Here is a 55,953-nt window from a genome sequence, read left to right as displayed (position 1 = left end):
CCATCGTCCAGGTACGCTCAGTAAAGTTGTTCATGAACAGGTCATAGCGCTCTTGCGGGTCTTGCCACAAGTCAAAGACCTGCGGCACGGTAGCTACATATTTTTCTGCGCCTTTCCATCCCAGGTTAGTGTCCACCGCCAGGCCGCCAGTTTGCGCGCCATCATCGCCGCGCAGGTTGAATACGGCCTTGTAGTTTCCGACACGCGCCGCACCCGGGGACAGTTCGTTCTCGGTGAAGTAGAACCACTCCTTGCGCGGAGAAGGGCCACTGCCGGTGAGTACAGGGGTCATGTCGTAACTGTCGAAGATGATTGGCTGACCTTCGCGATCTTTTTCCGGCAGCTTCACGCCAGCGACAGAGGCGAAGGTCGCCATCAAATCCAGGCCACCGAGCAGCTCGTGGTTTTTTGTGTCGGGCTTGATCTTGTCTGGCCAGACGGCAATGGCTGGTACCCGGTTACCGCCCTCACGCACTGTGCCCTTGGTCCCACGGAACGGGGTGTAGCCGGCGTCCGGATAAACATCCTGCCAGGCACCGTTGTCAGTGGTGTAAACCACAAGCGTGTTCTTATCCAGGCCCAGTGCCTTGAGCTTGTCCAAAATGCGGCCGATGTGGGTATCGAGTTCGACCACCGAGTCGGCGTACTTGGACTTAGACATGGATTTATGCACGAACTCCGGTGCAGGCATGTTCGGCTGGTGCACTTTCATGAAATTGACGTTGATGAAAAACGGCTTGTCCGATTTGGCTGCCGTGTCGAGAAACTCCAGGGCAGCTTTTTCGACATAGTTGTCAAAGAACGGAATGCCGACCACGCCGGGTTTTCCATCCACGACAGGCGTGTCCACGTACTGGCCGTTGACCTTGAATTCTTCTATCGGTTTTTCCCCGGCCTTGCCGGACAATGCGCCCTTGGTCACCCGTTGGAACATGGCGCGGGTTTCCGGGTCCATGTCCGGGAACCAGGTCGGATCGGCGTAGGTGTAAGCGTTGAGGTGATACAGGCCGACGTATTTCATCACGTCATAACCTTGCGCATTGGGTAGCGCATAATCGGCTTCGCCCAAATGCCATTTGCCGGTGAAATAGGTGTCGTAGCCACCGGTTTTCAGCACCGATGCCAGCGTCCACTCGGCTGCTGGCAGGCCACCGCCCTGGCCCTGGAAGGCCACGGTGGTCATGCCGCTACGATTAGGAATACGCCCGGTTTGCATGGCTGCCCGACCCGGTGTGCAGCTTGGCTGGGCATAAAAAGAGTAAAAAGTGACCCCTTCCGCCGCCAGCTCATCGATGCTGGGCGTCGGCATGCCTCGACCGACCCCACCGCCGTAAGGACCCAGGTCGCCATAGCCGGTATCGTCGGAGACGATAAACAGAATATTGGTCTTTTCCGTCTGAGCCGCATGGGCAAGTCCGTTCAGTGACAAAAGCGCAGCAAACACTATTGATAGTTTGAAACGGTCCGATAGCTGTTCCATACCAGGATTCCTCGTTGTTTCATGGTGCTGGCAACCGGTGATGGTGCACATCAACATTGACCCATGGTGCATTGACCACCGAGTAATTAGCCTAGGTACTGCGTACAGAATCATTTCCCCCTGTGGCATGACCATGCACGGGTTAAGGCGCAGGAAGGAGTCTAGTGCGTTTTTTTTCAAATGAACGGGGCGATAGCCGTGTTTTGTTGGTGTATGTAACGCCAGGATTACAAACTGACTAGATACCAACCATGAACGCGGTAAACACAATCGCCACAAAGCGCGACTCGACTTAAAAATGACTACCGACGGTTCATCGAGTCGCGTGTGCAATATCGCCGCAGAAAATATCGGCGCTGCCATCCTCGGGTGAAGTACGCACGACAACGGCGTACTTGCCGGAAAGCAGGTCTGGCATTGTAATGGGCGCGCTTCTGTAAAAGGTCCATCCACCGGTGCCTGCATTGGGTTCGGTGTTGACCTTATCGTTCATTGCGTACGCGACTGGCCCGGGTTGCTGGCAACTGCCTTTGTTGATGAAGGTGTAGATGCGCGGCGGCAGGATGGTCCCGTTTGGAACGCCGGTAATGTAGAAGTCAAAGTTGGTTTGATTGCCTTCGCCAGTCAATGTAGTCGTGGCGGTATGACCAGGGTTTTTATGGGTCGCTGCCAACGGAAGATTCATTGATTGGTGTGAGGAGCTGGTGCAGCCGAAGAGACTTGCGGTAGTCAATAGCACTGACAGGGGGAGACGGAGTTTCATTGCCAACCTCCAATATTGGAAGAAGTGCGGTGGGGGGACTATCGGGTATAGCTCAATAACGTCGCTGTGCGTTCTTGAACGTCTACTTTTATAGCCCGTTAAATCCCTGAATCCCCCCGGTTTATCAATCAGACGTTGTGAGCTCGCATGCTCACACGCTTGAGCACCTGCAAGTAGGTGGGTGGCTGCGGCACGATGCCGCGCTGGCGCTAAAGTGCATGCAATTTAGGCAAGAGGAAATAGGGCGCTGACGCCATCAGATGATGCTCAATATGAAAATTGACCCGGATCGGCGCCACGCAAGCGCGGGCGATCCAACACGGACTGTGTGGTTCAGGTACTGAGCAGTACGTCCGGGCTTGATTCCAGGCAGGCCTGCTCCGCCATGGAGCGAATGTGTCTCACTGATCGAACAGACCTGCTGGCAATTGGCGGCTGCGAAGGACTCTGCGTCGAATTGCGTCCAGAAGGCCTTCAGCCACAACGTGACCATCCCGCGTAACCCGCAATCCGGTCAGCCAACCGGCCAGAAAGAAGAAAGGGACAGATTTGTTTTCTGTACTTTTGACCGGCAGCTTCTGGCCGATTGCAGTCCCTGGTGACGGGCAGAAATCGACCAATAGCTACCGTTCACGAAGGACATCGACCCCAAACGAACAAACCGCTCCCCCTATCTGAATGCTATTCGTAAATCATCAATAACCTGCTTGATTGACGGCCCTTGAACTTCAGGCGGCTCAGGGCTTTCTCCAAATTCACGCCAGATGAACAGCGTGAGTTCTGCTCCATCAGTCAGTGACTGGGCGTTTTCGTCGCTGGCGAATGTCTGCAAAAGCCTGTACCGGGCATCTTTCCAGAAAAGCGTCTCGACCCAGGCGTACACCGGAATGAAGTGAAAGTGGATGGGGTAGCCAGGGGCGTGACCGAATCGGCTGATGTAGAGCCATTTCGGCTTCAGCTGCCATTCAAGGGTTTTCTGGATGTTGGCCATCAGCCCACCCAACTCTGCGAGTGCACCTTCGGGAAGTTCAGCCAGTGAGTTGACCTGAGTTTTCGCCCCCAGCATCAAATAGCCGGGAAGCGCCGACGACCTATGATGATTGAGAAGCCAATGGGTGGTTTCAAGAATGACGAATGGTGGTGCTATTTCCATGTGCTGATGTCCATGGTCATGGGGCACACAGAGCATCAAGGCATCGACTGTTGTGAAGGCCACCTCTGTGCCTATGCGCTTCTCACATCGGATTAATGCCGATTCATCACTGTTTTTCAAAGGCTCGGGGCACATTCTTGGCCAAACCCCGACGCCGTACTGCGCGTCATTCTCCACCTGACGAAGCGCAAAAAAATCCGTATTCACTGACGTTTCATTCGGCACCAATGATTTGAACAACGCCCGCCGTTTCTACGACAGCTTACTGGGCGAATTGGGCCAGAAGCGTATTGCCGACCTCGGCGACAACGGTTCTATATGAGGCGAGAACGCACCGTCCTTCTTTGTTCTGAAACCGGCGAACGGCGCACCTGCCAGCGTCGGTAATGGGGTGACCATCAGTTTCGAAGCGCCGCCCCGTGCCGCCATCGACGCGTTCCATGCAGCCGCTTTGGCCGCTGGCGGTACCTGTGAATGCCTACGCTGCCTATGCCCGTGATCTGGACGGCAACAAGAGGGCGGCCTATTGCTTCAGTCCCGATTAAAACCCGGTTCGCCTTGATTTTCGCCACCATGATCCTGTTGGACATACCCAGCAGGGCGTAGCGCGATTACCCCACTAGATGACCCACCAACGGGTGAACCGTCTCATCGACCGAGACCGGTGGCTGGACCCGCTGTCATTGGTCGGGCGCTAGCCACGTATCCACCACCCGCCGATCCAGTTCCTCCCAATCAGCCATGCCCAACACCCGCGTGGTGTTCAGCCCGCGCAAATAACCGCGCAGCTGGTTGGCGGTGGCACGGGTTAACTCCCGGTCGGGCGGGTTTTCGCACAGCAGTACAGTTTCGTACTGGATCAAGTACTCGGCCACCCGGTCACGGAACTCGGGCAGGACGGCGTCGCGGATCAGGTCAAACGTTCTCAAGGAGAGGCCTCATCAATGTATTTCGGTTGTGATTGAGTGTGTACGAGTCTGCACGGCGCGCAACTATTGCGTGAGGTAATAGTGACAATCACGAAAGACAAGTTCTGCTTTGTCAGTAATCACCGGAAAATCGCCCCCATCGAACACAGCCCGTGATGCTGACCCGTCACGCGATGAACCGGACTTTTTATTTTCAGGATGACATCCATGCGCCCGTTATTTGTGCCTGCCATGGCGTTTGCCTCTTTATTGCTCGCCGGTTGCGCTTCTGCACCGAACGACCCGACGCTGACCCTGCAGACCAGTAAGACACCTGCGCAATACGCCGACTGCGTCGTACCGAAATTGCAGGGCAGTGCGTTGAGCCCGACCGTCTCGCAGACCCAGCGCAGCTACCGGATCGTGGTGCCGAGCAAAGTCTCTGCGGACAACGTGCTGGAGGCCTACAAGTCCGGCAGTGGCGGCAAGGTGTTCATCTACGAGCGGCACTTGCTGGCCTCGAACTTCCTGCCGTCGAGTTTCGGACGCGCCGCCCAGGATTGCATCTGACCCCGGCCCGTAAACGTTTTTCAAGCGCTCCTTTGGTTGGCCGCAACCAACCAATTTTTTGCCCCGCACCGCCTTTCGGTCGCGGGGTTTTTTTTGTCAGGGCCAATTCGAATCGCCATACGGCATCGATTGCCTGGTCGATCTCACACGAATGTAAACAGGTTCCCGCAGCACGAAATAATCCTGTTCTCAGGACGCAAAGCATCGTAGTTTACGCGCCATAAATACAAGGACGTCAGGAGTGTAAGTGGGCGCTTATCGTTTGCTGTTGGCTATTCTTGTAGCCGTTTCTCATATGGGTAAAACGTTCGCGGGGCTTAACCCTGGCGTGGTTGCCGTGATTTCCTTTCTGATCATCAGCGGCTTTGTAATGACCTCGCTCATCGAGCGCAATTACAAGGCGCCGCAGAAAATCGGGCTGTTCTACATGGACAGGGCCTTGAGGCTTTACCCTCAATTCCTGTTCTACTTCCTGGCATCGTGCGCCGTGATTTATTGCCTGCTGCCCGGCACGCCTCAAGCCGCCGAGCTGACGCTCGGGAACATCGCGGCGAGCCTCACGATGGTGCCCCTCGGCTTCTACATGTTCGGGCTCGCCGGGCCGCTGATTCTGCCGCCGGCCTGGTCTCTGGGGCTGGAGATGTGTTTCTACCTGGTGATTCCATTCCTGTTGATCTACAAGGCGAGGGGCGTTGCGTTTGTCTTGTCTGTCGCCGTATTTATGACTGCGTGTCTTGGTTTCCTCAACACCGATGTGTACGGCTATCGCCTGTTGCCGGGCGTCTTGTTCATGTTCCTGTGCGGCAGCTACCTGTACAAACCGCAGGCGAAGGGTTTAGCGATCGCTGCCGGCACTGCCGTGGTGGCTGCCTTGATGTTTGCGGCCATCGAAGCGGGACTGATTGAGCGTCGGCCGTTTAACGCGGAGGTGACGGCGGGCATCGCCTTAGGCATCCCGGCCGTGTACGTGCTGACGAAACTCAAGTTTCACCGGGTTGACGAATTCCTCGGGGACATCAGCTATGGCGTGTTTTTGAATCACTTTGTGGTGATGTACTTCCTGCGTGCTTTCTGGCCCGTGGCCTACGACGCGCAAATCGTTGCCGTCGTTCTGATCCTGTCGTTCGGGTTGAGTTGCGTTTCGTACTACAGCATCGAACGGCCGGCGCTGAAACTCCGCCATGCGCTTCGGGCGGGCGCGAGGTTCAGCGTGGGTAAACGGCGAGGCGGCGAAAAGGTGGCTTAGTGCGTGTGACTTCGTAGAGCCATCCTGGTCGACGCTGGGCTGGGTGGGCAGTTCCCCGGCTTTCCGCGGGCCGGGCAGTTCCCCAAGCGTCTGGAGTCGGCCGGCATTGACCTGGCGTCGGTGACCGACGTGGTGATCACCCACATGCACATGGACCATATCGGCGGGCTGCTCGTCGATGAGGTGAAGAACCGGTTGCGTCCTGATGTGCGAATTCACGTTTCGGCGACCGAGGTCGATTTCTGGGCGACTCCCGACTTCACCCAAACCACCATGCCGACGCCGGTGCCCGACGTTTTGCGGTCCACGGCCCAGCAGTTCATGGATGCCTTCCACAACCAGCTGAAGACGTTCGAAGACGAATATGAGGTGGCACCGGGCGTGGTCGTCAAGCTGACCGGCGGCCACACTCCGGGGGGGCACAACTTTTACCGGGCCAGCGCTAACCTGGCCCAATGCGTATCACCATGGCGCGATGCCGGGCACTCAGTCAGGCATTCTCATTCCCTGATCGGATAATGCGATCTCGAACAACTGCCTCGCAGGGCAACAGCCGATCGGCCTCGTCGAGTTCCATCGCGTGATGGACGCCCCATTCGATCAACAATTCGAGGATGGGCCGCAGGCTTTCGCCCAGCGGGGTGAGCAGGTATTCGATCCCCTGACGATCCCGGGCGCTGGGTTGCCGGCTCACCATCCCGTGTTCCTCAAGCGCTCGCAGTTGCTCGATCAACACCTTCTGTGAAACGCCGACGATGCGCTTCTCCAGATCACAGGTGCGTTGCGGTCCGTCCAGCAGCACATGAAGGATGACTCCCTTCCAGCGCCCGGAGAGCACAGCCAGCGTGCGCTCGATCGGCAAGCCCGGCAGTCTATTGATTGTCTTCATTGGGTACCACTGACTAAACGGTGTGTAGATAGGCCTGATTTAGGAACAGTACGCTTTCCTTCCGATCAGATCCGACCCGAAGGAAGCCCAATGATAGACCTGTTTGAATCTCAGTTGGTTGGCGGCACCCTCAGACTGAAAAACCGTATCGTCATGGCGCCCATGACGCGCACGCGGACGTCCGAGGGTGACGTCCCCAATGAATTGATGGCCACCTATTACGGGCAGCGAGCCAGTGCCGGCCTGATCGTCGCCGAGGCAACGGACGTTGCGCCCTCCAGCAATGGCTACGCCATGACTCCCGGTATCTACACGCCAGCCCAACGGCAAGGCTGGAGCCTGGTGACCGATCAGGTTCACCGCAACGGCGGCACGATATTTCTGCAACTGTGGCACGTCGGCCGGATGGCCCATCCATCGCTCATGCCGAACGGCGAGGCGCCTTGGGGCGTGACCGACGAAAGGGCTGAGTCGCAAGTGTTCGCCCACGGCCCGGATGGCAAGTTGGACCACATCCCGGCGGGCCAGCCTCGGCGCCTGGCGTCAGAGGAGGTGATGGCATTGGTCGACACGTTTACCCAGGAGTGCATCCACGCCCGGGAGGCCGGGTTTGACGGTGTCGAAATCCATGGTGCCAATGGCTATCTGGTCGAGCAGTTCATGAACTCGGTGCTCAATACGCGCACCGATTCATATGGAGGCGGCAGCTTGGAAAACCGTACACGGTTCCTGCTGGAAGTCGTTGAAGCGGCGGTGCGTGAGTGGGGGCCGGGGCGTGTGGGTGTGCGCCTGTCGCCGTTTGGCAAGTTCAACGGTATTCCGGCGGACCCGCTGACCGAGGAAACCTTGCTGTACGTGGCTGAGCGTCTGGGTCGTCTCGGCGTCGCCTATCTGCACCTGGTCTACGAGCTGATGCCTGAGGAAAACATGGAGTTGGCCGAGTTCAAATCGAACCACCTCGACCACGCTCTGCTGGCCAAGGTTCGGGCCGCGTTCCCTGGCGCAATCATCTGGTGTGGCGGGTTCACTGATCGCAACAGCGCGCAGGCTGCGCTCGACACCGGGTTGGTGGACTTAATTGCCTTCGGCAGACCCTTTATCGCCAACCCGGACCTTGCAGAGCGTCTCAAGCACGGCTGGCCGTTAGCCGAAGCGGACCGATCAGCGTATTACACCCGCCGCGGCGAGGTCGGTTATACGGACTTCCCCGCCTATTCCCTCGGTTAGTGCTTTTCGCAGCCTTGGCCTGATTGCGGCGGTGGCAGGCGTTCGGTGGCGGGCGGTTCTGCCAGCGCCTGCGATTTGTCGTCAATTGCCCGCGTTGTGCACCCTGTGCGCACCCCGGGGATCGGGTCCGGCCATTTAAGCTGATATCATTCGGGCGCTGACACACCGAGTGAAAAACCATGAATCGTCAAAAAAAAATCAAGCAGCTATTAAAGGCGCATGCCAAAAAAGCCAGTGCCAAACTGGCACCGGCAAGCAAGTCTAAATACATCAGCAAGGCTGATCGATTGAAGCTCGCGGCTGAATCCACTCTCGACCCCACCACTTCCTCTGAGAGCGAGTGAGTTGCAGGAAACAGTGGTCTGTCGTGTCCAGCGATGTTTTGCCGACACGCCGATTCACTGTTAGCGCCGCATCCGTCCCTGGAGCGTCCAATGCCGTCCATCATCACGCGCCTGGTGGCGCTTGTTGTTCTTTGCCTGACGCTTGAAGTGCCAGCCCAGACCGGCGCCTGCCCGGCTGGCGAGAAGCAAGTGTGCCTGGACGGCTGCATCTGCCTGCCAGATATGGGACTGACGGATGACCTTTACCAGATCGCCGCGCCAGCCTTGGCGCTGTGGCTGACCCAGGCCCGCGCCGACGCCGCCGTCACCGGCCTGCAACCCATTCCACCGCACATCCGGGAGCAATTGCTGCGCTGGTACGATCCCGTCGTCCTCGATGCCGCGCGCTACAAAGTCAGCGATAGCGGCCAGTTCAACGCCGCCACTGCCATGCTGCAAAACCCCGATGTCGGTGCCGTGACGCTGATCGACATCATCCTCTTCCGGGATGCTGAAAGCGCAGAGCAGAACATCGTGCTCTGGGCTCACGAGCTCAAGCATGTGCAGCAGTTTCAGGAATGGGGGGTAGAAGGATTTGCCCAGCGGTATACACAAGATTTCAATGCGGTGGAGGCGCCGGCTTATGCCATACAGGCTGAGGTCAGGCGGACGTTGCGGGACGGAGCTGTCACTCATCCTTGAACCTGATCTGGAGCGGCGCATGAAAGTTGGTGTGATTTCCGATACTCACGGCTTGCTCCGTGCCGAAGCCCTGGCTGCCCTGGCGGGTTGTGAGCGGATCATTCACGCGGGTGACATCGGCAACGCCGACATTCTCGATCAACTCAAGGCTATCGCTGCGCTGTACGTTGTCCGTGGGAATAATGACCTGGACGCCCCGTGGGCAGAAAAACTTCCTGACCTTCTTCGTTTTGATCTCGACGGATGGGAAACGCTGCTGGTGCATGACGTCGCCGATGTCCCGGCCGCGCTCGACTCAGCCATCAAGCTGGTGATCACCGGTCATTCGCACAAGCCACGGATAGAGTGGCGTGGCGACCGGCTTTACCTCAATCCCGGCAGTGCGGGGCGGCGGCGTTTCAAGCTGCCGGTGACGCTGGCGCTGCTGGATGTGTTCGAAACGTCCCTGGAACCGCGTCTGGTGTCTTTGCTGGAATGATGTTCAGAACGGGGTCAGCGGAATTTTTTCCAACATAAAACGGCTCGTTGATCAAACGAGCCGTCGTTGTGAAAGGACTATTTCAGATCGGCCTCAAAGGTGATCCGCATCAATCACTGCCTTGGCGAACGCCTGTGGATCTTCCTGCGGCAAGTTGTGACCGATGCCGCCGCTGATCAGCCGGAATTCGTATTTGCCGGTAAAGCGCTTGGCGTAATCCTCGGGGGCAGGGTGCGGCGCACCGTTGGCATCGCCTTCAAGGGTGATGGTCGGCACGCTGATGGACGGCGCCGTGGCCAGTTTCTGTTCGAGCGCCTCGTATTGAGGCTCGCCCTGGACCATGCCCAGGCGCCAGCGGTAATTGAAGACGGTGATCTCGACGTGGTCGGGGTTGTCCAGGGCCTTGGCGCTGCGGTCGAACGTGGCGTCATCGAACGCCCATTTTGGCGACGCCAGTTGCCAGATCAGCTTGGCAAAATCATGAGTGTTTTTCTCGTACCCAGCACGACCACGGTCGGTGGCGAAGTAAAACTGGTACCACCACTGCAATTCGGCCTTGGGTGGCAGAGGGTTCTTGCCGGCCGCCTGATTACCAATCAGATAGCCGCTGACCGAAACCAGCGCCTTGACCCGCTCTGGCCACAGCGCCGAGACGATGCCGGCGGAACGCGCGCCCCAGTCATAGCCACCGAGCACCGCTTGTTTGATCTTCAGCGCATCCATGAAATCAATGACGTCGCTGGCCAATGCAGCCGGTTGGCCGTTGCGAAGGGTTTTATCGGACAGGAAATGCGTATCACCATAACCGCGCGCATACGGCATCAGCACGCGATAGCCCTTCGCTGCAAGCAGCGGGGCGACTTCGTCATAGCTGTGAATGTCATACGGCCAGCCGTGCAGAAGGATCACCACCGGCCCATCAGCCGGGCCTGTTTCGGCGTAGGCCACGTTCAGCAGTCCGGCCTTGATGTGCTTCAGCGGGCCGAACGGGGAGGGTGTGGCCTGAGCGGCGTCGGCCTTGATCGCCGCCGGCTGCACGGTGGCGCTCGTTTGTGCGTGGGCCGCACCGAGCGCGCCGAACAGGGCGAATGCCAGGATCGACGAGCTGACCAGGTGGCGACGAGTCATGCCGGTTTTGTTCTGCATTGCCATCTTCATGGTGATGTCTCCGTTGCAAGGCGTTGGCCAGGGGTTCTGGCTGAGCCCCTTGAAACCTTGAAAACATTTGAACGCGGCGACGTATCTGGCCTGTGTCGAAACGCAGGCCCGGTGAAAACGCATGTATCAAGAGGGTAGCCGTACACACTGTGATACACAGCGGCGCATTGAGATAGCGGCCATTGGTGCACTCAAAATTCCCGACATTGGCGGAGTGTTGCGACCCGGGCGACGCGTACACTTTTCCAAATCAACGGGCCGATCTGTGACAGAGGATAAACCGTGGCGACGAACAACCTTTTCAGCGTGAAAATCCCTGACAGCAAAATGGCCCGCGAGGTGACGCAGCTCATTCGCGATACCGAGAGCGAGTTGCTGTTTTCCCACTCCACGCGTGTCTACTTTTGGGGGGCGTTGCTCGGAGAGCGCAAGGGCCAGGCCTTTGATCCGGAGTTACTCTACGTCGCTGCCATGTTCCACGACCTCGGCCTGACCTCGATCTATCGCGAGAGTCAGCTTCGTTTCGAGGTGGACAGTGCGAATGCCGCGCGCGATTTCCTGCGAGGCCATCACATTGCCGAAAGGGACATCGAGAAAGTCTGGAACGCCGTCGCGTTCCATACGACGCCGGGCATTCCAGAGCATATGCATTCAGAGATTGCCCTGGTGCAGGCCGGCGCGGGAATGGACGTGGCGGGGCGTGGTTTTGAGCTGTTCACGGACGAACAACGCGAAGCGGTGATCGCTGCCTATCCTCGCGATACCGACTTTGCCCATCAGATGATCGACGCGTTTTATCACGGGCTGCAGCATCGGCCCCAGAGTACATTCGGGACCTTCAACGATGATTTCCTGGCCTACAAGGATCCGGGTTTCCAGCGGGTGAATCTTTGCAGCGTTATCCTGAGTTCGCGTTGGGAACGGTGAATTTTCCACTCGTTATTCCAGGTTTGGCCCGGGATACGGTCCGTGCGCGGATCGGTTCACACTTGTTCGCTCAAGCCCTGCTATTCCAGGCCACCGCACACAGCGCCAGTCCGGCCACATTGAGGGTGACGGGATTGAAAGCATCCCTGAGCATGGAGGGATTGAAAATCGCGACATCCAGCAGCAGGCCAGCCAGTGCCGCCGAGGCGATGATCAGCGGCCAGGCAATGCGTCGCGCGAGCACTATCCATAAGGCCAAGGCAATCTCCGCGACCCCGGCGGCATAGGCAAACACCTCCACCTGATGGATGCCATGAGACTGAATCATGGTCCGCTCGCCAGGACTCAGCCACAGCAGCTTGGGCACCAGACCATGGTAGGCAAACATGAACGCCAGGCTTCCCCGGGCGATCCAATGGGTGCGTTTCAAGGCGCTCACGTTGGCGCTTTCAAAAATCGACGCTCATGGTCGGGCGTGGGCAACAGGCACGTGTCGTATTTTCCGAAGAGCCGATATCGATTCAGCGCAACGCGGTCGTAGGCCCAGTCCCGCAGCCTGCGTGGGCAGGCGCGCAACAGTCTCAATGGACGCCAGGCACCGGGCAATTGGGCGATGACTTCGAAGACGGCATCCGAACGCACCCAGTAGTGCCGGTCGCGGACCACGGCCATGGTCTCGAATTGATCCAGGGGCAACCCTGCCCACGCCAGCAGCGCCTGCCCCTCGGGCGATTGCACTGCCGCCAGCCTCACGCGCCGGTGGTGGTCGTGGCGGATCAGGAACTTTGCCCAGCCGTTGCACAGTTTGCACACGCCGTCGAACAAGACCACGGTTTCGCCTGGCTGGAGCAAGGGCGCGGGAAAGGGGCGGATGGTAGACGCTTGCATAGAGGAGGCCATGGGGGATGGGTTACTCCGGATCATAACCGCGTGCTGGGCCGGAAGTCTTTACGGGAAGCGCCAGCCTCTATCGAGGATGGCTAACAAAGGGCGGTGTCATCTGGGTGTCACCTAAGGCATGGCAAGATCATCGCAAACCGTCCTGAACACCCAGCGCAACCCCCACCCACGGGCTGATGAATTATCCAGGAATCCTCACCATGAAAGGAGACGCCTCTCTGTTTGCGGCCATTGACCTGGGCTCCAATGCGTTTCGCCTGATGATTGGCCAGTCGGTCAGACGCAACCAGCAGATCGTGATCCAGGAAGTCAAAACCCTGCGCGAGCCCGTCCGTTTGGCGGAAGGATTCCAGGGCGGCGCGCTGGATGAGTTGGCGTTGGATCGAGGGTGGCAGGCGCTCGCGCGATTCGGCAAAAAGCTGCGCGGCTTCGAGGCCGGACGAGTGCGGGCCGTGGCGACCAGCGCGGTGCGCGAAGCCGACAATGCCCAGTTGTTTTTGACCAGCGCCGAGCGTCACCTGGGGTTTCGGATTGACGTGATCTCCGGGCATGAAGAAGCCCGGCTGGTATATGCCGGGGTTGCCCACACGACACCGAGTGCCGCGAGTATGCGGCTCGTGGTGGACATTGGCGGCGGCTCCACCGAGTTGATTCTGGGGCAGGGCGCACAGCCCCTGTTGACTGAAAGCATTGCCATTGGCAGCAGCACTTTTGGCACGCGTTATTTTCACGGAGGCTGCATTACGGCTCAGGGCCTGCTGGAAGCCGAGCGCGTCGCCACGGTGCAGTTTGAAAAGGTCGCACATCGTTACCGGGCGCTGGGTTGGCAGCAGGCCATCGGCTCTTCAGGCACCGCGCGGATGCTCGCCAAAGTCCTCAAGGCCAACGGCTTGAACGATGATGACCAAGACGGAATCACCTACGGCGGCCTGCTGCGCCTGTCGTTGCGCCTGCTTGAAGCGGGGCAGGTCAATCACCTCAGGCTGGCGGGTTTGCAACCCCATCGCCTGAATAGCTTGCCTGGCGGACTGGTGGTCATGCTGGCCGCGTTCAAGGTCTTTGGCCTGTCGCAAATGACGCCTTCGGAAGCGGGTTTAAGGGTCGGGGTGTTACATGGGTTGATGGCCAGGCATTGACTGGATTCTGATGACTGACTGCAGTCAGGGACGCAAGCCGTCAGTCAGCGCGCCTCAAAGGCGGGTGAACGCCATCTATCATGAACCGGGCGAAACCATCCTGAAGGAGGCGGTTATCTCATGAACAAGGAACCCATCGGCTCAAAGAACGCAGAGGACGAAGGCGCCTCTGCGCTGATAGACGCGAGAATCAAAGAGCTGAGTGACTGGCGGGGCGAAACGCTCGCCAGGATTCGAACGATCATCCAGCACGCCGACCCCGATGTGGTCGAGGAATGGAAATGGCGGGGCGTTCCGGTGTGGTCACACGCGGGCATCATCTGCACCGGCGAGACGTACAAGAACGCCGTGAAGATGACCTTCGCCAAGGGCGCTTTTCTGGAGGATCCTTCGGGACTTTTCAATGCCAGTCTTGAAGGCAATACCCGACGGGCGATTGATGTGCATGAAGGCGATGAGATTGATGAGAGTGCGTTGAAGGCGTTGATCATTGCCGCCGTCGTCCTCAACAGTTCGCGAAAAACCGCGGGTGCCAAAACGGCGAAATGAGAGCAAGGGAGGTGGGGTTATTCATCATGATCCCATTGCGCGTGCTCGTTTGCTTCTCCAGCTCTTGTAGGGCACTTCGTCGGTATCCGTAGATACCGTCCGAATACCTTGCTTCACCACCTCCTGCTACACCCCTCTCAAACCACATTCTGTGAACCCCCACCCCACGTTTTGCACCTTGAAGGCCCGGCCCGTCGGCCTAGGATGGGCCTCAGTGGTTGCACCGGACTTCTGGCCTGCGTTCCGCCATCGGCGCTGCCCATAACAATAAAAGACACACCTTGCCTGGACTGGAGAAGAACTGATGAAACCCCTGATTGGACTTATGCTGGGCGATGTCACCGGCATTGGCCCTGAGTTGGTCGTCAAGCTGTTGTCGACGCCTGAAGCACGTGAACGGGCGGATGTGGTGATCATTGGTGACGAGCGAGTGCTCGAGCTCGGCATGCGTGACGCCGGGCAGCGCATTCCTTACCAGAAGATTGTGCACCTGCGCGAGGCCGACCATTCCCAGGCCGCCGTGCCCTTGATCGATTTACATAACGTGGATCCTGCGCTGTATGAGCGCGGTCTGGTCAACGCGGAGTCGGGTCGTCTGACCGGCGAAACCCTCAAGATCATGACCGACATGGCCCTGGCCGGTGAGCTCGATGGCATTTGCTTCGCGCCGCTCAACAAGGCCGGGCTGCATCGCGGTGGCTGGAAGTACCACGACGAACACCAGATGTTTGCCGCCTGGACCGAACACGTCGGTTACTTCGGCGAAGTGAACATCATCCCGCAGTTTTCGACCTTCCGCGTGACCTCCCATGTAGCGCTGCGCAAAGCCGTCGACATGGTGCAACCGGACCGCATCGAAGGGGCGCTGCAACTGGCCCATGACACGTTGCGTGCGCTGGGCAACAACGCGCCGCGTATCGGCGTCGCGGCGCTCAATCCCCATGGCGGAGAGAACGGCCTGTTTGGTGATGAAGAGATCACGATCATCCGCCCGACGCTCGAAGCCTTGCGCCTCAAAGGCCTGGCCTGCGAGGGGCCGTTCCCATCGGACACGGTGTTTATCAAGGCGCGCAACGGTGATTTCGACGCAGTGGTGATCATGTATCACGACCAGGGCCAGATCGCGACCAAGCTGCTGGGCTTCTCATCCGGCGTGACCCTGACCGGTGGCCTGAAGACTGTTTACGCGACTCCGGCACACGGCGTGGCTTATGACATCGTCGGTAAAGGCATTGCAGACGTCGGCGCGATGGCGGCTGCGTTCCGGGTCGCCGCTGACAACGCTGCCGCACGCAAATCCAAGCGCTAAACACCCGCCAAGTGATCGAGAAGAAAATCGAGGCTGACACCATGTTCGAGCATTTCACCAAGACCATTACCAAAACCAGCGGTGCCGAGATTGTCACCGTCGTGGGCGGCGAAGGCCCACCGTTGCTGCTGATGCACGGCAACCCGTTCAATCACCTGTCCTGGCACAAGATCGCGCCGCGCCTGGCCAGGGATTTCACCGTGGTCTGCACCGACTTGCGCGGTTACGGCGACAGCTCCAAGCCCGAGGGCGGTGGCGATCATTCGGCCTATTCCTTCCGTGCCATGGCCCAGGACCAGGTTGAAGTCATGCAATCGCTGGGTTTCGAGCAGTTCTACGCCGCCGGTCACGACCGTGGCGCGCGGGTCCTGCATCGCATGTGCCTGGATCACGGCGACAAGGTGCTCAAGGCCGGTTTCGTCGACATGCTGCCGCAGCATTATTTGTTGAATAACGTGACACGCCAGTGGGGCAAGTTTTCCTGGCACTGGTTCTTCATGACCCAGGACGCCCCGACGCCAGAGCGAATGATGGACGCCGATCCGGAGTTCTTCATCCGCCGCAAGCTGTCGAAGACCGATCAGGGCACCAGTTTCTTTGGGCCCGAAGCGCTGGCCGATTACATCCGCTGCATCAAGAATCCGGCCACCACCCACGCCATGTGCGAAGACTATCGCGCCACCTTCGGCATCGACCTGGACATGGACACCGCCGATTTCGACGCGGGCCGGCGGATCGACAATCCGGCACTGATTCTCTGGGGCGAAAAGGGTGGCGTCGGGCGCAACCATAATGCCGCGGAAATCTGGAGCCGCTACGCCACCAACATCGTGCAGACCGCCACCGTGCCCTCAGGCCACTACCTGCAGGAAGAATGCCCGGACGAGACCTACGAGGTGTTGCACGGCTTCTTCAAGTAACGCAATGACAGGCGGTCCGGGATGACCGCCTGCCCACTAGAACTATAAAAAAAGGTGGAAAAAATGATTCCGACTACGCTCGCGCAAAAACGCAGGGCAACGCTGACGTTCGTGTTGCTTTGCATCATGGCGTTCATCATGTACGTGGACCGCACCAACCTGGCCGTCGCCGCCCCGACGATCAGCAAGGAGCTGGGTTTCAGCAACACCAACCTGGGCATGATGTTTTCCGCCTTCGCCATCGCCTACAGCTGCTTCATGATTCCCGGCGGCTGGTTCAGTGACCGTATCGGCTCGCGCAAGGCGATGTTGCTGTACGGCATAATCTGGTCGGCCGCGACCATTGCCACAGGGCTGGTCAGTGGTCTGGTGGTCTTGGTGATTGCACGTTTCGTGGTCGGTATCGGCGAAGCGCCGATCTACCCGACAGCGGCGCGCATGATTGCCCGCGCCATCCCTATCACCCAACGCGGCACGGCCCAGGGCATGATGCATGCGTCCGGACGCCTGGCCAATGCACTGGCGCCTTTGATCGTGACGTTCATGATCATTCAGTTTTCGTGGCGACTGACCTTCGTCATTCTCGGCGTGGTGACGTTGATCTACATGTTCGTCATGTATTTCAGCCTGAGCGAATCGAAGAAACTGCTCGAAACCGCCGCCGTGCCGCTACCACCCGTGGCGGCCAAACCGGTGAATTGGCCGCAGATGCTGCGCAAAGTGTGGCCGGCCGCTGCCACTTGTTTCTGTCACGGTTGGGTGCTGTGGTTCTTCCTCAACTGGATTCCATCGTTCTTCACCCAGCGCTACGGCATGGACCTGACCCACACCGCGTTGTTTTCGACCTTTGTGCTGCTCGGCGGGACCGTCGGCACCGCGGTCGGCGGCATGCTCTCGGACTGGCGCTTCAAAGTCACCGGCAACCGTCTGCGCTCACGCCGTGACTTGATCATCTTTGGCTTCCTGGCCTCGATCATCGGCTTGATTCCGCTGATGTTCACCCACGACCTGATCATCTGCGCCTGCGGCCTGAGCTTCTCGTTCTTCTGCTCGGAACTGGCCGACTCGCCGCTCTGGGTCATTGGCACCGAGGTGTCCCACGAACATTCGGCGACTTCCAGCGCGTGCACCTTCACCGGCATGGCCCTGGCGGGCGCCGTGTCACCGGCGGTGATCGGCTGGTTGCTGGACATCACGGGGAACAACTGGGCCGTGGCGTTCGGCGCTTCCATCGCCGTGGTGCTGATGGGGCCGTTGCTGGCGATGTTTATCAAGCTGGACGACGAGCCTGCTCCCGAGCCTGTTTCATCTGCGCGTTCACCGGCTGCGATAACTCAGAGCTGAGACGCGACGTTTCACTCTATCGAACAAAAGCCGCCGCCAACCAAGGGGCGGCCAATCACCTGCTTTAGCTGATACCAATTGGCCACCTCATCCGTTAGAGTGTGCGCCGCCCGAGAGATGGATCCCGGGCAATATCTCATGGAGCTTTTTCAGTGAAGTACGTTAGTAAAGTTGTCGCAGTAGCCCTGTTCGGTCTGGTTCTGGCGGGTTGCACCGGCACGCCGATGAACACCCAGCATTATGAAAGCAGTCAATACACCGTCCTGGGCCACAGTGAAGCGAGCGCCACGGGCCTGCTGCTGTTCGGCGTGATCCCGATCCAGCAGAACAACCGTTTTGTTCGCGCTCAGAACGCGGCGATCAAAGCCAAGGGCGGTGACGCGATGATCAACACCCAGGTGCAGGAAAACTGGTTCTGGGCGTGGGTCCTGACCGGCTACACCACCAAGATCTCCGGTGATGTGGTCAAGCTGAAAAACGTTCAGTAAGCCCAATACCCGGTCTTGATTGCGGATGCGCAATTGTGGCGAGGGGATCAGTCCCCTCGCCACAGGTTGTCGCTCAGCTGAAGATGTTCTTAAGTGAATAGCCTTGCGGTTTAACCGGGTTTTCATCAGTGGAAGCTGAGGTCAGTGGCGTTCCGTCATGCGAGCCTGCGGAGCCACCCGATTCCTTCCCGACCACTTCGCCTGATAGAGCTGTTGATCGGCACGTTTGATCAGCGCGGTGGTATTGCTGTCCGATATCTCGGCCAGGCCAATGCCGATGCTGACCGTGACGTGCCCGACCGTAGAAAAAATGGCTGCGGCAATCGCGGCGCGAATCTTCTCGGCAACGACCTCGGGGCTCTCGGGTTCCTCGACTTCCGGTAACAGCACCGCAAACTCCTCGCCACCGTAACGGGCCACGAAGTCAGTGGCGCGGGTGTTGCCCTGGATCAGCCGGGCGAGTTGGTGCAGCACCTCATCGCCGATCGCGTGGCCGTGGGTGTCATTGATTTGCTTGAAGTGGTCGGCGTCGATGAACAGCAACGCAAAGGGCCGTCCGGTGCGTTGAAACAGCAGGTTGCACTCATTCAGTTTCTCGTCGAATCGGCGCCGGTTGTACACGCCGGTCAAAGCGTCGTGGGTGGCCAGTTTCAACAGATCGGCGTTGGCCTGGGTGAGGGCGGCGGTGCGTTGCGCGACCGTGGCTTCCAGCGACGCATTGGCTTCCTGCAACTCGCGCTCCTTGCCGAGCAAGGACTCCGTCATGCCCTGGAGGGATTGGCCCAGCTGGGCAATTTCTCGCACCGAATGGTCCCGCGGAAACGTCACCCCCGGTTGTTGGTTTTGTACCCGTTTGGCTGACTTTGCCAGCTGTTCGATCGGGCGGCTGAGGTACAGCGCCAGGTAGTACGCCACCAGAGCAAACACGATGGCGGCAATGACCCCCAACAGCAGCAATTTGTAAAACAGAATACGTGCGGGTTGAAGCGCGATATCCAGTGGCTGGCGGACCGCGATGTACCACGTCAGGTCCGTGCTCGAGGGCGTGGGCACCGCGACCACGCTGGTCAGGTAACCGTCGCCGACTGACCAGCCGGCGGTATCGGAATGGTTTTCCCGGGCGACCGGCATGTTCGCCACACGTTGCCCCATGAGCGCTTCGGGATAGAGCACTTTGCCGTCGTGGTCGACGATCAGCGCCTCCACCTCGGGCGTCATGTCCTTGCGCAGCACGGCCGCGTCGACAATCCGCGTCGCCCAGCTCCAATGGGCATGGGCTCCCAGCACACCGATCACCTGGCCCTCGGCATTGCGGATCGGCGCGGCGAAATCGATGAAGCGCAAAGGCTCGCCACTGGCGGTTCCGGGCAGCAGTTTGGCCAGCAGGACCGCTTCATGAGGATCGCCGGTATAAGCACCGCGCAACCCGGCCTGGAACCAGGGGCGCTCCTTCACCGATTGATTGACCAGAAGACCGTTCACGGCTTGCCGTACACGCCCGTTGGCGTCAGCCACGCCCATCCAGGCGTACTCGGCGCGAGATTGCGAACGCAGCTCCATCGACGACAAGATATCCGGATCGCCCAGGTCGCCGTGCTTGAATAACGGCGCTCGACTGAGCAGAGACACTTCGAGCTGACGCTCATGCAGTTGTGCGCCCAATAGCTCGGCCGCCGACCTTGCCGTACTCAACAACGCATTGCCGCTGGCCTGCTTCATTTGCTCGGTGGCGATGTGGCCCACGTAGAAACCCACACTCACCAGCGTGAGCAACGACAGACCGGCAAACCAGAGTGTCAGGTGGCTTCGCAAGCTGGCTTTGATCATGGAAGACACCTGACGGTTTGAAGTCGCAGCATGGTATGCGCAATGGTCGGGTGGGGGCCAGTGGCGGCGCTTTCATGGCATCGATCGGTACACGCATTCGCCAACGCGATGACAAGAAACAGAGTCAGTCGGACCGAAGCGCCCTCAGTCGGCACGTCCGCGCAGTTGCGCGAGAATCCGCGCGGCATCCCGGGCCGGAGGCAAACCGAAGACGCGGGCGTAGTCCCGGCTGAATTGGGTAGCGCTTTCATAGCCGACATCGAACGCGGCGCTGGTGACGCTTTTAGCGTTCGCCACCAACAAAGTCCGCGCCTGAAGCAGCCGCACGCGTTTTTGATACTGCAAGGGGCTGAGCGTGGTGACGGCTTTGAAATGGCGGTGGAACGCTGACACGCTCATCGACGCTGTGCGGGCCATGTCCTCGACCCGCAGCGGCTCGGCGAAGGCGCGGCGAATCCACTGGATCGCTAGGCTGACACGGGCCATGGCCGTATCGGGCGCGGCAATCTCGCGCAACATCCAGCCGTGCGGTCCTTGCAAAACCCGATAGAGAATCTCCCGCTCGTACACCGGGCTCAGGGCCGCGATGTCCGCCGGCCGGTCCATCAATCGCAGCATGCGCACCCAGGCGTCCATCAGCTCGGGTGTGACTGCGGCCACTGAAAAGCCGGCCTCTTGTTCTGACGGTGCGACAGGTTTTGGCAGGTCTGTCAGTAACGTTGCCAGTACGGCAGGGTCCAGCGTCAAGGCGACGGCGAGGTACGGCTCGCCGGACGTGGCCGGGTGCACACTGCCGACCGCCGGCAGTTCAATCGACATCACGAAATAGGTCGCCGGGTCATACCTCAGTGTGCGATCACCGACGGTGATGGTCTTACTGCCTTGCAGGATCAGGTTGATCATCGGCTCATAGACAGCGGCCAACTGATGTTCGGGAATCGCACCCTGGACCATGGCCACGCGCGGAATGCCCGTCTCTGTACGCCTGTTTTCGGCCCTGGCGGTAAGGGTTCTGAGTTCATGCAGTTGGTTTTCCATGGGGAGACATCTGACCGCAGGGGGACGCACGGCGCAAGCGAAAAGCAGAAACAGGCAGGATTGGAGTAGTAACGGCTGCGCTCGCCCGAGTGTCTATGGTTACCGTGGTTGCTCATCTGATTGACAGTGGAGCAAGCCATGAGCGTTATCGTCATTACCGGCGGCAGTCGAGGCATTGGTGCCAGCGCCGCAGTGCACTGTGCCCGGCGTGGAATGGGCGTCATCCTGACCTACAAGAGCAACGTGCAAGCGGCGGATTCGGTGGTTCAGCGCATCAAGTCCGAAGGTGGTCATGCCGTCGCCCTTGAACTGGATGTCTGCCATGCCGCGAGCTTCGGCGTGTTCGTCGATGCGGTACGACAGGCGCTGCAATCGAACTGGCAAACCACCACCCTGGGTGGTCTGGTCAACAATGCCGGCCACGGCCTGTTCAATCCGCTTGAGACGGTCACCGAGGCGCAGTTCGACGACCTCATGAACGTTCACCTCAAGGGCCCGTTCTTCCTGACCCAGGCCTTGCTGCCGCTGATGGAGGAGGGCGCAAGCATCGTCAACCTGACCAGCGCGACGACACGGGTGGTCACCCCAGGCGTGGCGCCTTATGCCGCTTTCAAGGGCGGACTGGAAGTACTGACCCGCTACATGGCCAAGGAGTTTGGTGAGCGACGCATCCGTGCCAATGCCGTCTCGCCCGGCGCCATTCGCACCGAACTGGGCGGCGGCTTGAGCGAAGAATTCGAGACGCTGCTGGCCTCGCAAACGGCGCTCGGTCGCATCGGCGAACCGGACGACGTCGGTCGAGTGATCGCCACGCTGCTGTCCGAAGAAAGTGCCTGGATCAACGCGCAATCCATTGAGGTTTCCGGCGGTTACATCATCTGAACCAGCGAGGCGCATTCCATGCTTGATCATGTGTTTATCTCAGTCAGCGACACCCAACGCTCCGTCAATTTCTATACCGCGGCGCTCACACCGCTCGGCATCACTCACTCGCTCGATTTCGACGGCAAGGATGGCCCGCCGGGCCACCCGGACCTCAAGGGTTTCGGTGCGCAAGGCCGGGTGTTTTTCTGGCTGCGTGAAGGGGTGGTGGAGGGGCGGGCTGCGCATGTCGGGTTCGTTGCGAACAGCAGGGGCGAGGTCGATGCGGCCTATGCCGCTGCGATGAAAGCAGGCGCTACCGATAACGGCGCTCCCGGCGCACGGTTGCATTACGACCCGAATTATTACGCGGCTAACGTCCTGGAGCCGGATGGCTACAGCCTCGAATTCGTCTATAAAAACTGGCAGCACCGACAATGAGCAAACTTCTGATTTATGGCGCAACCGGGTACACCGGCCGAATGGTCGCGGCACAAGCGAAGGTAGCCGGGCTGGACTTCGAAGTCGCTGGACGTGACGCGACAAGCGTGGCTGCGCTTGCCCGGCAGCTGAGCGTGCCTTATCGCACCTTCGCGGCCGACGCTCAAACGGCGCAAGCGCTGAGCGGCGTCACGGTCTTGTTGAACTGCGCCGGTCCTTTTGTGATGACTGCAGAACCGTTGATGCGGGCCTGCATCGAGGCCGGGGTCGACTATCTCGACATCACTGCCGAAATCAACGTTTACCGGCTGGCGGAGCGGTTGGGCGAGGATGCCGGTGTGATGCTATTGCCAGGCGTCGGCTGGGACGTTGTCCCCACGGACTGCCTCGCCCTGCACGTTGCCCGTCGTGTCGAACATCCGCAATCGCTACGGATCGCGCTGCAGGTTGCAGGCTCCATGTCCCGTGGATCGGCCAACAGCGTTGGCGAGATCATCGGTGCAGGATTGATGGCGCGGGTCGACGGCGTACTCGTTCCTGCGCCGGATGCGCAACCGCGTCACTTCGACTTCGGCGCCGGGCCTGTGCTCTGCGCGCCGCTGTCGTTCGGTGATCTGGTCACGGGTGGGCGCTCGACGGGTATCCCCAACATTGCGATGTTCGTGCACATCAGCGGTGACGCATTCCCAGAGGGCGACTTGTCCCGACTTCCCGATGGCCCCAGCGAGCAAGAGCGCCTGTCGCATCGGGCCTATGCGGTTGCTGAGGTGACGGGGGCAGATGGGCAGGTTGCGCGGTCGGTTATTAAGACTATCAACGGCTACTCCTACACACCGTTGGCCGCGGTGGAAGCGGCGCGACGCGTGTTGGCCGGGGAGCGGCGTTCCGGGTTCGAGACACCGGGTCGTCTGTTCGGAGTCGAATTCGCCGAGAGCATTGCCGGGACGGTGATCGTTGATCTCTAAGGCTGGCGCTGAAGGCACAGCAAGCGCTCGATCTGCGCCAACTCCCAGGTGCTGAGCAAACTGAGCGGGTCGGTGCCGTAACGTTGCCAGCGGTCGAGTTCACCCTCGCGGCCGTCCGGGGCCTGGCAACGTTGGCAATGCAGCAGACGGTCGCCGTCGACACCGAGGCTCAGGCGCCAGCCTTCGATATCGACGTGCACGTGGCCGGGCTCGGGTTGTCTGGCGAGGCGCGATAGCGGCCGGAGTTCCAGCGCGGCGTCGCGCAACTGCTGGTAAACCTCGCGGGCGGTCAAGGGTGGCACTGGGCATCTCCGGTGGAATCGCGGGGTTGCACAGGATAGAGTCTGCGCTTGCCGCTGTCAGCGGATAGCGGGGTCATTATTCAACCCGTCTGCCGGCGGCTTGATGGAAGAAGGTTCAACCGGGTGCGAGCTGATTTACGTGCGCTTGGCCACAAATGATTTGGAGCAGGACATGAATAAAGCCGCAGCCCTCATGGTGCTTATTGCGGGGGTGTTCGGCGCGCAAGTCCAGGCGGCCGGCGATGCTGAAGCCGGCGCGACACTGTTCAAACGGATATGCGGCGGCTGCCATCAAGTGGGGGAGTCGGCGCGGGGTTCGTTCGGGCCGCAACTCAATGGCATTTTTGGACGCCCGTCAGGTAGCACGACGGATTATCAATACTCCGACGCCATGAAATCGGCCGGCATTGTCTGGACCCGCGAGACCCTGATCGCGTACCTCGAAGATCCAAAGGAAGTAGTGCCCGGTACCCGGATGATTTTCTGGGGGCTCAGCGATCCGGAGAAGATTGAAAACCTGTTGGCATATCTTCAGACCTTTCAGCCGCAGTAGGGCACCCTGCATTGACGCAGCGCGGCTTTCGATCAAACGCTCGGACCCACCCTCAGCATGGCGACGTGCGGACCATGACGATCTATATGTAGGAAGGCACCTACAAAAACTCACGAAACCATGATTTTTCACACTCATAATCGAACTGGATAACCGCCCGATGGCGCGGTTTTACTTCGTTAGGATGTGTCAGTTTCCTCCCGGTATTGACTTCGATGTTTCAGGGGGAGAGTCTTGGCGTCGCTGGAACCCGTAGCTGAAACCGGATAGAAATGCTCTTGCCAAATAGACTCGAAGATCATCGTGTCTCTAGTGCAGAAACAAAACATTCTGGTTTTCTGGCCGTGAATGTTGTTTTTCATGCGCCATGAATACACCGTGTTTGTTAGCTTCGAGCTGTCTGGGATGGGGGTTTTGGTTGACGTTGGTTATGTGTGATAACACGGGTAAGAGGGGTTGGCGGATATGCCTGCCCTAAATAGTTAGTTCTAATGATCGACGCGTTGCCATTGGATAGTTTGCGGCAGATGGCAGGTTGGATTGATTAGATGATATTCCAAGGACTGCACTTACATGATGTAAGTGCGAACAATCGATAGAGGTGAGTTTGTTCACTTCTGGAGGCAAGGATGCACGACCAAGTTACGTCTGAATTGTCAGTTCATCTGTGTATTCATCAACTGTTCGAATCCCAGGTTGCACGCAGTCCTGAAGCCACGGCGCTGGTCTTTGAGGGTGAGACGCTCAGCTATGGTGAACAACTACCTCGCTTGCTTGCTGGTTCACATGTGCCATTGAGTCGCCGATAAACCGCCCGCATCAGTTTGCGGGCGTGCAGCGGGGTACCCATCGGCGAAGCATTATAAAAAGGAGAAATCATGGCAAATCCCTACCGCGAACTGCTCACCACCCCGGGCGTCATGGGGTTGGTGATCGCGAGTTCCATTGCCCGTCTGCCGCAGGCAATGATCGGCATCGGCATCATTACCATGTTGGTGCAGCAGACGGGACTTTATTGGCTGGCTGGCTCGGTCGCCGGTACCTTTACCCTGGCAAATGCGCTGGTCGGCCCGCAGGTGTCGAAATTCGTCGATCAGCGGGGGCAGAGTCGAGTGCTGCCCTTAGTCACCACCTTCAGCATTGGCATGTTGCTGGCGCTGATCGTTGCCGTCTCTATGAGGGCGCCGACCCCGCTGTTGTTTATTCTTGCGGCACTGGCGGGCACGATGCCCAGCATGCCCGCGATGATAAGAGCACGCTGGACACAGCTTTTCCGTGGCAAGCCGCAGTTGCACACGGCTTTCTCCCTGGACACGGTGCTGACTGAGCTCGCTTTCATTATCGGTCCACCCCTGGCCATCGGTCTGAGCGTCAGGTTTTTTGCCGAAGCCGGACCGCTTGTCGCGGTCTTGCTGCTGGTCATCGGCGTGAGCGCTTTTCTTCTGCAAAAGCAGACAGAACCGAAGGTCGTCGTGGGCGCCAGGAAGAGCACCGGCTCTACCTTGCTGATTCCCGGCGTTCGCACCATCGTTCTGGCACTCCTGGCGATGGGGGTGATTGGCGGATCAATCGATGTGGCGGTGGTGGCCTTCGCCAACGCACAAGACTGGCCAGCGTCCGCCAGCTTCATCCTCGCAGCCTATGCGCTCGGCTCAATGATCGCGGGCCTGACGTTCGGCGCGTTGAGGGTCTCCTTGTCGATTGAAAAGCAGTTCTTCGTTGGCGTTCTGATCACGGCAGTTACAGCCGTCTTGCCCATTTTCTCGCCGGACGTATACATCCTTTCCGGGATGCTGTTTGTGGCAGGCATGTCATTCGCACCAACGATGGTCGTCGTCATGAACCTTGGTACGATCATCGTTCCACCGTCCAAGATCACCGAAGGCCTGACGTGGATGACGACGGGCATCAGCATCGGCGTGGCGCTCGGTGGCGTACTCGCGGGGCTGATCATCGACGCCTATGGCGCACGGGCAGGGTTCGGCGTCGCCATCGGCGCGGGGCTGGTCATGGTGGTGATCGTGCTGTTGGGGCTGCGTACACTTCGCGCCACATCAGCGGTTTGCGCCGAGCCGAGTTTCCAGTAATAAGCACGCTGGACTTCGTTACAGCATTGATCTGCCGACAAGGGGCATGGCCCTCTTCGTGGTCCATCTGGTCGCTCAGCTAGAATGACCATTCATTCCCCATTGATGGAGAACCAGAATGGTCAGCAAAAACACGATTTGCCTCTGGTACGACGGCGCCGCGCTGGACGCCGCGACGTTCTACGCCAAGACGTTTCCCGACAGCGCGGTGGGCACCATCCTTCGCGCGCCTGGCGACTATCCTGCGGGCAAGCAGGGCGATGTATTGACGGTCGAATTCACGGTGATGGGCATTCCGTGTCTCGGCCTGAACGGGGGCTCGGGGGTCAAGCACAACGAGGCGTTCTCGTTCCAGGTGGCGACTGACGACCAGGCCGAAACCGATCGCTTGTGGAGCGCGATTGTCGGAAACGGCGGCCAGGAAAACGTCTGTGGCTGGTGCCAGGACAAATGGGGATTGTCGTGGCAGATCACGCCCCGCGTCCTGACGGATGCCATCAATAATCCCGATCAAGCAGCGGCCAAGCGCGCGTTCAACGCGATGATGCAGATGGGGAAAATCGATGTCGCGGCGATAGAAGCGGCGGTCAAGGGTTAGCCCAGTCTGATGCTCGGTGATTTGCCTTATCGCGCCAGTTGCTCCACCAGCTCAGGCGTCACGTAGTGCGGTCCGTCGAACAGGTACAGCGGATAACCGTCATAGGCCGCCAATTGCGGCTTGAGCTCGGCGGCGGTGGCGGAGCGAAAGCCGCCGCCGAAGTTGGGGCGAAAGGCTTCGACGATGATGCGCACCCGGTCTTTGCCCAGACGCTCGCGCAACGCGTCGGCGTAGGTCCTGGCGACCGGTGCGGTGCGGGCGTAGACACCGACGCCGTCCTGGAAGAACACGCCAATATCATTCGGCAGCCACTGCTTGAGCCATTCTGCCGTGGCGACAGGGCCGATGTTCGCACCGTCATACACGCTGATCCATAACGGTCGTGGCAGCTTGGCCAGCAGGGCGGGCAGTTCTTTGGCGCGGGTCCAGCTGGGGTCGACTTCGGCGGGGAAATACCAGCCGGTGACGTGCAAGGGCGTCGGCAATTTGGCGATGCGTGCCGAGACTGCCGCCAGTTGCTCGATGTTGTCCCGTGAGCGGTTTTCGCTGAAATAGCCGGCCAGTCCGAGGATGACGTCTTGCGCCCACGGGGCCTTGGCAATGCGTGCCCAATCGGGCAGAACCGGCACGCTGGGCAGGCCGGAACCGGCAACGAATGCCTGATCGTCGACGACAGTCCATTGCACCAGCAGCTCGCGGGCCCCCAGCTTTTCCCAGTGGCCATTGATGCCGACGGTCTTGTTGTCCGGCTGCCAGACGATGCCGACGATCCCTGGGGTCTGGGCCTTTTTGTCCGTCACGTAGAGCACGCCGGTCCCGGTGCCGAGAATGGCGGCAAACAACAGACCCGCAATGGTCGCGCGACTGGCGGTGTAACCAAGAATGTTCACGGAAGCGCCTTATTGATGCGCTGATGCCATTGGCTCAGCGAGGTGACGCCTTTGGCGTTCCAGTTAGCTGCGGCATCGGGGCCGAGGTGGAACTGGCCCTCGTTGAATTGCCAGACGATCACTTGCGGTTTGTGTTGGGCGAAATCCGCAGACTCCAGGTATTGCAGCAGCGTAGCCCATGGGCCGACATCGCCAGGATTCCAGGTCAGCGAGACGGGACGGTCCAGGGCATTGGAAAGCTTTTGCGTAAAGCCCAGGTAAGGTTGGACAAAGCTGTTGCCGATCACCTGAACCGGTGCCGGTGCGTCATCGATCAGCAAGTCGTTCTGGGCCTGATGGCGAACGGTGTAGATGTCGCGACCAATCGATTTACGTTTGATCGCCGGCAGGAAATTGCTCGCCAGATCGCCGAACGCGCGTCGGTCGAACCACTCGCCCAGCGCCGCGCCACCGCCGGGTTCGCCTTGCAGGCGGTAACGCTCGGTAATCAGTTGCGCCGTGGCGTCGGCGGTGTTTTCCGCGCTCCAGGCGGTCCAGTGGTAGTCGGCGCGATAAAACGCGGTCTGTTTGCCGTGTTCAGTGCGTTGCAGGACGGGCTTGATGTTCAGCGTGGTCAGGCCTGCCTGAGTCAGCTCGCTCTGTAAGTGGTCGTAGCGCTGCATCACGGCCGGGCTCAAGGGCTGATTGGCGGGCAGGCGCGAGGCATAAAACGGCGCTTTCATCGGCACTACCAATACGACCAGACTGATGTGTTCCCGCGCAAGGTTCTGCTGGAGTTGTTTCACCAGCGCAATGTTGCGAGTCATGCCGGGGTTATCGACCTTGCTCAGGCTTTCCCAGGCCGGGAACAGCCAGCCACCTTCGCCGGTAATGACCGCCGAGGCCGCTTCAACGCCGGTGCCCGACAGGCTCAACAAGACACCGGCGATCAGGGCGGAAGCCGGCCAGCGAGATTTCCATTGAAGGGTCATGGCGCGGTCTGGTCGACAAGGCCGATCAGGCGTGGAGCCTGCCGGGAGCCGACCAGGAACAGGCTGTAACGATCGCCGGCCTTGAAGGGCGCCAGCTTGAACGGCAGGCTGATGTTCTGCTCGCAATTGGCAACCAGCGTTGCTTGCACCGGGTTAATCGTGCGCTGGGCCTGACCGTTGAACGGCACTTGATTGAACACCGGGGCATGGTTAGCCAGTTTTACCCCGGCCTTTTCACAACCGCTGGCCAGGTTGTAGAGGTTGAGTTCGGCACGCAAGTCTTTGCCGCGCAGCGGCGGGTCGATGACCAGGCGGGGTGCCCGCGCCGGGTCACTGTCGAGAATCAGCGTGACCCACGCACTTTTCGGTGCACTCAGGCCCTTTATCTCGCGACCGTTGACGGTCACTTGCAGCGGCTGTCGCGAGTCCACGACCTGAAAAGGACTGGCCACCGTCGCCTGGGTCGAAAGGGCGAAACTCGCGCCCTGGCCCACCTGGACCTGCATGGCAGTGTCGGAGGGGTTGACCACCCGCACCCAGGCCGAACCCTCCGGCAGTTTTGGCGCGTACAACTGGGCAATTTCAGGGGCGGCGTTTGCCCCCATCGGGATCAGGCCAAGTCCCAACCACAAACAGAATCGAATCTTCATGCAAGTCCTCAATAGGAATAAGTCAGGCGACCGAAGACACCTTGAGCGTGATCATCGCCCAGCACCTTGACGCGGTACTGCAGGGAGAAGTCGAGATAGGAGCGGGGCGCGTTGTACGCATCTTCGCGGAACCAGTAGCGCACGTTGTTGCCGACACCGATGCCACCGGCCTTGCCGGACGATGAGTCCGATTTGCCATCGGAGTCGGTGCCACTGTTCATCTTCGAGTCGTAATCGAACGCGGCCACCACATGGGGGAACGTCACCCAGCGTGAGCCCGCGCCACCGATGGCATAGCTGCGGCCGACCTGCCATTCGCTGTTGAAATAGTCTCGCGAGTCGTTGACGTAATGTCCGGCTTCAGCGAACAACTGCGAAGTCCACCAGCTGGAGGCATCGACCCGCAGATCGGTCCCGACGCTTGCGCCATAGCCCAGGCGCAGCAGCCAGTCACCGTCGACGTCCGACGATCCCAAGGGGAATGTGCGCTCGACGGCGGCCATCACGTTCAGCGACGTAAAGGGTTTGACCCGTACACCCACCGCGCCTTGCAGCGCATCGAAACCGGTGTCCGAATCGCTGTTCTTGCTCCACAGCGTGTCGGTGACGCGTCCGTAGAGTTCGACAAAGCGTGCATTGCGATAGCCCAACGGGCGCCAGGACAATTCGGTGCTGTTCTGCAGGCTGTCATTGCTGCTATTGCCGCCGCTCGGCGCTGAGCTCAGGCCGCTGCTGGTGCTGTTGCCGCGGTAACTGGTGGTGTTGGTCAAACCCCAGGTGCGCGACACATCGGCCACGGCGCGACGGGTGTCGAACAGCTGCTGCGGGGACAGGTCCGGTTCACCGGCATTGTTTGCGTCGATGACGCGCTTGAAGTAGCTGACGGCTTGTTCGTCATCATTGACCCGCATCGCGTTATAGGCCGCGTCTTGAGTGGCTGTCGGCGTCAGTCGCGTCTCGGCATCGGCCTTGCGGAACGATGCGTGGGCACCGTCATCGTCGCCGGCCTGGACCGACAAGTAAGCGATCTGCAGGTCGCTCATCGATTCCAGTTCACCCGTGTCCCGCGCTTGTTGCAGCCGTTCGCGCGCGGTTCGGCGCTGGCCGATGGCGCTGTACAGACTGGCTTCTTCATAAGCAGGCAGGCTCCCCAGCGCCAAGGCCTGGGTAAAGTCTTCGCGAGCCCCGGCGTCGTCACCCGATTGCTGGCGCAGACGACCGCGTTGGGCCAGCAGTCGGGCGTCATCGCCGGTGAGCTTGAGGCCCTCGCTGGCTGCTGCGATGGCTTCGGGCACTCGTTTCTGATCACTCAAGGCGCTGACGAGCAACCGTCGGTACGCCGGATTCTTCGGCGCACGGGCAATGGCTTCGTTGGCCAGGACGACGGCCGAGGCGGGGTCCTTGCTGGCGAGTGCGGCGTAAGCCTGACCGGCCTTGTCGGTTCCGCCGTCGCGCTGGTTGCCCGGCCAGATATCGCAGACCAGGCCAAAAGCGGTTTCCTGACAGTTCAGGGCCGGGGCCGGAAACTGGGCGACAGCGTTCAACCCGTTGTTTTTTTGCCTGAGGGCCATTCGGGCGGCTGTGCGTCGACGGGCCACTTCGCCGCCTTCGTCATCGGCCAAAGGTTGCAGCTGATCAAGCGCCCGCTGAGGCTCGCCATGGGCCAGCGCAGCGTCGGCGGCGAAGAAGCGAATGTCGCGGGTTTCGGTTTCCAGCAGGCCATCGATGGCCAGGGCGTGATTCAGGTCAGCCTCGGCTGCCGCTGTTTTACCCTGACGATCAAGGGCGTAGCTGCGCAGGATCCACGGTGCGATTTCGCCATCGTCCTGAGCCAGTGCGCCAGACGCGGCCAGCTCGGCCCCTCGGTAATCCTTGGCTGCGAGCAGGGCGCTGATCAGCAGTTGCTGATTGGCGCCGGTTTCCGGTGCCCAGGCGACAGCCTTTCTGGCCTGATCCACGGCCAACGGCACCTGGCCTTGCTCCAGGGCGCGATAACTTTCGACGGCCAGCGGTGCGGCCAATTGCCGACGAATCGCTTCGCGGCGCATCAGTAACGTATCGTCGTCCGGGAACACGGCCAATGCCTGAGTGGTGGCCTGATCCGCTTCTTGAAGATGTTGTTGACGCTGCAACGACTCGATCAGCAGCAGTCGATAATCCATGCGTTTGGGCGCCTGGGCGATGGCTTTGCGTGACGCCTGTGCCGCCGCGCCGAAATCATCGCGATCATAGGCCTTGAAGGCCTGGGCGGCGGCGCTGAAGCCTGGAGCCTGACGTGACTGTGGGTAGCGCTTGGGATGATCACGCAGATCCTTGTCCCGTTGAGCCAGCACGATCAGCCTGTTCAAACGGGTGATGTCGGCGCGCTGACGCAACGCTTCGCGGGCCTTGGCGATGGCCAGGTCGTAGTCTTTGCGCTCGTAGGCGCTGTAGGCCTCGTTGGCAGTGACGTAGGCTGGACCGGTCAACGGTAATGGCAGTGTTTCGGCATGAGCCAGCGCAGGTATCAGGCTCAGCCCCGTGGCCATGAGGGTCAGCAAGGGGCGATTCATGCCGGAAGCTCCGCAGGGTAGTGGCTGTGCTGACGTGCCACGGCCTTTTCGATGGTGGCGCGGGGCAGCACGCCGCTGTCGACCAGATAGTCGCCGATGCGTCCGTGACGCTGCGGGCGGTACTGCAACATGGTGCGGTTGAACACGTCGCGATCCAGCAGGCCCATTTCGATCAACAGGTCACCCAACAGTGGCGCGCGGGCATCTGGTACCGACTGGCCTTCGCGCACATTCATCAGGCGCAACTGCGCAACGATTTCGCTTTCACGGGCAATCAGCTGCACTGGCTCGCTGCCCAGCACCTCACTGACTTGTTGCAGACCTTCGACAGGCAACGGACTGGCCACGGCCAGTTGGACTCGGCCGTCGGCATTCAAACCCACTGGCACCACACGCCAGCGCAGGGCGAATTCATCGTCCAGGGTGAGGGTCGACGCCTGCGCCTTGTGGGCCACATCGAACACCCGCGGCAGGTCATTCTGGAAGGCGATGGCTTCGGCCAGTGTCTCGTCGTCCAGCCAGCCATTGCTGAGCAAGATCCGCCCCAATGGCATGTGCCGGGTTTTCTGTTCGGCGAGGGCGCTTTGCAGGTCGGTTTCGTTGATCGCCTGCCAGGACAGCAACACGCTGCCCAGCTTGCGCGGTGCGGCGGCGACCAGGTCAGTGGACGGGAAGTCGTGCATGGTCTTGTCCCACACCAGTTTGCGGTTCATGACCTTGCCGACCAGGAACATGCGCCAGGCCCGTGACGCGGCCATGAAGTTGACGAAGTTGCCCACCACCATGCGCGGGATCGACAGCAAACCGTGCTGCCAGCCGTACAGCACGGTGGTGAAATAACAGCGATGCGCGATGCGCCAGGCCAGCGCAACACCGTTGGCCAGCAGCAAGTATTTGATGAAGCCGTTGGTTTCGAACAGCGTGGGGAAACTCACGTCCCACAGGCCGCTCTGGCGCAGGATGATCAGGCCCAACAGCTGCACCAGAATCACGTAGGCGATGATGCTGACAAACGCCGTCACCACGCCTTTGCGGTCACGGAACAACAGATATCGATTGGCCAGCGAACCGTTCCAGCCCATTTGCTCCCAGCCTTGCAGGCCGATACCCAGTGTCCAGCGGGCCTTCTGCCGGAACGCGGTGCGGAAGGTGTCGGGAAAGAACTCGCGCACGCACAACGGCATCTTCAGCGTCGATTCGTAAGGCTTGCGAAACCAGGATTTGCGCAGCACACGAAACTGCACCGGGAAGCGCACGAAGATCGCGTTCATGCCGACCTTGGCCAGGCGTGCGCCGACGTCGTAGTCCTCGGTGAGGCTGTCAGTGTTAAACGGCTGGTTCTGGGTTTCCCCGGCCAGCACACGCAGGGCGCGATGGGAAAAACAGGTGCCGACGCCGGCAGACGGCACCGTGTCGGTCATGCTTTCACGCACCACCAGGTCCTTGCCGTGCCATTCGGCGAACTCGTCCATGTAGGTGCCGGCCACCCATTCGTACCAGTTGCGTTCCAGCGAAACCACGGGCAACTGGATCATGTCCTTGCGCGGCAGCAAGTAGTTGAACAGACGCAATTCCATCGGGTGCAGCACGTCTTCGCTGTCGTGCAACACGACGCCGGCGAAGGTCATGCCGTGGGTTTTCTCATGCAGGAAGATCGCCTGGATCACCCAGTTCAGGCAGTCGGCCTTGCAGGTCGGCCCGGCATGCGGGACTTCCACGCGGTGCAACTGCTTGTAGCGCCGACGCATGCGCTCCACTTCGTCAATGGTGCGCTGATCGTTGATGTAGGTGCCGACGAAAACCACATAGTTCTGGTAATCGAGGGTCGACACCATGTTTTCGATCATCGGCGCGATGACGTCATATTCCAGCCAGGCCGGGACCATGATTGCCAGCGGCTGTTCGTCCCGGGCCATCAACTGCTCGGCGGTCAGCGGCCGGTATTTGCGGTCCGCGGTGAACTTGCGAAACAGGCGGCGCGACCAGTACCACAGGTCAATGAACAGGTCGTCCAGGCTGGAAATCAGGATCAGCACCGCGACCACGATGGTCGAGATCTCCAGAAAGCTGTAGTAGTGAGCCAGCCAATAGGGCCAATAAAGCGACGTCATCGAAGGGTTCCGTTACTGGCGATTGCGACGGGCATTACGGCCAGCCAGCAACAGGATGAGAACCAACAGGATGCCACCCGGAATCAGCCACAACAGCGAAGGCGTACGCCAGGCGTCGAGGCCCTTGGGTTCTTCGTTGTCGATCAATTGGCTGCCGCTTGGATCCTGAGTGTCGAAGGTGGTCAGTGCACCGTCGTTGCCGAGGATGGCCACATCGCCGCGGGTCAGCAGAATCTGTTTGGCGAAGCGTGGCGAGTCATTGCCCAATGCGCGATAGACCATACCGTGCTGGCCGCCGGCATCGACCACTTGCAACGAGGCAAGGTGATTGAGCGGATGCACGTCAAGCAACACTTGATCCTTGTGATTGATGCGCAGGCGCCCCTGCTCATCGACCTGCACGGACTCCTTGCTGTCTTTGATCGGCAGCTCGAAGGCGAGGAAGGCCTTGTCCAGCGTGACCGAGGCTTTCGGATCTGTGATGACCTTCAATTGCGCACGCAGCGGCGAGACCCCGGCGGCATCGGCGACTGAAATCACTTGCGGCAAGCTGCTCGCCGGATGATCGAGGTAGGCCTGAGGCACCAGGAGTTGGGTGTCCACGGCAAAGCGCGCGGCCATGCCGGAGAAGTCATCACCCAGTGCGGTTTTTTCCAGCACGATGTGGCTGGTCGGCAGCACGGAAACCGGGAAGGCTTGCGGCGTTTCCAGGCAGCGATCACTCACGGGCTGGCGCTGGAACGACACGCGTAGCACGTTGGTCGCGCCCACGGCGTAACGCGGGATGCGCGCTTCGATGCGTTGTTTTTCACCGTTGGCCACCAGCTGCTGCGCGCCAATCAGGTAGTCATTGAGAAACAGCGAGGCCACCGGCGCAGTGTCTGATGCGCCGGGCGCGGCAGACACGTCGACCACAGCCTTCACCGGCAAGCGACCGTCGTAAGCCACGCTGCCCAGAGGGAATGACGTGCTCCAGTCAGACTTGGCCAGCACGTCGATGGCACCGGGATTGCCGCCCAGGCGAGACAGGGCGACACGGCCGTCGGTGCTCAAGGGCAGCTGCGCTTCGCTGACGGTCAATTGGCGACTGCGTGCCAGTTTGTTCCAGGCGCTACTGAACAAGGCCAGCGCCTTGTCGGTGGCATGCGGCGCAATCATCAGAACAGGGCGCGTGCCCACCAGGGCCAGGCGCACATTGTCAGTGCCATCGGCGGCAAGGCCGGCATTGATATGCGTCTCACGCCATTGCATGAACGCGTTGGCTGCCGTGGCATCGAAGCCCTGGATCTGGCTCTGCAGCGCGTCGAGGGACGCATTAATCGCTGTGAGCAGTTGCGGGTCGTTGACCGCCAGATCCGCCTGGACGTTCGGCGTCTGGCCCAATACCAGCAACGCGCCGATCTCCGCCGGGTTTGCCAACGTGTGCGGACCTTTGCCGTTGAGGCTGGCGAACGCTGGAATACCTTGCAGTTCGGCCGGAATGCGCAGGCCGCTCAGGTCGACGCTGTCTTGTACGGCAGGGAAGGGCAGGATTTGACTGCGCTTGCCAATCCGCTCCAGTGCCACGCCCAGACGCCACGCCGAATCGTAGCTTTCAGCGGATAAGGTGCCGGGCGCGACCATGATCCCCGGTTTGCCAGGCAAGGCCGTCCACGCAGCGCCGACGTCGCGCAACTGGCTGGCGTCATAGCTGTAAGTCAGGCGGGTGTCGGGTTCGATACGTAGAACATTGCCGATGGCGCGTTCGTCTTCGCACAGCACACGGGACACGATCGACGACCAGGCGATGCCCAGGCGCAGCGAGCCGCTGTCCCGCGCTTTTTTGTCCACGCCCAGCGTGACGCTGGCGTCACCCTGGGTTTCGCTCAGCCCTTCGGCACGCACCGGATAACCGTCCAGCGACAGCAGCAGCGTGTTGCGGCCGCCTTCGCCATTGAGGTAACTGGCGTCGAAATTCAACGTCGCATCCGTCAGCGGAACACCTGCCGGCACCGGCAGATACAGTTCGCGGCGGGCATCGGTGGAGCCGAGGATGATCGGTGCATCGATCCCCAGATCGCTCAAGCGCACCTCACGCTCTTGTCGGGTGTCGGCGTTGAGCCGGTTGATCGCCTGGGTGAGCGGACTGTCCGCGGCCAAGGCAAAGGTCGGCATGAGCGCGAGCAGGCTCACACCACAGGCAAGGGCGCTGAGGGCACCCGTATGGATGGCAACGGAAGACTTCATTCAGGTAGATCTCGAGCTGATAAGGGGAGAAACGGTTTGGTTTATCGAGAGGTAAAAGCGGGGTAATGCTTCTCGGGCGCAGGCTGTGCAGACGGGTATTGCAGGAACTTGGGCAAGGACTGGCCGGCCACGATGAAATCGTCCACCGGACGGCCCATCAGGGCATCGACGATGCGCGCACTGGCCTTGCCGTCGCCGTAAGGGTTGGCCGCCTGGGAGCAGCGGCGCCACAACAGGTCGTCATCGAACAGCGCGTTAACGCCAGCGATGATCGAGCCCGGCGAGGTACCGACCAGGCGCACAGTGCCCGCCGCCACAGCTTCCGGGCGTTCGGTCACATCGCGCATGACCAGCACCGGTTTGCCCAGGGACGGCGCTTCTTCCTGCACGCCACCGGAATCGGTGAGGATCACATGGGCCCGTTGCATCAGGCGCACGAAGGCCAGGTAGTCCAGCGGCTGGATCAGGTGCACGTTGGGCAGATCGCCCAGATGCTCGGTGACCGGGCCCATGACATTGGGGTTCAAGTGCACCGGGTAAACGATCTGGATATCCGAACGCCGAGCCAGATGACTCAGGGCCTTGCAGATATCCAGGAAGCCTTCACCGAAATTTTCCCGACGATGCCCGGTCACCAACAGGACCTTGCGGCCGGTCTGCAGGAACGAAAACTGCCGGTCCAGGCTTGCGCGCAGGTCGGCATCCCGCTCAATGCGCCGTGCAGTCATCTGCAGCGCGTCGATCACCGTATTGCCGGTGACGAAGGTGCGACCCTGTAGGCGTTCGTCGAGCAGGTTCTGGCGCGACTCGTGGGTGGGCGCAAATAGCATGTCCGCCCCCAGGTCGATGCAGCGACGGTTCATTTCTTCCGGCCATGGGCTGTAGATATCACCGGTTCGCAGCCCGGCTTCCACATGGCCGACCGGGATCCGTCGATGGAACGCCGCCATCGCAGCCACCATGGCCGAGGTCGTGTCGCCGTGCACCAGCACCCGGTCCGGGCAGGTCATTTCCAGCACCGGGTCGATCGCCCCGTAAAGCGCCGCCGTCAGGGAGTTGAGCGTTTGCTGCGGGGTCATGACATCGAGGGTGTAATCGGCCTTGAGGTCGAACAGGTCAAGCACCTGTTTGAGCATGCTTTGGTGTTGGCCGGTGATGCATATCTGCGAATCAATGCCGGGTTCCGCAGCGAGGGCTTTGACTAACGGCGCCATCTTGATGGCTTCTGGACGGGTACCGAAGATCGAAAGGATTTTAATCCTTGAATGATGACGAGCGATGATGCCTTCCTCGCGCAGTTTTAGTGCGCAGCACAATGCAGGCCCAAGTTTTATTGAACTTGAGCAAGCCGGTGTTATTTGAATTTGATTAATACCGGGGATCAGCGTTGATGCTGATATTCACTTCGTGTGAGGGGGAAAGCGCCTGTAAGCCCGGAAGCGGCGGAATTATTAGCATTGAAGAGAGATGTTTTAAAGCGTTACATGGGATTTATTATTTATTAAATGAGTTTGAAACTTTTATAACTGATCCCTGTCTTTTTTTGGTTTTGTGTTTTTCTTGAGGGGTTTTGTTTTAGTTGGTAATAGAATATTAAGTTATTGTTTTTAAAGGGTTTAAATATTTAAAGTCCATTCGTCGGTGTGTTTGAATTTTTGAATGATTATTGCAGTCTCGGTCGGCGGCATTAGCGAGTGTTTTTTGTGAAATACAAGTCACTTAAATGGCGCCTGAATAATGTCATGGCGCACTGGAAGTTCTTTTGAACTAATTAAGTTTCTTGTAAGCGACTATCTCTCAATAGCACTAGGTTGAGTGTTCTGTTGTTCAATATGAACTTCATCAACGGACTTGGCTGAGGATACTGGCCATTAGCCGAGTCCCCTTTCATATTGCACGTGCGGGAGACGTCTGGCTCGTTGCGTCCAGGTTACTTAACAGCCACTCGACGAAGCTTCGCGCCAGCGGATTGTTCTCGCTGTCACGATGGGTCAGCAAGGCCCAGTTCGGGCCGCGAATGGTGTCTTCCACCAAGGGCTGCAACAGTCCGCTGTCACGTGCCGGCCGACTCAGCAACTGACTGACCAGGGCGATGCCGAGCCCCGCGCAGGCGGCGTCCAGCAGCAGGCCGGGGTCGGAGAAATTCAGCCCCTGATCCTTCTGCCCGACATCAATCCCGGCCTCCACCGCCCAATGACTCCAGTCCATCTCCCGCTCTCCGTGAAGGGTGGTGCGCTGCTCGACGGGCACCGTCAACACGTCTGGATGACACGCCGGGTACAGGCGGTCGGCGTGCAACACCTTGAAGCTGCACTCGGCCTGGGAGCTGATGTCGTCACGCACCGCGAGGTCGATGGTCTGGGTGGTCATGTCCGGGACTTCATCGGTGCTGAAAATCCACAGGTCGACCTCCGGGTGCTGACAACGAAAATCCCCCAGACGCGGCAGCAACCAATGACGGGCGAATGTCGGCGTGGTGTTGAGCACCAGTTGGTTGGGTTTCTGGTATTGCCCGAGGCGACGAATGCCGACCGCCAGTTGCTGCAATAACGCCTGGGTGGTGCTGAGCAGATCGTGGCCGGCATCGGTCAGGCTGACGCTGCGTCCACTGCGAAAAAACAACGGCTGCTCAAGGTACGCCTCAAGCGTGCGGATCTGCTGGCTGATGGCCGACTGGGTCAGGTGCAACTCGTCGGCCGCCTTGTGAAAACTGCCCAGGCGGGCGGCGGCTTCAAAGCCGCGAAGGGTGTTGAGCGGGGGCCAGTGCTTGAGCATATCGATAAGTTCCTCTAATCACTTTTCTACAAAATCCATCGTTTGTTGGCCTTGTTTTACGGCCGTAGCATGCATGCCAGGACCGCGAAGGCAGTTTTCATTGAACACAATGACTTAACTCAAGGGTGCTTGTCATGCAGCAGAACGAACTTCAGAACAGTGGCTGGTGGATGCCGGCAGAGTGGGTGAAGCACGCCGCGACCTGGATGGTCTGGCCACACAACCAGGCGCTTTGGGAGTCGGGCTGGGGCGTCACATTGCCGTTGGTGCAAGAGGATTTTGCCCGGGTGGCGAACGCCATCGCCCGGTTCGAACCGGTGAAAATGGTGGTCGACCCTTCGGCTATCGCAAGTGCCAAAGCGCTGTGTGGACCCAACATCGAACTGATCCCGTTGGCGGTCAACGACAGTTGGTGCCGCGACTCCGGCCCGAGCTTCGTCTGCCATCCGCAACACGGTCTGGGCGGGGTGAGCTGGCGCTTCAATGCCTGGGGCGGCAAGTCGCTGCATAACCTCGACGAAAGCCTGGCGCGCCGCGCACTCAATCGCCTCGGCGTGCCGTGCTTTGGCACCCCGCTGAGCAACGAAGGCGGTGCGATTCATGTCGACGGCGAGGGCACGCTGATCACCACCGAATCGGTGTTGCTCAACCCCAATCGCAACCCGGGCATGACCAAGGCCGAGATCGAGGAAATCTTCACCCGTCTGCTGGGGGTGAAGAAAACCATCTGGCTGCCGGGTGACCCGGACTACGTGACGGGCGACATGACTGACGGCCACGTCGATGGCGTCTGCGCCTTCGCCCGCCCAGGCGTGTTGCTGGTGGATGCCACCCACGACAAAGATTCGGTGTACGCCGAGGTTGCACGGGAAAACCGTCGCGCACTGGAGCTGGCCACCGATGCCCACGGGCGCACGTTCGAGCTGATCGAACTCTATGAAGCCACCGATGCCGTGGACACCGAAGCCGAAGTGTTCTGTGCCTCGTACACCAACTTCTACATCGCCAACCACGCGATCATCATGCCGGCCTATGGCATCGACGCCGACCACGCGGCGGCCGAAGTATTGGCCCGGGCGTTCCCGGGGCGCGAGGTGGTGCCGGTGCGGATCAATCACTTGGCCCATGGCGGCGGCGGGGTGCATTGCATCACCCAGCAGCAGCCCGCCTGGCCAGTGCAGGGGTGAAACCATGACGCTACTGACGATTGCTACCACCCAGATGCCGTGCACTTGGGACTTGCCGAACAATCTCGATCAGGCCGAGCGACTGATCCGTGAGGCGGCCGCGAAGGGCGCCCAGGTCATCCTGTTACAGGAGCTGTTCGCTACGCCGTATTTCTGCATTGAACAAAGCCATAAACATTTGGCGTTGGCCGAAGAGTATCGATACAGCGGCGTACTCAAACGCTTTGCTGCGCTGGCCAAGGAGTTGGGGGTGGTGTTGCCGCTGAGCTGGTTCGAGAAGGCTGGCAATGCCTACTTCAATTCCCTGAGCGTGGCCGACGCCGACGGGCGCTTGCTGGGGGTGTATCGCAAGACCCACATCCCCAACGCCATCGGTTACCAGGAGAAGGAATACTTCAGCCCCGGCGACACCGGTTTCCGTGTCTGGGACACGGCGTTCGGGCGCCTCGGCGTCGGGATCTGCTGGGATCAGTGGTTCCCCGAGACCGCCCGCTGCCTGGCGTTGATGGGCGCCGAAGTCTTGCTGTTTCCCACCGCCATCGGCTCTGAGCCGGGGTGTGCAGCGCTGGATTCCCGTGACCACTGGCAGATGACCATGCGTGGCCATGCCGCTGCAAACATCCTGCCGGTGGTGGCGGCCAATCGCGTCGGTCGCGAGGTGGCGACCACCGATGCGGCCTTGCAAATGAGCTTCTACGGCTCGTCGTTTATCTGCAACCACAAGGGCAAGTTGCTCGCCGAGGCTGATCGCGACAGCAGCGGCGTGCTGGTCCACAGCCTGGACTTGCACGCCATGCGCGAAGAACGCCTGAGCTGGGGCATCTACCGCGACCGTCGCCCGGACATGTACGGGGCGTTGCTGAGTCAGGACGGTCGTCACCTTCATGCACGCTGGAACACTCAAGGAGTTTGATATGCGCATTCCCCGCAAGCTGTTGCTCGGCGCCTTGGGATGGGCAATCGCCTCATCGTCGCTGCACGCCGAAGAGAAGACCCTGCGGCTCTACAACTGGGCCGATTACTTCGCCGAAGACACCCTCGCCAGATTCACTGCCGAAACCGGGATCAAGGTGATCTACGACGTCATGGACGGCAGCGAAACCCTTGAGGCCAAGATGCTCGCCGGCGGCAGTGGTTATGACCTGATCTTCCCCGGCGACACCGTCGCCGAACGCTTGATGCGCGCCGGCAGCCTGCTGCCGCTGGATCGCTCAAAACTCACCGCTGTGGACGACATCGAACCCGGTTTGCAGAAGCTGCGCAGGCAGTACGAAACGTCGAGCCAGGCCACCGTTCCCTACACCTGGGGCACCATCGGCCTGACCTACAATGACGAACAGGTTAAACAGCGTTCGCCCGACGCCCCGGTCAACAGCCTGGACATGCTGTTCAAACCGGAACTGGCGGCGAAATTTGCCGATTGCGGCATCTCGATAATCGACTCGCCGGACGAAGTGCTGGCGGTGGTGCTCAACTACCTCGGGCGTGAACCGCGAAGCGCCAAGCCTGAAGACCTGGCCGCAGCGAGTGAGTTGCTGATGAAGCTGCGACCGCACATTCGCAAATTCCAGTCGCAACCCGTGACCGATCTGGTCAACGGCAACCTTTGCCTGTCCCTCGGTTACAGCGGTGACATGACCCAGGCACAACGCACCTCGGACAGCGCCGGCAAGCACACTCGTTTCGAGTACCGCATTCCCCGCGAAGGCACGACCGTGTGGATGGACACCATGGCCATTCCGGTCGACGCCAGACACCCGGAGTACGCCTACGCGTTCATCAACTTCGTCATGCGCCCGCAGAACATGGCGGCCATCAGCAATTTCACCGGCTACCCGACATCCAACGCCAAGGCCCGCCCGGACGTCGATGCGACGATGCGCAACAACCCGGATATTTACCTCGATGAGGCCACCTATGCGCGGCTGATTCCGGGCAAGGACATTCCCCAATCCGACATGCGGGCGCGGATGCGCACATGGACCAAATTCAAGACGGCGACAGCGAAATGAGTGCTTCAGACAAGGATCAACACCGGCCGACACGGCGGGATTTCATCAAGCAGGTGTCGGTGATTGCCGGTCTCGGCGCCGCAGCTTCCCTCGGCTTCAGCTTTGCGCCCGTGCACGCGGCGACACAAGGTCGTTGGCGCATGCCGGACGAGGGCGACCGACATGAACGGGCCTTCATCGCGTTCGGCGCACAGAGCGCCATCTGGGAGGATTTCACGCCCGAAGTGCAAGCGACCATGGGCCTGATCGCCCGCACTATCGCCCGCTATGAGCCGGTCACCGTGTTCTGCCGCCAGCGCGAGCGGCGTCTGGCCGAACGACAGTGCGGCACGGCCAATATCACCTACGTCACCACTGAGCTTGACGACATCTGGATGCGCGATATCAGCGCCAATTTTGTCATCGACGGCGAAGGCGGACTCGGCGCCGTTGATTTCAACTTCAACGGCTGGGGCAACAAACAGCAGCATGACGAGGATGCGCAAGTGGCCGCTTTGGTGGCCGAGACTACGCAGGCACGTTATCTGCGCAGCGAACTGGTGGGCGAGGGCGGCGGTATCGAAGTGGATGGCCACGGCACAGGGATCATGACCGAAAGCAGCTGGATCAACCGCAACCGCAACCCCGACTGGACCAAAGCCGAGGTCGAGCAGGAACTGAAAGACCGTTTGGGGTTGCGCAAAATAATCTGGTTGCCGGGCATCAAGGGCAAGGACATCACTGACGCCCATGTCGATTTCTATGCGCGGTTCGTCAAGCCGGGCGTGGTGGTCGCCAACCTCGACAACGACCCCGATTCATACGACCGGAACGTGACATTGGCGCACCTGGATATCCTCAAAAACGCCACCGATGCGGATGGCCGCAAGCTGCAGGTGCATACCTTGTCGCCACCGCTCAATCCGCGCAAAAGTCAGTTCACCCGCAACAACCCGGACTTTGCTGCCGGATACATCAACTACTTTCTGGTGAATGGCGCGGTCATTGCGCCCGAGTTTGGTGACAAAGCGGCGGATACGAAGGCCTTTGAACTGTTGTCGCAGCTGTACCCGGACCGGGAGGTGGTACAGCTCAATATCGACGCCGTCGCGGCGGGTGGCGGAGGGATTCACTGTGTGACCAGTCATCAGCCGGCGGTTTGAGCGCAATGGAAGCGAGTCCAGGTTGAACCGACTGGCTCGCATCGCTCATTCAATGGGCTTTGGTGAACGGCAGGGAGGCGTGGGGACCGTTGCGATTGAACAGGGTCATCGCCGAACCGCGACGGTATTCACTCGGGGTCTGGTCCATTTCGATACGGAAGTGCCGATTGAAGTTGGACAGGTTTTCATAGCCCACTTCAAAACAGATGCCCGCCACTGACATCTCGGTTTGCAACAGTAGCCGGCAGGCACGCTGAACCCTGAGCTTGCGCATCAGGTCGATGAAACCGTGGCCGGTGACTCGCTTGAAGAAGCGCGAAAAACCGGGCTCGCTCATGTTCAGGCGCTGGGCAATCACCGATAGGCGAATGTCGCCTGTGAGCTCGGTCAACAAGTAGTCAAAGGCCTTGTGGATGCGCTCGGAGCTTTGGGCATCCAGGGTTGGCGCGTAGTAAGCGCTGGCGAGCACATGGACGTCTTGGGAGGGCGCTTTCATCAGTGCATTGATCAGTTGCAGAAACAGAATCAGGCGTTCGAGCCCCTGAGCGGGGCCAATGTCTTCCAGCAGATGTGCGGCCTGCACAGCCGTTGCGCCGCAGAACTCCAGGCCCCGGCGTGCACGTTCAAACAGGTGCTGAAGCTCGCCCAGTTCGGGCATCGTTTCACGCAAGGCCAGAATCGCGGCACCGTCGAATTGCAGAACCACATCGCGTCCTGCCAGGAACTCGCCGGGTGCCAGATCGCCTATCCAGTCATGGGGCAGATCAGGGCCGATCAGCGCCACATGTCCGGCACCGAATGCGCCGATGTAATCGCCCGCAACCAGCTTGCCGCTGCCTTGGCGGATCAGATGGATTTCGAATTCCGGGTGGTGATTCCAGCGAGCCAGGGAGTAGGGGTAGTCGTGTTCATACCAGCGAAAACAATGATCGGGCTCGGGAAGAATGACCTCCAGTTCGGCGGGGCGCTGTTCAAACAGCGCGGCTCGGCTATCAGGCATGGCAGGTCTCTTTCTTTGTTATTTGTTGTTCGTATGCAGGCAACATACGCCTTCCTGCCTGGCGCTTGCTAGCTCGGGGATTGCTTGGCACTGATACTTTTTTGATCGCCAGGCTGTGTCCCGGGGACGGTAAAAAAAGTATCGGGTTGCCGTCCTCTGTGCGTTTGTCCGGGGTTTTCCAAGCTGGTGTAATCAAGCCGTCCACCATGGCTGCGCAGCTGTATTTGCCCGGCAATGGTTAACAACAAAAATAATAGCTTCCGTCGTCCAGGGCGCGAAGCGGAGAGCACTACGATGACCATCCCGAACGCACTGTACATTTTTGCCGGCCTGTCTTTTGCCCTCATCAGTCATGCAGCCGAAACGGTCACCATCGCCACTGTGAACAATGGCGATATGATCCGGATGCAGCGGCTCTCCAAGATCTTTGAGCAGCAGCACCCCGACGTGAAGCTCAACTGGGTGGTGCTGGAAGAAAACGTCCTGCGTCAGCGCCTGACCACCGATATCGCGACTCAGGGCGGGCAGTTCGACGTGCTGACAATTGGTACTTATGAAACACCGCTGTGGGGTGCCAAGCATTGGCTTGAGCCGATCACGGCACTGCCGCCGGCCTACGATCTGCAAGACATCTTCCCGTCGGTACGCCAGGGCTTGTCGGTCGACAACACGCTCTATGCCTTGCCTTTCTATGGTGAAAGCACGATCACTTATTACCGCACCGACCTGTTCAAGGGCGCCGGGTTGACCATGCCGGAGCATCCGACCTGGACGCAGCTCGGCGAGTTCGCCTCCAGGCTGCACGAACCCGATAGAGGACAGTACGGCATGTGCCTGCGGGGCAAGGCAGGGTGGGGTGAGAACATTGCGTTGTTGAGCACCATGGCCAATGCCTTTGGCGCCCGCTGGTTCGATGAACAGTGGCACCCGGAGCTGGCCAGCCCGGAGTGGACTGCCGCGGCGCACTTCTACGTCGACACCCTGAAAAAGTATGGGCCACCCGGTGTGTCGAGCAATGGCTTCAACGAGAGCCTCGCGCTGTTCAACAGCGGCAAGTGCGCGATCTGGGTGGATGCCAGCGTGGCGGGATCTTTCACGACGGACAAGGAACAGAGCAACGTTGTCGACCGCGTTGGCTTTGCCCCGGCACCGACGCAGGTCACCGACAAGGGTTCGTCGTGGCTGTATGCGTGGTCGCTGGCGATACCGGCCACCTCCAAGCATAAAGAGACAGCCAAGGCGTTCATCACCTGGGCCACGTCGAAAGAATACATTCAGCTGGTCGCTGAAAAAGACGGCATCGCCAATGTTCCGCCTGGCACGCGTCAATCCACGTACAACGAGGCCTATCTGCAAGCGGCGCCTTTCGCGCAAGTGACCTTGCAGATGATGCAGCACGCTGACCCTGCACACCCCTCGATCAAGCCGGTTCCTTACGTCGGCATCCAGTACGTCACGATTCCTGAGTTCCAGGCGATAGGCACCTCCGTGGGGAAACTGTTTTCCGCTGCGCTGACGGGGCAAATGTCGGTCGATCAGGCACTCGCTGCCGCACAGACCTCCACCGAACGTGAAATGAAACGCGCCGGTTATCCCAAGTAGCCAACGGTGCATCGGGGGCCACTGTCCTGGTTTGTCTGGACACTGAGTGGCCTCCATCGCGGACAAGCCGCGCGCCCACAGGATTGCGCAATTAAAGTGGGATCGGGTCTGTCCTGATGCGTCTCGCTGCCTGAACGCTACACCCCGCCTGCCCTTGATCGGGCTTACCCGAATGTTAGAAAACGGATGAACCATCAATGAAACGACTCGAAGGAAAAAGCGCGCTTGTCACAGGGGCTGCCCGAGGCATTGGACGTTCCTTTGCCCAGGCTTACATTCGCGAGGGAGCGACCGTCGCTATCGCGGACATCAACCTGGAGCGCGCCCAAGCCACGGCCACCGAGCTGGGGCCTGACGCATACGCTGTCGAGATGGACGTTACCCGCCAGGCGTCCATCGATGCGGCTATCGCCGCTGTCATCGCGCAGACCGGCAAGCTGGATATCTTGATCAACAACGCCGCACTGTTCGACCTTGCGCCCATTGTCGATATCACCCGCGACAGCTTCGAGCGTCTGTTTTCGATCAATGTGGCAGGAACGCTTTTCACCCTGCAGGCAGCGGCCCGTCAGATGATCATTCAGGGGCATGGCGGCAAGATCATCAACATGGCCAGCCAGGCGGGACGAAGAGGGGAGGCCCTCGTGGGGGTGTATTGCGCGACCAAAGCGGCGGTGATCAGCCTTACCCAATCCGCAGGGTTGGACCTGATCAAGCATGGGATCAATGTGAATGCCATCGCCCCAGGTGTCGTCGATGGCGAGCATTGGGACGGCGTCGATGCAATGTTTGCCCGCTATGAGAACCGGCCATTGGGTGAAAAGAAACAGCGCGTGGGGCAGGAAGTGCCTTTTGGGCGGATGGGCACCGCTGAGGACCTGACGGGCATGGCGATTTTCCTCGCGTCGTCCGAGAGCGAATATGTGGTGGCTCAGACCTACAATGTCGACGGTGGTAACTGGATGAGCTGACCTGTTTTTGCGCCGGCGTGGCGACGGTGCGATGCCTTCGCCATGACGGGTTCAGGGGGGCGTCGGTGGCGGGCCGCTATTGACCCGCAGCGTCCGTTGGCAGGGATAGCATCGCTCCAGCTCGCGTGCCAGATGAAACGTCAGCACATCATCAATGACTTCCCCGCCACACAAACGTAATCTTGCCGATTCGCGTATCAAGAAAAACAAAAAAACAGGAGTCATTGATGCAACCGATCCGTCTCGGTCTGGTGGGCTACGGCAAGATTGCCCAGGATCAACACGTCCCCGCTATCAACGCCAACCCCGCGTTCCAGTTGGTTTCTGTCGCCACGCAAGGGCAGCCCTGCGCCGGGGTCGAGAACTTTCGGTCCTTGGGCGAGTTGCTCGACAAGGGCCCGCAGGTCGATGCGATTGCGTTTTGCACACCGCCACAAGGCCGCTTCGCGCTGGTGCAACAAGCGCTGGCCGCCGGCAAACACGTGCTGGTCGAAAAACCGCCGTGCGCCACGCTGGGTGAAGCGATGGCATTGGTGAGCCAGGTGCAGGAGCAAGGCGTCAGCGGATTGTTCGCCTGGCATTCACGCTATGCGCCCGGTATCGAAGCCGCCCGTGCGTGGCTGGCTACCCGCACCCTGCACAGCGTGCAGATCGACTGGAAGGAAGACGTACGCAAATGGCACCCCGGTCAGGCGTGGATCTGGCAACCGGGCGGCCTGGGCGTCTTCGATCCCGGTATCAACGCGTTGTCGATTGCAACCCATCTGTTGGCGCTGCCGCTGTTTGTCGAGTCTGCTGAACTGCGAGTCCCCAATAACTGCCAGTCGCCGATTGCCGCTTCGATCAAAATGTCTGACGCGCGTCACCTCGACGTGCGCGCAGAGTTCGACTTCGACCACGGTCATGACGAACTCTGGAGCATTGAGATTCGCTGCACCGAAGGCACCCTGCGACTGGATAACGGTGGCGCATTGTTGAGTATCGATGGCGTGCGTCAAGCCGTCTCGGAGGAGGGCGAGTACGCGGCGGTGTACCGACATTTCCAACAGCTGATTGGCGACAAAACCAGTGACCTGGACCTCCAGCCGCTGAGACTGGTGGCTGACAGCTTTTTTGTCGGCAGTCGGGTATCGGTTGAGCCGTTCTACGATTAACGGCTGCTCGGTCAAAGGGTGAGGCAAGCGTCAGCCGCTTGCTCTCGTATTAATGTATTGACATATCGGTAAATGTCGATATCTTCGAGTTATGGAATTACTCGAAATATTCAAAGCCCTCTCAAACCGTACACGCCTTGAAATCTTGAAAGGTTTGAAGGATCCAGCCAAGAACTTCCCTCCGCAGGATGAAGGTGACGTTCATACGGTGGGCGTCTGCGTCAGTAGTATTCAAGAAGGCGTCGGCCTGTCGCAGTCGACGGTGTCTGATTATCTTGCAACGCTGCAACGAGTGGGCCTGGTCGAGGTCAGGCGCATCGGTCAGTGGACCTACTACAAGCGCAATGAAGCAACCATCAGTGCTCTTGTCGAGCTCATGGGGAAAGAGCTGTAGCTTTTTTTTACCGTAAGATATCGAGAAATCCCGATATCCCTTTTTATCGAAACGAGGATTGACCATGAAAGCGCTCATACTCAAATCATTTGGCGGCCCGGAATCGTTCGAACTTCGTGACGTGCCCAAGCCAGTACCGCACACAGGACAGGTCCTGGTCCGGGTACACGCAACCTCCATCAATCCGCTGGATTACCAGGTACGACGTGGCGATTATCCCGATCTGGTGCAACTGCCAGCCATTACCGGACACGACGTATCTGGCGTTGTCGAAGCCGTTGGGCCGGGTGTGACGACCTTCGCCCCGGGAGACGAAGTCTGGTACACCCCGCAAATATTCGACGGGCCAGGCAGTTATGCCGAGTACCACGTTGCTGCCGAAAGCATTGTCGGGAAGAAGCCTCCCTCGATCAGCCATCTTGAGGCGGCAAGCCTGAGTCTGGTCGGAGGAACGGCGTGGGAAGCACTGGCTGTGCGTGCTGAGCTCCGAGTGGGGGAAAGCATCCTGGTCCACGGCGGCGCGGGAGGCGTCGGTCATGTGGCGATCCAGCTGGCAAAAGCCATGGGCGCAAGGGTGTTCACGACTGTGCGCGAAGCAAACGTTGAGTTCGCTCGAAGTATGGGTGCCGACGTGATCATCGACTACGAAAAGGAGGATTACGTCGACGCCATCATCCGGGAAACCGGTGGTCGCGGAGTCGATGTCGTGTTCGACACCATCGGCGGCAATACACTGTCGCGTAGCCCCGACGTGCTCGCACAACTTGGCCGCGTTGTCTCGATTGTGGACATTGCCCAGCCACAAAACGTCGTTCAGGCCTGGGGCAAGAACGCGAGTTATCACTTCGTTTTCACAAGACAAAACCGCGGCAAGCTTGATGAGTTGAGCGCATTGATAGAACGCGGTCAGCTGCGGCCGCACGTTGGCGCTGTCTATTCGCTTGCCGACATTGCGCTCGCCCATGCCCTTCTGGAGAGGCCCAACAACGGTATTCAAGGAAAAATCGCGATTGCAGTAGGGCCGTCGTCCCATCTCGTCAGTGCGTAATTTTGATCGTTGAACTCACTTTAAGGGAACGCCATGATTTACGAGATCGCTGTGCTACCCGTGCACAAAGAACACATTGAAACGTTCAGGCGTGCATTTGCCGAGGTCGCTCCTTTGCTCAGCCGCGCAAAGGGTTACCGCGGTCACTTGCTCGCACAAGGGATCGAAACTCCCCAGCTATTCAACCTGATCGTGCGATGGCAATCACTCGAGGATCACACGCCGGGCTTCGAGGCGAGTGAAGACCATCGGATATTCATGATGGGCTTGGAGGAATATTTTTCGGAGGAACCGACGGTCTATCACCTCGAGGGTGGAGCCTTTGCTACAGGCGAATATGATGATCCGAACAGCGCCGCCGGCATGGGGAATGCTGTTGCCTGAGGTGTTTTTAGCTTTGCCGGATCACCGCTCTGCACTGTTCGCGTAAGCCCTGCACAACCTCAAGCCAGCAGCTCGGTGATCCATCGGGCCTGCCGGGCGATCTCTTGCAGCTTCGCCTCGGGCACGGCCTGCCGCGCACGGGCGAAGTGGGTCAGGGTCTGCTGCTTGTGGCGCAAGATGCGCTGCCACTTGAGCAGGAACGCCGGGCTGCGTGCCTGCATCTGCAGCGGGCCGAAGTACAGCTCCTCGGCGGTGTACGTCACCGCAGAGGCGCGCTCGGCGACGATGATTTCGTAGTCAAAGCGGTTTTCCCGCAGCAGTTCCTCGCAGAGGATGCGGTAGCCGTTGTCCATCAGCCATTGGCGCAACGGCTGCTCGCCGCCGTTGGGTTGCAGGATCAGGCGTTCCTGGCCGCTCAGGTGCGCCTTGCCGCTGTCGAGGATGTCGCGGATCGTCTCGCCGCCCATGCCGCAGATGCTGATCGCCGTGATCCCATCTTCCGGCTCGATGGCCGCCAGGCCATTGGCCAGGCGTACGGTGATTCGCAGGTCTTGACCGCTTTCGCGCACGGTGCGTTCAGCCGAGTGGAACGGCGTCAATGCCACCTCACCGGCCACCGCCGATGCGATGACGCCCCGGCGCATCAACGCTACCGGCAGGTAGCCGTGATCCGAGCCGATATCGGCGAGGCGCGCACCGGCTGGCACATGCGCCGCCACGCGTTCCAGGCGCATGGACAATGTCTGTTCGTTCAACCGCAACCCCTTTTCACCACAAACGACCGGCACTTTGGCCGGATCGGGGCGCCATTCTGTCGAGCAACGCCGTGCATTTCAAATTCCTGCGACCGGGGCCATGGATCGCCCGGTGCCTTGGCGCTCGAAGCGAACATGAATCCGAGCACTTTCTGCCATTGCTGAGTCAGTTCGGCGGTGCAATCGGCCAGCAGCGCCTTACCTCAATTTCACAAAACCCTCAAAGCAACCGTTCAATGGCAGAATCTCCCCCACTTGATCGTTTTGGAGAACACCATGCTTCGTGCGTTTGAACGAAGGCTCGACCCTTTTCCTCCTGACGAGGTACCACCGCCACCCGCCGGTCTGGCTCGTTTTCTGTGGGCCTGTACCCGGGGCGCCCGTGGTTACATCCTTGCGCTTGCGTTGCTCAGTGCCTGTGTGTCGATCTACGAAGCCTGGCTGTTTTCCTTCCTCGGTCAGGTCGTGGACCTGCTCTCGACCTGGCAGGCGGGCGGTGAAGCGGCGGCGCAGGAAAGTCGCGTGTTGTGGGGCATGGGCATCGTCATGGTGACCAGTGTCGGGCTGGTGGCGTTGCGCACCATGGTGCAGCACCAGATATTGGCGATTAACTTGCCGTTGCGGCTGCGTTGGGACTTCCATCGCCTGATGCTGCGGCAAAGCCTTTCGTTTTTCTCCGATGAGTTTTCCGGCCGAGTCACTACCAAGGTGATGCAGACGGCGCTAGCGGTGCGCGACGTGCTCTTCACCCTGATCGAGATCGCACCCGGGATCGGGGTGTATTTCATCGCGATCATCGCACTGGCCGGCGGCTTCGCGCTGAAACTGATGCTGCCGTTCGTTGCCTGGGTCGTGTTGTTCGGTCTGGCCATGCTGTACTTCGTACCCCGTCTGGGGAAAGTCGGGCAGGAACAGGCCAATGCGCGGTCGATGATGACCGGGCGTATCTCGGACGCCTACACCAACATCACGACGGTCAAACTGTTCTCCCACTCCAATCGTGAAGCGCACTTCGCGCGTGCCGCGATGGAGGATTTCAAGCAAACCGGCTTTCGCCAGATGCGTCTGGTCAGCCAGTTCGAGATCGTCAACCAGGCATTGGTGGTGGCGTTGATCATGGCCGCCGGTGGTTATGCCCTGTGGCTATGGCACCTGGGTGAGGTTGGCGCGGGTGCCGTGGCGGCAATCACCGCCATGGCGTTGCGGATCAATGGCATGTCGCACTGGATCATGTGGCAAATGACCTCGCTGTTCGAGAGCATCGGCACCGTACAGGACGGCATGGCAACACTGACCCTGGGCGCCAAGGTGCAGGATGCACCGGGCGCGGGCGCGCTGGTGACCTCTGGCGGCGCAGTCACCTTCGATAAGGTGAGCTTCAACTACAATGGCGAACGCCAGGTGCTCGACGGCCTGAGCCTGAGCATTCGCGCGGGCGAAAAAATCGGCCTGGTCGGCCGCTCTGGCGCTGGCAAATCCACGCTGATCAACCTTTTGCTGCGCTTCTACGACGTCGACAGCGGGGAGATTCGCATTGACGGCCAAAACATCGCACACGTGACGCAAGAAAGCCTGCGCGGCTCCATCGGCATGGTCACGCAGGACACCTCCCTGCTGCACCGTTCTATTCGCGACAACATCGCTTACGGCCGTCCCGATGCGACCGAGGCGCAAATTCGCAGCGCCGCGGCCAATGCCCAGGCCGATGGGTTCATTAGCCAACTGAGCGACCGGCAAGGACGTACCGGCTACGACACCCTTGTGGGTGAGCGCGGCATCAAGCTGTCGGGCGGCCAGCGCCAACGCGTCGCGATTGCCCGTGTGATGCTCAAGAACGCCCCGATCCTGCTGCTTGACGAGGCCACCAGCGCGCTGGACTCGGAAGTCGAAGTCGCCATTCAGGAAAGCCTCGATGAAATGATGCAGGGCAAGACCGTGATCGCTATTGCCCATAGGCTGTCCACGATTGCGGCCATGGACCGACTCATCGTCATGGATGACGGACGCATCATCGAACAGGGCACTCACAGCGAATTGCTTGGGAAGAACGGCGTCTATGCGCGGCTGTGGCAGCACCAAAGCGGCGGGTTCCTGGGAGAGGATAAGGGCGTGTTCGAGGCGATGGATCAGGTGTGAGGGGGGGAGGGTGAGCGCCCGGGCGAACTGTTGATTGGCAGAGCCCGGACTGAATTCATCCCTCCGTTGGAGGTTGTGTCAGCGCAGACGCTCGCGAAGTGAAAGGGCTAGCCATCGCCGTGAGTCGGGGGGCTGTTATGACACCTGTTATTGAATTGATTACATTGCGTATCAACTGAAATACGCATCAGCGGCATTATCACAGGCGACCGCCACCCCTACAGTAGAGAGGACATTTTTTCTCAGGGGCCTCCCATGATTCAGAGCATTATGAAAACTGCTTGCCTGACTACGTTTCTTGCCCTGTGTACAACCCTGTCGGTGGTTCAAGCACAACCATTGCCGCTCGGTAAAACCGGTGCTTTGTATAACGAAGACGTGGAATGGCGTAGCTTTCCAGCGTTTCCGCAAGCAGTAAAACTGGCTGTACTGGTCGGTGATCCTGCCAAGCCAGGCCCCTACGTCGTGCGAGTCAAAGTACCGAATGGCACGAAGTTAATGCCCCATACCCATCCTGAAGACCGTATATACACCGTCATGTCCGGTGTGTTTTACATTGGTTTTGGGTCTGTGTTTGATCCGGACAAGTTGGTCGCTTATGGCCCGGGCAGTGTCGTGGTGCTCCCGGCTAATACGCCGCATTTTCACTGGGCCAGATCGGGGGAATATATTTCTCAGGTGTACGGAACAGGTCCGCTGGGGCTTGAGTACATTGACCGTCGTGACGATCCTCGTCATGCGTCAAAGTGAATAAGAGAGGCGGGGCAGGCTCACCCTTTGGCCCGGTGACGCAAGCGCGAGTATGAAATCAGCATGCTGGTCAGCTCCTGCGTGAACGTGATCTGAACCGCGCGATCAAGGGGCGTTCCCGTTGGACCGGTCGTCGGCCTTCAAAGGCCTGATCGACCTGAAAGCGCCGGCCGTAGCAGTGAGCACTTCCGATGCCATCGCATGCGACGTATAGTCTGACTTTGCAGCCCATCCGTCTTTGGCCACAGAGAACGCTCATGAAATCCACCGAAAAGACAGCCGCCCTCGACCTGAAGCTTTCCGACTTCCTGTGCTTTGCTGTCTATTCCTCTAACCTCGCTTTCGGCAAGGCATACAAGCCAATGCTTGAACGGCTCGGACTTACCTACACGCAATACATCACCCTTGTGGTGCTGTGGGAAGAAGACAACCAGACCGTTGGCAGCCTCGGCGAAAAGCTGTTCCTCGAATCCAACACCCTCACGCCGATCCTGAAGAAACTGGAGGCGATGGGTTATCTGCTGCGCCAGCGCGACCCGGAAGACGAGCGGCAGGTTCGCATCCGCCTCACAAGCGAGGGGCGAAAACTGCGTGAAGGCCTCACGGAAGAAGGCTTCCCGCAAACCGGTCTTGATCCCGACGAATTCGTGCAAATGCAGAAAGCCATTGTGAAATTACGGGACAACCTCATCCGTACTACGAAAGACAGGGAATAAGCCGTTTCGAATGGCTACTTCACTGCGCCTCCCTGCTTGATGTCACCGCAAAAAATATCGACGTTGCCACTCTCCGGAGCCGTTCGCACGACGATGGAATACTCGCTGGAAAGCAGGTCTTGCAGGGCGATCGGTGCACTTCTTGAGAACGACCAGCCGCGTACAGGTTCGCGCTGGGTGTTGACCTTGTCGTTCATTGCAAAGGCCACTGGCCCGGGCTGCTGGCAGGTGCCTTTATGGATGAAGCTATAGAGACGCAAGGGCAAAGTCGCTCCGCTGGGAGCTCCCGTGATGAAGAAGCTGAGTCCGGTCTGTTTTTCCCAGCTTGTCAGCGTGACGTTGCCGATCTGCCCGGTGTTCTGTCGGGTGGCGACCAAGGGGACAGACACGCCATGGTCTGTTGAAGTGGCGCAGCCGAAAAGGCTTACGCTGATCATTAGGGTTGCAAGTGAGCATCTGAAGTTCATTGCCAACTCCTGCGTAAGAACTGCAATGGGTGATTAGCCGGTATAGAGCGAGGTGCTCGGGTTGCCTGTCGGCCCCCCTGCAGCACCGCGCCCCAACCGATGCTTTGCAATCAGGCTTTGCTGGCGGCCAGAAAAGCGCCAAGGCGTTGTCCCATCTGCTCGCCCAAGGCTTGCAAGGCACTGAATGGGCGAACCATCACCTCGAATTCGACGATTTTTCCGTGTTCATTGAAGCGGATCATGTCGATACCCTTTAACTCTTTACCGTTCACTTTGGCGCTGAACTCCAGGACGACACTCAAGCCGTTGGCCGTCGACAGTTCCCGGTGATAGGCAAAATCCTCAAATACGTTGACTACCGTGTTGAGAATCATCGATACCACGGCCGCTCCCGGGTAGGGCGTGTGGGCCATCGGTGAGCGGAATACTGCCTGTGGGTCCAACAACTCGGGCAGGGCGCTCAAGTCACCCTTGCGGATCATGTCGTGCCATTGCTTCAGGGAGTGCGCGGCATTGGGGTGCAGGTTCAGCTCAGACATTTTCAACTCCTGTATTTTTGTTGTTCTGTAGAACGTTTCAGTGTTGCACATGCAGTGTCGCCCGATGGCTTGCTGCAAGACCCTGATAGTGCCGCCAAGATCGACTGACGGCTATGCGAATGTACTAAAAGTAGCTCACGAAAAAGCCCGGCGGGTCAGGCCGGGCTTTTTGATGGGTACCGCTGTGAAGCCATTCATTCAGGCGACGCGGTTTTCAATCAGGCGGTCGGAACCACCTTCAGCGACGCGGTTTTCGATGAGACGGTCGGAACCACCTTCGGCGACGCGGTTTTCGATCAGACGGTCGGAACCACCTTCGGCGACGCGGTTTTCGATCAGACGGTCGGAACCACCTTCGGCGACGCGGTGTTCGATCAGA

The 55,953-nt window shown here is 59.7% G+C and carries 55 protein-coding genes and 3 pseudogenes (1 of these 58 only partly in view); 34 read left to right on the top strand and 24 right to left on the bottom strand.

Annotated elements, in window-relative coordinates; translation table 11 throughout:
- From QMX98_RS07920 to QMX98_RS07910, 3 genes are all read right to left on the bottom strand, one after another.
- Window positions 1–1,480 carry the 5' portion of an arylsulfatase gene (locus QMX98_RS07920; protein ID WP_010459100.1) on the bottom strand. Its footprint begins 179 nt before the window's first position, so only the first 1,480 of its 1,659 coding nucleotides appear in the window; its start codon is at window positions 1,478–1,480; its stop codon lies off the left edge, out of view.
- A 313-nt stretch (window positions 1,481–1,793) separates the two neighbouring features.
- Window positions 1,794–2,243, bottom strand: a complete 450-nt coding sequence (locus QMX98_RS07915; protein WP_010459101.1) for a hypothetical protein — start codon at window positions 2,241–2,243, stop codon at window positions 1,794–1,796.
- 670 nt (window positions 2,244–2,913) lie between these two features.
- Window positions 2,914–3,396: an HIT family protein gene (locus tag QMX98_RS07910; protein WP_200668620.1), complete on the bottom strand. Its 483-nt coding sequence runs from the start codon at window positions 3,394–3,396 to the stop codon at window positions 2,914–2,916.
- Between the two features lie 232 nt (window positions 3,397–3,628).
- Between QMX98_RS07910 and QMX98_RS07905 the strand changes: the two are divergent.
- A pseudogene (locus QMX98_RS07905) lies at window positions 3,629–3,941 on the top strand (VOC family protein).
- Between the two features lie 135 nt (window positions 3,942–4,076).
- On the opposite strand, the gene QMX98_RS07900 reads toward QMX98_RS07905, so the two are convergent.
- Entirely contained in the window at window positions 4,077–4,325 is a 249-nt protein-coding gene (locus QMX98_RS07900) for a hypothetical protein (RefSeq protein WP_010459104.1), read from the bottom strand.
- Window positions 4,326–4,532: 207 nt separating this feature from the next.
- Between QMX98_RS07900 and QMX98_RS07895 the strand changes: the two genes are divergently transcribed.
- The 3 genes and pseudogenes from QMX98_RS07895 to QMX98_RS07885 all read left to right on the top strand — a co-directional run.
- Window positions 4,533–4,874 carry a hypothetical protein gene (locus tag QMX98_RS07895; RefSeq protein ID WP_010459105.1) on the top strand — a complete coding sequence of 114 codons (342 nt, stop codon included), beginning with the start codon at window positions 4,533–4,535 and terminating at the stop codon, window positions 4,872–4,874.
- Window positions 4,875–5,121: 247 nt separating this feature from the next.
- Window positions 5,122–6,120, top strand: coding sequence for an acyltransferase (locus tag QMX98_RS07890; RefSeq protein ID WP_282410525.1), 999 nt, complete (start codon window positions 5,122–5,124; stop codon window positions 6,118–6,120).
- A gap of 21 nt (window positions 6,121–6,141) precedes the next feature.
- Window positions 6,142–6,537: pseudogene (locus QMX98_RS07885) on the top strand (MBL fold metallo-hydrolase); the annotation flags it as partial.
- 73 nt (window positions 6,538–6,610) lie between these two features.
- Here QMX98_RS07885 and QMX98_RS07880 read toward each other — a convergent pair.
- Window positions 6,611–7,009, bottom strand: coding sequence for a helix-turn-helix domain-containing protein (locus QMX98_RS07880; RefSeq protein ID WP_282410524.1), 399 nt, complete (start codon window positions 7,007–7,009; stop codon window positions 6,611–6,613).
- Between the two features lie 90 nt (window positions 7,010–7,099).
- Here QMX98_RS07880 and QMX98_RS07875 point away from each other — a divergent pair, with 90 nt between their 5' ends.
- From QMX98_RS07875 to QMX98_RS07860, 4 genes are all read left to right on the top strand, one after another.
- Window positions 7,100–8,236, top strand: a complete 1,137-nt coding sequence (locus tag QMX98_RS07875; RefSeq protein ID WP_282410523.1) for an alkene reductase — start codon at window positions 7,100–7,102, stop codon at window positions 8,234–8,236.
- A gap of 179 nt (window positions 8,237–8,415) precedes the next feature.
- The gene (locus QMX98_RS07870; protein WP_010459110.1) at window positions 8,416–8,580 is read left to right on the top strand and encodes a DUF2986 domain-containing protein; all 165 of its coding nucleotides are present in this window, start codon (window positions 8,416–8,418) and stop codon (window positions 8,578–8,580) included.
- Between the two features lie 90 nt (window positions 8,581–8,670).
- Window positions 8,671–9,261, top strand: coding sequence for a DUF4157 domain-containing protein (locus QMX98_RS07865; protein WP_083377108.1), 591 nt, complete (start codon window positions 8,671–8,673; stop codon window positions 9,259–9,261).
- A 19-nt stretch (window positions 9,262–9,280) separates the two neighbouring features.
- Window positions 9,281–9,739, top strand: a complete 459-nt coding sequence (locus QMX98_RS07860) for a metallophosphoesterase family protein (protein WP_077750085.1) — start codon at window positions 9,281–9,283, stop codon at window positions 9,737–9,739.
- A 93-nt stretch (window positions 9,740–9,832) separates the two neighbouring features.
- On the opposite strand, the gene QMX98_RS07855 is transcribed toward QMX98_RS07860, so the two are convergent.
- Window positions 9,833–10,897: an alpha/beta hydrolase gene (locus QMX98_RS07855; RefSeq protein ID WP_042932165.1), complete on the bottom strand. Its 1,065-nt coding sequence runs from the start codon at window positions 10,895–10,897 to the stop codon at window positions 9,833–9,835.
- A 327-nt stretch (window positions 10,898–11,224) separates the two neighbouring features.
- Here QMX98_RS07855 and QMX98_RS07850 point away from each other — a divergent pair, with 327 nt between their 5' ends.
- Window positions 11,225–11,824 (top strand): HD domain-containing protein, encoded by a 600-nt coding sequence (locus tag QMX98_RS07850; RefSeq protein WP_282410528.1) that lies wholly within the window; start codon window positions 11,225–11,227, stop codon window positions 11,822–11,824.
- A 70-nt stretch (window positions 11,825–11,894) separates the two neighbouring features.
- On the opposite strand, the gene QMX98_RS07845 is transcribed toward QMX98_RS07850, so the two are convergent.
- Entirely contained in the window at window positions 11,895–12,263 is a 369-nt protein-coding gene (locus tag QMX98_RS07845) for a DoxX-like family protein (protein ID WP_282410522.1), read from the bottom strand.
- The gene (locus QMX98_RS07840; protein ID WP_282410521.1) at window positions 12,260–12,712 is read right to left on the bottom strand and encodes a thiol-disulfide oxidoreductase DCC family protein; all 453 of its coding nucleotides are present in this window, start codon (window positions 12,710–12,712) and stop codon (window positions 12,260–12,262) included. The genes QMX98_RS07845 and QMX98_RS07840 overlap by 4 nt, the downstream gene beginning before the upstream one ends.
- A gap of 212 nt (window positions 12,713–12,924) precedes the next feature.
- Here QMX98_RS07840 and QMX98_RS07835 point away from each other — a divergent pair, with 212 nt between their 5' ends.
- The 6 genes from QMX98_RS07835 (at window position 12,925) to QMX98_RS07810 (ending at window position 18,470) form a co-directional block, all read left to right on the top strand.
- On the top strand, window positions 12,925–13,860 hold the full coding sequence (locus tag QMX98_RS07835; protein WP_282410520.1) for a Ppx/GppA family phosphatase: 936 nt from the start codon (window positions 12,925–12,927) through the stop codon (window positions 13,858–13,860).
- 120 nt (window positions 13,861–13,980) lie between these two features.
- The gene (locus QMX98_RS07830; RefSeq protein WP_282410519.1) at window positions 13,981–14,409 is read left to right on the top strand and encodes a DUF1801 domain-containing protein; all 429 of its coding nucleotides are present in this window, start codon (window positions 13,981–13,983) and stop codon (window positions 14,407–14,409) included.
- A 304-nt stretch (window positions 14,410–14,713) separates the two neighbouring features.
- A complete protein-coding gene (locus QMX98_RS07825; protein WP_010459116.1) occupies window positions 14,714–15,718 on the top strand; it encodes a 4-hydroxythreonine-4-phosphate dehydrogenase PdxA in 1,005 nt (334 codons plus the stop codon).
- 41 nt (window positions 15,719–15,759) lie between these two features.
- Window positions 15,760–16,638 carry an alpha/beta hydrolase gene (locus tag QMX98_RS07820; protein WP_010459117.1) on the top strand — a complete coding sequence of 293 codons (879 nt, stop codon included), beginning with the start codon at window positions 15,760–15,762 and terminating at the stop codon, window positions 16,636–16,638.
- A gap of 63 nt (window positions 16,639–16,701) precedes the next feature.
- Window positions 16,702–17,982 carry an MFS transporter gene (locus QMX98_RS07815; RefSeq protein ID WP_282410518.1) on the top strand — a complete coding sequence of 427 codons (1,281 nt, stop codon included), beginning with the start codon at window positions 16,702–16,704 and terminating at the stop codon, window positions 17,980–17,982.
- 152 nt (window positions 17,983–18,134) lie between these two features.
- A complete protein-coding gene (locus QMX98_RS07810; RefSeq protein WP_010459119.1) occupies window positions 18,135–18,470 on the top strand; it encodes a hypothetical protein in 336 nt (111 codons plus the stop codon).
- 141 nt (window positions 18,471–18,611) lie between these two features.
- Here QMX98_RS07810 and QMX98_RS07805 read toward each other — a convergent pair whose 3' ends face one another.
- Both QMX98_RS07805 and QMX98_RS07800 read right to left on the bottom strand, forming a co-directional pair.
- Complete coding sequence (locus QMX98_RS07805) at window positions 18,612–20,297, bottom strand: diguanylate cyclase (RefSeq protein ID WP_282410517.1); 1,686 nt, start codon at window positions 20,295–20,297, stop codon at window positions 18,612–18,614.
- A gap of 144 nt (window positions 20,298–20,441) precedes the next feature.
- Window positions 20,442–21,335, bottom strand: a complete 894-nt coding sequence (locus QMX98_RS07800) for an AraC family transcriptional regulator (RefSeq protein ID WP_282410516.1) — start codon at window positions 21,333–21,335, stop codon at window positions 20,442–20,444.
- 138 nt (window positions 21,336–21,473) lie between these two features.
- On the opposite strand from QMX98_RS07800, the gene QMX98_RS07795 reads away from it, so the two are divergent.
- Genes QMX98_RS07795 through QMX98_RS07785 form a run of 3 tightly spaced genes read left to right on the top strand, consistent with a single transcriptional unit; the run spans window position 21,474 to window position 23,602 of the window.
- On the top strand, window positions 21,474–22,217 hold the full coding sequence (locus QMX98_RS07795) for an SDR family oxidoreductase (RefSeq protein WP_282410515.1): 744 nt from the start codon (window positions 21,474–21,476) through the stop codon (window positions 22,215–22,217).
- Between the two features lie 18 nt (window positions 22,218–22,235).
- Window positions 22,236–22,637 carry a VOC family protein gene (locus QMX98_RS07790; protein WP_282410514.1) on the top strand — a complete coding sequence of 134 codons (402 nt, stop codon included), beginning with the start codon at window positions 22,236–22,238 and terminating at the stop codon, window positions 22,635–22,637.
- Window positions 22,634–23,602, top strand: coding sequence for a saccharopine dehydrogenase NADP-binding domain-containing protein (locus QMX98_RS07785; RefSeq protein WP_282410513.1), 969 nt, complete (start codon window positions 22,634–22,636; stop codon window positions 23,600–23,602). Before QMX98_RS07790 ends, QMX98_RS07785 begins: the two co-directional genes overlap by 4 nt.
- On the opposite strand, the gene QMX98_RS07780 is transcribed toward QMX98_RS07785, so the two are convergent.
- Window positions 23,599–23,904: a hypothetical protein gene (locus QMX98_RS07780; protein WP_282410512.1), complete on the bottom strand. Its 306-nt coding sequence runs from the start codon at window positions 23,902–23,904 to the stop codon at window positions 23,599–23,601. The two genes, QMX98_RS07785 and QMX98_RS07780, sit on opposite strands and share 4 nt — an antisense overlap.
- 172 nt (window positions 23,905–24,076) lie before the next feature.
- On the opposite strand from QMX98_RS07780, the gene QMX98_RS07775 reads away from it, so the two are divergent.
- The 3 genes from QMX98_RS07775 to QMX98_RS07765 all read left to right on the top strand — a co-directional run bounded on the left by QMX98_RS07775 (window position 24,077) and on the right by QMX98_RS07765 (window position 27,142).
- Complete coding sequence (locus QMX98_RS07775) at window positions 24,077–24,457, top strand: cytochrome c family protein (protein WP_077750094.1); 381 nt, start codon at window positions 24,077–24,079, stop codon at window positions 24,455–24,457.
- 878 nt (window positions 24,458–25,335) lie between these two features.
- The gene (locus tag QMX98_RS07770) at window positions 25,336–26,544 is read left to right on the top strand and encodes an MFS transporter (RefSeq protein ID WP_282410511.1); all 1,209 of its coding nucleotides are present in this window, start codon (window positions 25,336–25,338) and stop codon (window positions 26,542–26,544) included.
- Window positions 26,545–26,662: 118 nt separating this feature from the next.
- Window positions 26,663–27,142 carry a VOC family protein gene (locus tag QMX98_RS07765; protein ID WP_077750096.1) on the top strand — a complete coding sequence of 160 codons (480 nt, stop codon included), beginning with the start codon at window positions 26,663–26,665 and terminating at the stop codon, window positions 27,140–27,142.
- A 26-nt stretch (window positions 27,143–27,168) separates the two neighbouring features.
- Here the strand turns inward: QMX98_RS07765 and QMX98_RS07760 are convergent, their stop codons facing one another.
- From QMX98_RS07760 to QMX98_RS07725, 8 genes are all read right to left on the bottom strand, one after another.
- Window positions 27,169–27,972 (bottom strand): hypothetical protein, encoded by an 804-nt coding sequence (locus QMX98_RS07760; RefSeq protein ID WP_224795475.1) that lies wholly within the window; start codon window positions 27,970–27,972, stop codon window positions 27,169–27,171.
- 56 nt (window positions 27,973–28,028) lie between these two features.
- Entirely contained in the window at window positions 28,029–29,003 is a 975-nt protein-coding gene (locus QMX98_RS07755; RefSeq protein WP_282410510.1) for a twin-arginine translocation pathway signal, read from the bottom strand.
- Window positions 29,000–29,653, bottom strand: coding sequence for an alginate O-acetyltransferase AlgF (locus QMX98_RS07750; RefSeq protein WP_083377096.1), 654 nt, complete (start codon window positions 29,651–29,653; stop codon window positions 29,000–29,002). The genes QMX98_RS07755 and QMX98_RS07750 overlap by 4 nt, the downstream gene beginning before the upstream one ends.
- An 8-nt stretch (window positions 29,654–29,661) precedes the next feature.
- Window positions 29,662–32,205 (bottom strand): bacteriophage N4 adsorption protein A, encoded by a 2,544-nt coding sequence (locus QMX98_RS07745; protein ID WP_282410509.1) that lies wholly within the window; start codon window positions 32,203–32,205, stop codon window positions 29,662–29,664.
- The gene (locus QMX98_RS07740; RefSeq protein ID WP_282410508.1) at window positions 32,202–34,316 is read right to left on the bottom strand and encodes a glycosyl transferase family protein; all 2,115 of its coding nucleotides are present in this window, start codon (window positions 34,314–34,316) and stop codon (window positions 32,202–32,204) included. Before QMX98_RS07740 ends, QMX98_RS07745 begins: the two co-directional genes overlap by 4 nt.
- Before the next feature lie 12 nt (window positions 34,317–34,328).
- Window positions 34,329–36,542, bottom strand: coding sequence for a hypothetical protein (locus QMX98_RS07735; protein WP_282410507.1), 2,214 nt, complete (start codon window positions 36,540–36,542; stop codon window positions 34,329–34,331).
- A gap of 41 nt (window positions 36,543–36,583) precedes the next feature.
- Window positions 36,584–37,822, bottom strand: coding sequence for a UDP-N-acetylglucosamine 2-epimerase (non-hydrolyzing) (gene wecB / locus QMX98_RS07730; RefSeq protein WP_282410527.1), 1,239 nt, complete (start codon window positions 37,820–37,822; stop codon window positions 36,584–36,586).
- Between the two features lie 607 nt (window positions 37,823–38,429).
- Complete coding sequence (locus tag QMX98_RS07725) at window positions 38,430–39,317, bottom strand: LysR substrate-binding domain-containing protein (protein ID WP_282410506.1); 888 nt, start codon at window positions 39,315–39,317, stop codon at window positions 38,430–38,432.
- A gap of 134 nt (window positions 39,318–39,451) precedes the next feature.
- Here QMX98_RS07725 and QMX98_RS07720 point away from each other — a divergent pair, with 134 nt between their 5' ends.
- From QMX98_RS07720 to QMX98_RS07705, 4 genes are read left to right on the top strand one after another with little or no spacing between them, the layout of a single operon-like run.
- Window positions 39,452–40,504, top strand: coding sequence for an agmatine deiminase family protein (locus tag QMX98_RS07720; protein ID WP_282410505.1), 1,053 nt, complete (start codon window positions 39,452–39,454; stop codon window positions 40,502–40,504).
- Between the two features lie 4 nt (window positions 40,505–40,508).
- Window positions 40,509–41,417, top strand: coding sequence for an N-carbamoylputrescine amidase (gene aguB / locus QMX98_RS07715; RefSeq protein WP_077750105.1), 909 nt, complete (start codon window positions 40,509–40,511; stop codon window positions 41,415–41,417).
- 1 nt (window position 41,418) lies between these two features.
- A complete protein-coding gene (locus QMX98_RS07710; protein WP_282410504.1) occupies window positions 41,419–42,516 on the top strand; it encodes an extracellular solute-binding protein in 1,098 nt (365 codons plus the stop codon).
- Window positions 42,513–43,658 carry an agmatine deiminase family protein gene (locus QMX98_RS07705; RefSeq protein ID WP_282410526.1) on the top strand — a complete coding sequence of 382 codons (1,146 nt, stop codon included), beginning with the start codon at window positions 42,513–42,515 and terminating at the stop codon, window positions 43,656–43,658. The genes QMX98_RS07710 and QMX98_RS07705 overlap by 4 nt, the downstream gene beginning before the upstream one ends.
- A 49-nt stretch (window positions 43,659–43,707) precedes the next feature.
- On the opposite strand, the gene QMX98_RS07700 is transcribed toward QMX98_RS07705, so the two are convergent.
- Window positions 43,708–44,658 carry an AraC family transcriptional regulator gene (locus QMX98_RS07700; protein ID WP_010459147.1) on the bottom strand — a complete coding sequence of 317 codons (951 nt, stop codon included), beginning with the start codon at window positions 44,656–44,658 and terminating at the stop codon, window positions 43,708–43,710.
- Window positions 44,659–44,952: 294 nt separating this feature from the next.
- Between QMX98_RS07700 and QMX98_RS07695 the strand changes: the two genes are divergently transcribed.
- The 6 genes from QMX98_RS07695 (at window position 44,953) to QMX98_RS07670 (ending at window position 50,211) form a co-directional block, all read left to right on the top strand.
- Window positions 44,953–46,260, top strand: coding sequence for a sugar ABC transporter substrate-binding protein (locus QMX98_RS07695; RefSeq protein ID WP_282410503.1), 1,308 nt, complete (start codon window positions 44,953–44,955; stop codon window positions 46,258–46,260).
- Between the two features lie 197 nt (window positions 46,261–46,457).
- The gene (locus tag QMX98_RS07690; protein ID WP_010459150.1) at window positions 46,458–47,231 is read left to right on the top strand and encodes an L-iditol 2-dehydrogenase; all 774 of its coding nucleotides are present in this window, start codon (window positions 46,458–46,460) and stop codon (window positions 47,229–47,231) included.
- A 227-nt stretch (window positions 47,232–47,458) separates the two neighbouring features.
- Window positions 47,459–48,385, top strand: coding sequence for a Gfo/Idh/MocA family oxidoreductase (locus QMX98_RS07685; RefSeq protein WP_077750111.1), 927 nt, complete (start codon window positions 47,459–47,461; stop codon window positions 48,383–48,385).
- 91 nt (window positions 48,386–48,476) lie between these two features.
- A complete protein-coding gene (locus QMX98_RS07680; RefSeq protein WP_010459152.1) occupies window positions 48,477–48,779 on the top strand; it encodes a metalloregulator ArsR/SmtB family transcription factor in 303 nt (100 codons plus the stop codon).
- Between the two features lie 64 nt (window positions 48,780–48,843).
- Window positions 48,844–49,827 carry a zinc-dependent alcohol dehydrogenase family protein gene (locus QMX98_RS07675; protein ID WP_282410502.1) on the top strand — a complete coding sequence of 328 codons (984 nt, stop codon included), beginning with the start codon at window positions 48,844–48,846 and terminating at the stop codon, window positions 49,825–49,827.
- Window positions 49,828–49,860: 33 nt separating this feature from the next.
- A complete protein-coding gene (locus tag QMX98_RS07670; RefSeq protein WP_169857307.1) occupies window positions 49,861–50,211 on the top strand; it encodes an antibiotic biosynthesis monooxygenase in 351 nt (116 codons plus the stop codon).
- Window positions 50,212–50,270: 59 nt separating this feature from the next.
- On the opposite strand, the gene QMX98_RS07665 is transcribed toward QMX98_RS07670, so the two are convergent.
- A complete protein-coding gene (locus tag QMX98_RS07665) occupies window positions 50,271–50,966 on the bottom strand; it encodes a tRNA (adenine(22)-N(1))-methyltransferase TrmK (protein WP_186353611.1) in 696 nt (231 codons plus the stop codon).
- Window positions 50,967–51,242: 276 nt separating this feature from the next.
- On the opposite strand from QMX98_RS07665, the gene QMX98_RS07660 reads away from it, so the two are divergent.
- From QMX98_RS07660 to QMX98_RS07650, 3 genes are all read left to right on the top strand, one after another.
- Entirely contained in the window at window positions 51,243–53,102 is a 1,860-nt protein-coding gene (locus QMX98_RS07660; RefSeq protein ID WP_077750115.1) for an ABC transporter ATP-binding protein, read from the top strand.
- Between the two features lie 255 nt (window positions 53,103–53,357).
- Window positions 53,358–53,852 carry a cupin domain-containing protein gene (locus QMX98_RS07655; RefSeq protein WP_010459158.1) on the top strand — a complete coding sequence of 165 codons (495 nt, stop codon included), beginning with the start codon at window positions 53,358–53,360 and terminating at the stop codon, window positions 53,850–53,852.
- Window positions 53,853–54,109: 257 nt separating this feature from the next.
- Window positions 54,110–54,568 carry a MarR family transcriptional regulator gene (locus QMX98_RS07650; protein WP_010459160.1) on the top strand — a complete coding sequence of 153 codons (459 nt, stop codon included), beginning with the start codon at window positions 54,110–54,112 and terminating at the stop codon, window positions 54,566–54,568.
- Window positions 54,569–54,582: 14 nt separating this feature from the next.
- On the opposite strand, the gene QMX98_RS07645 is transcribed toward QMX98_RS07650, so the two are convergent.
- The 3 genes and pseudogenes from QMX98_RS07645 to QMX98_RS07635 all read right to left on the bottom strand — a co-directional run.
- A complete protein-coding gene (locus tag QMX98_RS07645; RefSeq protein ID WP_102593386.1) occupies window positions 54,583–55,035 on the bottom strand; it encodes a hypothetical protein in 453 nt (150 codons plus the stop codon).
- 110 nt (window positions 55,036–55,145) lie between these two features.
- Window positions 55,146–55,574: a nuclear transport factor 2 family protein gene (locus QMX98_RS07640; protein WP_282410501.1), complete on the bottom strand. Its 429-nt coding sequence runs from the start codon at window positions 55,572–55,574 to the stop codon at window positions 55,146–55,148.
- A 198-nt stretch (window positions 55,575–55,772) separates the two neighbouring features.
- Window positions 55,773–55,953: pseudogene (locus QMX98_RS07635) on the bottom strand (hypothetical protein); the annotation flags it as partial.

Origin of the sequence: Pseudomonas sp. PS02303, from assembly GCF_029959925.1 — a bacterium.
In the GTDB taxonomy this organism is placed as follows: Bacteria; Pseudomonadota; Gammaproteobacteria; order Pseudomonadales; family Pseudomonadaceae; genus Aquipseudomonas; species Aquipseudomonas mandelii.
Note: the sequence above shows the minus strand (reverse complement) of the source record. Positions and strands in the feature narration are given on the sequence as shown.

Bases quoted from the DNA above. Each gene is read 5' to 3' on its own strand.
- QMX98_RS07865 (WP_083377108.1), top strand. From the start codon at position 8,671: ATGCCGTCCATCATCACGCGCCTGGTGGCGCTTGTTGTTCTTTGCCTG.
- QMX98_RS07880 (WP_282410524.1), bottom strand. From the start codon at position 7,009: ATGAAGACAATCAATAGACTGCCGGGCTTGCCGATCGAGCGCACGCTG.
- QMX98_RS07735 (WP_282410507.1), bottom strand. From the start codon at position 36,542: ATGAAGTCTTCCGTTGCCATCCATACGGGTGCCCTCAGCGCCCTTGCC.
- QMX98_RS07805 (WP_282410517.1), bottom strand. From the start codon at position 20,297: ATGATCAAAGCCAGCTTGCGAAGCCACCTGACACTCTGGTTTGCCGGT.
- QMX98_RS07785 (WP_282410513.1), top strand. From the start codon at position 22,634: ATGAGCAAACTTCTGATTTATGGCGCAACCGGGTACACCGGCCGAATG.
- QMX98_RS07775 (WP_077750094.1), top strand. From the start codon at position 24,077: ATGAATAAAGCCGCAGCCCTCATGGTGCTTATTGCGGGGGTGTTCGGC.
- QMX98_RS07790 (WP_282410514.1), top strand. From the start codon at position 22,236: ATGCTTGATCATGTGTTTATCTCAGTCAGCGACACCCAACGCTCCGTC.
- QMX98_RS07740 (WP_282410508.1), bottom strand. From the start codon at position 34,316: ATGACGTCGCTTTATTGGCCCTATTGGCTGGCTCACTACTACAGCTTT.
- QMX98_RS07640 (WP_282410501.1), bottom strand. From the start codon at position 55,574: ATGTCTGAGCTGAACCTGCACCCCAATGCCGCGCACTCCCTGAAGCAA.
- QMX98_RS07830 (WP_282410519.1), top strand. From the start codon at position 13,981: ATGAACAAGGAACCCATCGGCTCAAAGAACGCAGAGGACGAAGGCGCC.
- QMX98_RS07870 (WP_010459110.1), top strand. From the start codon at position 8,416: ATGAATCGTCAAAAAAAAATCAAGCAGCTATTAAAGGCGCATGCCAAA.
- QMX98_RS07750 (WP_083377096.1), bottom strand. From the start codon at position 29,653: ATGAAGATTCGATTCTGTTTGTGGTTGGGACTTGGCCTGATCCCGATG.
- QMX98_RS07820 (WP_010459117.1), top strand. From the start codon at position 15,760: ATGTTCGAGCATTTCACCAAGACCATTACCAAAACCAGCGGTGCCGAG.
- QMX98_RS07690 (WP_010459150.1), top strand. From the start codon at position 46,458: ATGAAACGACTCGAAGGAAAAAGCGCGCTTGTCACAGGGGCTGCCCGA.
- QMX98_RS07850 (WP_282410528.1), top strand. From the start codon at position 11,225: ATGGCCCGCGAGGTGACGCAGCTCATTCGCGATACCGAGAGCGAGTTG.
- QMX98_RS07855 (WP_042932165.1), bottom strand. From the start codon at position 10,897: ATGAAGATGGCAATGCAGAACAAAACCGGCATGACTCGTCGCCACCTG.
- QMX98_RS07745 (WP_282410509.1), bottom strand. From the start codon at position 32,205: ATGAATCGCCCCTTGCTGACCCTCATGGCCACGGGGCTGAGCCTGATA.
- QMX98_RS07840 (WP_282410521.1), bottom strand. From the start codon at position 12,712: ATGCAAGCGTCTACCATCCGCCCCTTTCCCGCGCCCTTGCTCCAGCCA.
- QMX98_RS07705 (WP_282410526.1), top strand. From the start codon at position 42,513: ATGAGTGCTTCAGACAAGGATCAACACCGGCCGACACGGCGGGATTTC.
- QMX98_RS07680 (WP_010459152.1), top strand. From the start codon at position 48,477: ATGGAATTACTCGAAATATTCAAAGCCCTCTCAAACCGTACACGCCTT.
- QMX98_RS07860 (WP_077750085.1), top strand. From the start codon at position 9,281: ATGAAAGTTGGTGTGATTTCCGATACTCACGGCTTGCTCCGTGCCGAA.
- QMX98_RS07770 (WP_282410511.1), top strand. From the start codon at position 25,336: ATGGCAAATCCCTACCGCGAACTGCTCACCACCCCGGGCGTCATGGGG.
- QMX98_RS07660 (WP_077750115.1), top strand. From the start codon at position 51,243: ATGCTTCGTGCGTTTGAACGAAGGCTCGACCCTTTTCCTCCTGACGAG.
- QMX98_RS07895 (WP_010459105.1), top strand. From the start codon at position 4,533: ATGCGCCCGTTATTTGTGCCTGCCATGGCGTTTGCCTCTTTATTGCTC.
- QMX98_RS07800 (WP_282410516.1), bottom strand. From the start codon at position 21,335: ATGGAAAACCAACTGCATGAACTCAGAACCCTTACCGCCAGGGCCGAA.
- QMX98_RS07825 (WP_010459116.1), top strand. From the start codon at position 14,714: ATGAAACCCCTGATTGGACTTATGCTGGGCGATGTCACCGGCATTGGC.
- QMX98_RS07765 (WP_077750096.1), top strand. From the start codon at position 26,663: ATGGTCAGCAAAAACACGATTTGCCTCTGGTACGACGGCGCCGCGCTG.
- QMX98_RS07815 (WP_282410518.1), top strand. From the start codon at position 16,702: ATGATTCCGACTACGCTCGCGCAAAAACGCAGGGCAACGCTGACGTTC.
- QMX98_RS07650 (WP_010459160.1), top strand. From the start codon at position 54,110: ATGAAATCCACCGAAAAGACAGCCGCCCTCGACCTGAAGCTTTCCGAC.
- QMX98_RS07670 (WP_169857307.1), top strand. From the start codon at position 49,861: ATGATTTACGAGATCGCTGTGCTACCCGTGCACAAAGAACACATTGAA.
- QMX98_RS07720 (WP_282410505.1), top strand. From the start codon at position 39,452: ATGCAGCAGAACGAACTTCAGAACAGTGGCTGGTGGATGCCGGCAGAG.
- QMX98_RS07710 (WP_282410504.1), top strand. From the start codon at position 41,419: ATGCGCATTCCCCGCAAGCTGTTGCTCGGCGCCTTGGGATGGGCAATC.
- QMX98_RS07725 (WP_282410506.1), bottom strand. From the start codon at position 39,317: ATGCTCAAGCACTGGCCCCCGCTCAACACCCTTCGCGGCTTTGAAGCC.
- QMX98_RS07795 (WP_282410515.1), top strand. From the start codon at position 21,474: ATGAGCGTTATCGTCATTACCGGCGGCAGTCGAGGCATTGGTGCCAGC.
- QMX98_RS07875 (WP_282410523.1), top strand. From the start codon at position 7,100: ATGATAGACCTGTTTGAATCTCAGTTGGTTGGCGGCACCCTCAGACTG.
- aguB (WP_077750105.1), top strand. From the start codon at position 40,509: ATGACGCTACTGACGATTGCTACCACCCAGATGCCGTGCACTTGGGAC.
- QMX98_RS07695 (WP_282410503.1), top strand. From the start codon at position 44,953: ATGACCATCCCGAACGCACTGTACATTTTTGCCGGCCTGTCTTTTGCC.
- QMX98_RS07645 (WP_102593386.1), bottom strand. From the start codon at position 55,035: ATGAACTTCAGATGCTCACTTGCAACCCTAATGATCAGCGTAAGCCTT.
- QMX98_RS07755 (WP_282410510.1), bottom strand. From the start codon at position 29,003: ATGACCCTTCAATGGAAATCTCGCTGGCCGGCTTCCGCCCTGATCGCC.
- QMX98_RS07915 (WP_010459101.1), bottom strand. From the start codon at position 2,243: ATGAAACTCCGTCTCCCCCTGTCAGTGCTATTGACTACCGCAAGTCTC.
- QMX98_RS07655 (WP_010459158.1), top strand. From the start codon at position 53,358: ATGATTCAGAGCATTATGAAAACTGCTTGCCTGACTACGTTTCTTGCC.
- QMX98_RS07700 (WP_010459147.1), bottom strand. From the start codon at position 44,658: ATGCCTGATAGCCGAGCCGCGCTGTTTGAACAGCGCCCCGCCGAACTG.
- QMX98_RS07685 (WP_077750111.1), top strand. From the start codon at position 47,459: ATGCAACCGATCCGTCTCGGTCTGGTGGGCTACGGCAAGATTGCCCAG.
- QMX98_RS07835 (WP_282410520.1), top strand. From the start codon at position 12,925: ATGAAAGGAGACGCCTCTCTGTTTGCGGCCATTGACCTGGGCTCCAAT.
- QMX98_RS07910 (WP_200668620.1), bottom strand. From the start codon at position 3,396: ATGGAAATAGCACCACCATTCGTCATTCTTGAAACCACCCATTGGCTT.
- QMX98_RS07675 (WP_282410502.1), top strand. From the start codon at position 48,844: ATGAAAGCGCTCATACTCAAATCATTTGGCGGCCCGGAATCGTTCGAA.